The organism is Rheinheimera pacifica, from assembly GCF_024809855.1.
GTDB lineage: Bacteria > Pseudomonadota > Gammaproteobacteria > Enterobacterales > Alteromonadaceae > Alishewanella > Alishewanella pacifica_A.
In genome coordinates this window covers 56853-113876 of sequence record NZ_JANUEM010000012.1, presented here as the reverse complement: position 1 = coordinate 113876, position 57024 = coordinate 56853, and the positions used below count along the sequence as shown (strand labels likewise).

At 48.2% G+C, this 57024-nt stretch carries 58 protein-coding genes and 1 riboswitch (2 of these 59 running past the window's edge); of the genes, 37 read left to right on the top strand and 21 right to left on the bottom strand.

Annotation, left to right across the window (positions count from 1 at the left end):
- Window positions 1-1083 carry the 3' portion of a SurA N-terminal domain-containing protein gene (locus M2404_RS15200; protein ID WP_259240621.1) on the top strand. 825 nt of this gene lie to the left of the window's left edge, so only the last 1083 of its 1908 coding nucleotides appear in the window; its start codon lies off the left edge, out of view; the stop codon is at window positions 1081-1083.
- Window positions 1084-1130: 47 nt separating this feature from the next.
- Here M2404_RS15200 and M2404_RS15195 read toward each other — a convergent pair whose 3' ends face one another.
- Genes M2404_RS15195 through pspF form a run of 6 tightly spaced genes read right to left on the bottom strand, consistent with a single transcriptional unit; the run spans window position 1131 to window position 7523 of the window.
- Window positions 1131-1898, bottom strand: coding sequence for an ATP-binding cassette domain-containing protein (locus tag M2404_RS15195; RefSeq protein ID WP_259240620.1), 768 nt, complete (start codon window positions 1896-1898; stop codon window positions 1131-1133).
- The gene (locus M2404_RS15190; RefSeq protein WP_259240619.1) at window positions 1895-2890 is read right to left on the bottom strand and encodes a peptide ABC transporter ATP-binding protein; all 996 of its coding nucleotides are present in this window, start codon (window positions 2888-2890) and stop codon (window positions 1895-1897) included. Before M2404_RS15190 ends, M2404_RS15195 begins: the two co-directional genes overlap by 4 nt.
- A complete protein-coding gene (locus M2404_RS15185) occupies window positions 2890-3786 on the bottom strand; it encodes an ABC transporter permease subunit (protein ID WP_259240618.1) in 897 nt (298 codons plus the stop codon). The genes M2404_RS15190 and M2404_RS15185 overlap by 1 nt, the downstream gene beginning before the upstream one ends.
- Window position 3787: 1 nt before the next feature.
- Window positions 3788-4804, bottom strand: coding sequence for an ABC transporter permease (locus M2404_RS15180; RefSeq protein WP_259240617.1), 1017 nt, complete (start codon window positions 4802-4804; stop codon window positions 3788-3790).
- Entirely contained in the window at window positions 4801-6393 is a 1593-nt protein-coding gene (locus M2404_RS15175; protein WP_259240616.1) for an ABC transporter substrate-binding protein, read from the bottom strand. The genes M2404_RS15180 and M2404_RS15175 overlap by 4 nt, the downstream gene beginning before the upstream one ends.
- 47 nt (window positions 6394-6440) lie before the next feature.
- The gene (pspF, locus tag M2404_RS15170; RefSeq protein ID WP_259240615.1) at window positions 6441-7523 is read right to left on the bottom strand and encodes a phage shock protein operon transcriptional activator; all 1083 of its coding nucleotides are present in this window, start codon (window positions 7521-7523) and stop codon (window positions 6441-6443) included.
- Window positions 7524-7707: 184 nt separating this feature from the next.
- On the opposite strand from pspF, the gene pspA reads away from it, so the two are divergent.
- The 15 genes from pspA to M2404_RS15095 all read left to right on the top strand — a co-directional run bounded on the left by pspA (window position 7708) and on the right by M2404_RS15095 (window position 21451).
- Entirely contained in the window at window positions 7708-8379 is a 672-nt protein-coding gene (pspA, locus tag M2404_RS15165; RefSeq protein ID WP_259240614.1) for a phage shock protein PspA, read from the top strand.
- A gap of 24 nt (window positions 8380-8403) precedes the next feature.
- A complete protein-coding gene (gene pspB, locus M2404_RS15160; RefSeq protein ID WP_068229994.1) occupies window positions 8404-8640 on the top strand; it encodes an envelope stress response membrane protein PspB in 237 nt (78 codons plus the stop codon).
- Window positions 8633-9049, top strand: coding sequence for an envelope stress response membrane protein PspC (pspC, locus tag M2404_RS15155; protein ID WP_259240613.1), 417 nt, complete (start codon window positions 8633-8635; stop codon window positions 9047-9049). Before pspB ends, pspC begins: the two co-directional genes overlap by 8 nt.
- An 18-nt stretch (window positions 9050-9067) precedes the next feature.
- Window positions 9068-10447, top strand: coding sequence for a YcjX family GTP-binding protein (locus tag M2404_RS15150; protein ID WP_259240612.1), 1380 nt, complete (start codon window positions 9068-9070; stop codon window positions 10445-10447).
- On the top strand, window positions 10444-11457 hold the full coding sequence (locus tag M2404_RS15145) for a TIGR01620 family protein (RefSeq protein ID WP_259240611.1): 1014 nt from the start codon (window positions 10444-10446) through the stop codon (window positions 11455-11457). The genes M2404_RS15150 and M2404_RS15145 overlap by 4 nt, the downstream gene beginning before the upstream one ends.
- A 103-nt stretch (window positions 11458-11560) precedes the next feature.
- Entirely contained in the window at window positions 11561-12757 is a 1197-nt protein-coding gene (locus tag M2404_RS15140; protein WP_259240610.1) for a trans-sulfuration enzyme family protein, read from the top strand.
- 184 nt (window positions 12758-12941) lie between these two features.
- The gene (phhA, locus tag M2404_RS15135; protein WP_259240609.1) at window positions 12942-13742 is read left to right on the top strand and encodes a phenylalanine 4-monooxygenase; all 801 of its coding nucleotides are present in this window, start codon (window positions 12942-12944) and stop codon (window positions 13740-13742) included.
- Between the two features lie 9 nt (window positions 13743-13751).
- A complete protein-coding gene (locus M2404_RS15130; RefSeq protein WP_259240608.1) occupies window positions 13752-14093 on the top strand; it encodes a 4a-hydroxytetrahydrobiopterin dehydratase in 342 nt (113 codons plus the stop codon).
- Window positions 14094-14257: 164 nt separating this feature from the next.
- Window positions 14258-15820 carry a transcriptional regulator TyrR gene (gene tyrR, locus M2404_RS15125; protein WP_259240607.1) on the top strand — a complete coding sequence of 521 codons (1563 nt, stop codon included), beginning with the start codon at window positions 14258-14260 and terminating at the stop codon, window positions 15818-15820.
- A 213-nt stretch (window positions 15821-16033) separates the two neighbouring features.
- Window positions 16034-17107 carry a 4-hydroxyphenylpyruvate dioxygenase gene (gene hppD / locus M2404_RS15120; RefSeq protein ID WP_259240606.1) on the top strand — a complete coding sequence of 358 codons (1074 nt, stop codon included), beginning with the start codon at window positions 16034-16036 and terminating at the stop codon, window positions 17105-17107.
- Complete coding sequence (locus tag M2404_RS15115) at window positions 17100-18248, top strand: homogentisate 1,2-dioxygenase (RefSeq protein ID WP_259240605.1); 1149 nt, start codon at window positions 17100-17102, stop codon at window positions 18246-18248. The genes hppD and M2404_RS15115 overlap by 8 nt, the downstream gene beginning before the upstream one ends.
- A gap of 2 nt (window positions 18249-18250) precedes the next feature.
- Window positions 18251-19267: a fumarylacetoacetate hydrolase family protein gene (locus M2404_RS15110; RefSeq protein ID WP_259240604.1), complete on the top strand. Its 1017-nt coding sequence runs from the start codon at window positions 18251-18253 to the stop codon at window positions 19265-19267.
- 154 nt (window positions 19268-19421) lie between these two features.
- Window positions 19422-20066 carry a maleylacetoacetate isomerase gene (maiA, locus tag M2404_RS15105; protein WP_259240603.1) on the top strand — a complete coding sequence of 215 codons (645 nt, stop codon included), beginning with the start codon at window positions 19422-19424 and terminating at the stop codon, window positions 20064-20066.
- Between the two features lie 208 nt (window positions 20067-20274).
- Window positions 20275-21201: a chemotaxis protein gene (locus M2404_RS15100; protein ID WP_259240602.1), complete on the top strand. Its 927-nt coding sequence runs from the start codon at window positions 20275-20277 to the stop codon at window positions 21199-21201.
- Window positions 21202-21238: 37 nt separating this feature from the next.
- Window positions 21239-21451, top strand: a complete 213-nt coding sequence (locus tag M2404_RS15095; RefSeq protein ID WP_259240601.1) for a hypothetical protein — start codon at window positions 21239-21241, stop codon at window positions 21449-21451.
- Window positions 21452-21456: 5 nt separating this feature from the next.
- Here the strand turns inward: M2404_RS15095 and M2404_RS15090 are convergent, their stop codons facing one another.
- The 3 genes from M2404_RS15090 to gloB are packed head-to-tail and all read right to left on the bottom strand — an operon-like array spanning window position 21457 to window position 24410.
- Window positions 21457-21939, bottom strand: a complete 483-nt coding sequence (locus tag M2404_RS15090) for a hypothetical protein (protein ID WP_259240600.1) — start codon at window positions 21937-21939, stop codon at window positions 21457-21459.
- Between the two features lie 21 nt (window positions 21940-21960).
- Complete coding sequence (locus M2404_RS15085) at window positions 21961-23574, bottom strand: lytic transglycosylase (RefSeq protein ID WP_259240599.1); 1614 nt, start codon at window positions 23572-23574, stop codon at window positions 21961-21963.
- A gap of 56 nt (window positions 23575-23630) precedes the next feature.
- Complete coding sequence (gene gloB, locus M2404_RS15080) at window positions 23631-24410, bottom strand: hydroxyacylglutathione hydrolase (protein WP_259240598.1); 780 nt, start codon at window positions 24408-24410, stop codon at window positions 23631-23633.
- Between the two features lie 27 nt (window positions 24411-24437).
- Between gloB and M2404_RS15075 the strand changes: the two genes are divergently transcribed.
- Window positions 24438-25172 (top strand): class I SAM-dependent methyltransferase, encoded by a 735-nt coding sequence (locus tag M2404_RS15075; RefSeq protein ID WP_259240597.1) that lies wholly within the window; start codon window positions 24438-24440, stop codon window positions 25170-25172.
- Here the strand turns inward: M2404_RS15075 and M2404_RS15070 are convergent.
- Entirely contained in the window at window positions 25169-25678 is a 510-nt protein-coding gene (locus M2404_RS15070) for a GNAT family N-acetyltransferase (RefSeq protein ID WP_259240596.1), read from the bottom strand. The two genes, M2404_RS15075 and M2404_RS15070, sit on opposite strands and share 4 nt — an antisense overlap.
- Window positions 25679-25711: 33 nt before the next feature.
- On the bottom strand, window positions 25712-26245 hold the full coding sequence (locus M2404_RS15065) for a DUF2058 domain-containing protein (protein ID WP_259240595.1): 534 nt from the start codon (window positions 26243-26245) through the stop codon (window positions 25712-25714).
- Window positions 26246-26390: 145 nt separating this feature from the next.
- Here M2404_RS15065 and M2404_RS15060 point away from each other — a divergent pair, with 145 nt between their 5' ends.
- Window positions 26391-27710, top strand: coding sequence for a DEAD/DEAH box helicase (locus M2404_RS15060; protein WP_259240594.1), 1320 nt, complete (start codon window positions 26391-26393; stop codon window positions 27708-27710).
- A 270-nt stretch (window positions 27711-27980) separates the two neighbouring features.
- Window positions 27981-28193 (top strand): cold-shock protein, encoded by a 213-nt coding sequence (locus M2404_RS15055; protein ID WP_068230058.1) that lies wholly within the window; start codon window positions 27981-27983, stop codon window positions 28191-28193.
- 73 nt (window positions 28194-28266) lie between these two features.
- On the opposite strand, the gene dinB is transcribed toward M2404_RS15055, so the two are convergent.
- Window positions 28267-29331, bottom strand: coding sequence for a DNA polymerase IV (gene dinB / locus M2404_RS15050; RefSeq protein WP_259240593.1), 1065 nt, complete (start codon window positions 29329-29331; stop codon window positions 28267-28269).
- A 243-nt stretch (window positions 29332-29574) separates the two neighbouring features.
- Between dinB and glyA the strand changes: the two genes are divergently transcribed.
- The 10 genes from glyA (at window position 29575) to M2404_RS15000 (ending at window position 39845) form a co-directional block, all read left to right on the top strand.
- Window positions 29575-30828 carry a serine hydroxymethyltransferase gene (gene glyA / locus M2404_RS15045; RefSeq protein WP_259240591.1) on the top strand — a complete coding sequence of 418 codons (1254 nt, stop codon included), beginning with the start codon at window positions 29575-29577 and terminating at the stop codon, window positions 30826-30828.
- A gap of 93 nt (window positions 30829-30921) precedes the next feature.
- Window positions 30922-31377 carry a transcriptional regulator NrdR gene (nrdR, locus tag M2404_RS15040; protein ID WP_040552497.1) on the top strand — a complete coding sequence of 152 codons (456 nt, stop codon included), beginning with the start codon at window positions 30922-30924 and terminating at the stop codon, window positions 31375-31377.
- Window positions 31377-32510 (top strand): bifunctional diaminohydroxyphosphoribosylaminopyrimidine deaminase/5-amino-6-(5-phosphoribosylamino)uracil reductase RibD, encoded by a 1134-nt coding sequence (ribD, locus tag M2404_RS15035; protein WP_259240589.1) that lies wholly within the window; start codon window positions 31377-31379, stop codon window positions 32508-32510. The genes nrdR and ribD overlap by 1 nt, the downstream gene beginning before the upstream one ends.
- 11 nt (window positions 32511-32521) lie before the next feature.
- Entirely contained in the window at window positions 32522-33175 is a 654-nt protein-coding gene (locus M2404_RS15030; protein WP_259240588.1) for a riboflavin synthase, read from the top strand.
- A 12-nt stretch (window positions 33176-33187) separates the two neighbouring features.
- On the top strand, window positions 33188-34297 hold the full coding sequence (gene ribBA, locus M2404_RS15025) for a bifunctional 3,4-dihydroxy-2-butanone-4-phosphate synthase/GTP cyclohydrolase II (RefSeq protein ID WP_259240586.1): 1110 nt from the start codon (window positions 33188-33190) through the stop codon (window positions 34295-34297).
- Between the two features lie 118 nt (window positions 34298-34415).
- Window positions 34416-34880, top strand: coding sequence for a 6,7-dimethyl-8-ribityllumazine synthase (ribH, locus tag M2404_RS15020; protein ID WP_068230076.1), 465 nt, complete (start codon window positions 34416-34418; stop codon window positions 34878-34880).
- A 17-nt stretch (window positions 34881-34897) separates the two neighbouring features.
- Complete coding sequence (nusB, locus tag M2404_RS15015; protein ID WP_215397220.1) at window positions 34898-35311, top strand: transcription antitermination factor NusB; 414 nt, start codon at window positions 34898-34900, stop codon at window positions 35309-35311.
- Window positions 35312-35323: 12 nt separating this feature from the next.
- Window positions 35324-36307: a thiamine-phosphate kinase gene (gene thiL / locus M2404_RS15010; protein WP_259240585.1), complete on the top strand. Its 984-nt coding sequence runs from the start codon at window positions 35324-35326 to the stop codon at window positions 36305-36307.
- Window positions 36304-36783, top strand: coding sequence for a phosphatidylglycerophosphatase A family protein (locus tag M2404_RS15005; RefSeq protein WP_259240584.1), 480 nt, complete (start codon window positions 36304-36306; stop codon window positions 36781-36783). The genes thiL and M2404_RS15005 overlap by 4 nt, the downstream gene beginning before the upstream one ends.
- 26 nt (window positions 36784-36809) lie before the next feature.
- Window positions 36810-39845 carry a ligand-binding sensor domain-containing protein gene (locus tag M2404_RS15000; RefSeq protein ID WP_259240583.1) on the top strand — a complete coding sequence of 1012 codons (3036 nt, stop codon included), beginning with the start codon at window positions 36810-36812 and terminating at the stop codon, window positions 39843-39845.
- Between the two features lie 56 nt (window positions 39846-39901).
- Here M2404_RS15000 and dxs read toward each other — a convergent pair whose 3' ends face one another.
- Genes dxs through xseB form a run of 3 tightly spaced genes read right to left on the bottom strand, consistent with a single transcriptional unit; the run spans window position 39902 to window position 42910 of the window.
- A complete protein-coding gene (dxs, locus tag M2404_RS14995) occupies window positions 39902-41761 on the bottom strand; it encodes a 1-deoxy-D-xylulose-5-phosphate synthase (RefSeq protein ID WP_259240582.1) in 1860 nt (619 codons plus the stop codon).
- A 14-nt stretch (window positions 41762-41775) separates the two neighbouring features.
- Window positions 41776-42663 (bottom strand): (2E,6E)-farnesyl diphosphate synthase, encoded by an 888-nt coding sequence (gene ispA, locus M2404_RS14990; protein WP_259240581.1) that lies wholly within the window; start codon window positions 42661-42663, stop codon window positions 41776-41778.
- Between the two features lies 1 nt (window position 42664).
- Entirely contained in the window at window positions 42665-42910 is a 246-nt protein-coding gene (xseB, locus tag M2404_RS14985; RefSeq protein WP_215397226.1) for an exodeoxyribonuclease VII small subunit, read from the bottom strand.
- A gap of 199 nt (window positions 42911-43109) precedes the next feature.
- Between xseB and pomA the strand changes: the two genes are divergently transcribed.
- From pomA to thiI, 3 genes are all read left to right on the top strand, one after another.
- Window positions 43110-43877, top strand: coding sequence for a flagellar motor protein PomA (gene pomA, locus M2404_RS14980; protein WP_259240579.1), 768 nt, complete (start codon window positions 43110-43112; stop codon window positions 43875-43877).
- Window positions 43878-43880: 3 nt separating this feature from the next.
- Window positions 43881-44843, top strand: coding sequence for a flagellar motor protein MotB (locus M2404_RS14975; protein ID WP_259240578.1), 963 nt, complete (start codon window positions 43881-43883; stop codon window positions 44841-44843).
- A gap of 90 nt (window positions 44844-44933) precedes the next feature.
- A complete protein-coding gene (gene thiI, locus M2404_RS14970; RefSeq protein WP_259240577.1) occupies window positions 44934-46391 on the top strand; it encodes a tRNA uracil 4-sulfurtransferase ThiI in 1458 nt (485 codons plus the stop codon).
- Here the strand turns inward: thiI and M2404_RS14965 are convergent.
- Both M2404_RS14965 and M2404_RS14960 read right to left on the bottom strand, forming a co-directional pair.
- Window positions 46388-47290, bottom strand: coding sequence for a ketopantoate reductase family protein (locus tag M2404_RS14965; protein ID WP_259240576.1), 903 nt, complete (start codon window positions 47288-47290; stop codon window positions 46388-46390). The genes thiI and M2404_RS14965 overlap by 4 nt on opposite strands.
- Window positions 47257-47613, bottom strand: coding sequence for a VanZ family protein (locus M2404_RS14960; protein WP_259240575.1), 357 nt, complete (start codon window positions 47611-47613; stop codon window positions 47257-47259). The genes M2404_RS14965 and M2404_RS14960 overlap by 34 nt, the downstream gene beginning before the upstream one ends.
- Window positions 47614-47707: 94 nt before the next feature.
- On the opposite strand from M2404_RS14960, the gene M2404_RS14955 reads away from it, so the two are divergent.
- The gene (locus M2404_RS14955; RefSeq protein WP_259240574.1) at window positions 47708-48190 is read left to right on the top strand and encodes a YajQ family cyclic di-GMP-binding protein; all 483 of its coding nucleotides are present in this window, start codon (window positions 47708-47710) and stop codon (window positions 48188-48190) included.
- Between the two features lie 79 nt (window positions 48191-48269).
- Window positions 48270-48454, top strand: a riboswitch (cobalamin riboswitch).
- A 38-nt stretch (window positions 48455-48492) separates the two neighbouring features.
- Window positions 48493-50277, top strand: a complete 1785-nt coding sequence (locus tag M2404_RS14950) for a TonB-dependent receptor domain-containing protein (protein WP_259240573.1) — start codon at window positions 48493-48495, stop codon at window positions 50275-50277.
- 37 nt (window positions 50278-50314) lie between these two features.
- On the opposite strand, the gene msrA is transcribed toward M2404_RS14950, so the two are convergent.
- The 3 genes from msrA to ccoG all read right to left on the bottom strand — a co-directional run bounded on the left by msrA (window position 50315) and on the right by ccoG (window position 54819).
- Entirely contained in the window at window positions 50315-50854 is a 540-nt protein-coding gene (msrA, locus tag M2404_RS14945) for a peptide-methionine (S)-S-oxide reductase MsrA (protein WP_259240572.1), read from the bottom strand.
- Window positions 50855-50988: 134 nt separating this feature from the next.
- Window positions 50989-53241, bottom strand: coding sequence for a GGDEF domain-containing phosphodiesterase (locus tag M2404_RS14940; protein WP_259240571.1), 2253 nt, complete (start codon window positions 53239-53241; stop codon window positions 50989-50991).
- A 201-nt stretch (window positions 53242-53442) separates the two neighbouring features.
- On the bottom strand, window positions 53443-54819 hold the full coding sequence (gene ccoG, locus M2404_RS14935) for a cytochrome c oxidase accessory protein CcoG (RefSeq protein ID WP_259240570.1): 1377 nt from the start codon (window positions 54817-54819) through the stop codon (window positions 53443-53445).
- Between the two features lie 132 nt (window positions 54820-54951).
- Between ccoG and M2404_RS14930 the strand changes: the two genes are divergently transcribed.
- From M2404_RS14930 to M2404_RS14920, 3 genes are all read left to right on the top strand, one after another.
- Complete coding sequence (locus tag M2404_RS14930; RefSeq protein ID WP_259240569.1) at window positions 54952-56370, top strand: aminotransferase-like domain-containing protein; 1419 nt, start codon at window positions 54952-54954, stop codon at window positions 56368-56370.
- Between the two features lie 193 nt (window positions 56371-56563).
- Window positions 56564-56701, top strand: a complete 138-nt coding sequence (locus tag M2404_RS14925; protein WP_259240568.1) for a VOC family protein — start codon at window positions 56564-56566, stop codon at window positions 56699-56701.
- A 5-nt stretch (window positions 56702-56706) separates the two neighbouring features.
- Window positions 56707-56967, top strand: coding sequence for a VOC family protein (locus tag M2404_RS14920; RefSeq protein WP_259240566.1), 261 nt, complete (start codon window positions 56707-56709; stop codon window positions 56965-56967).
- Between the two features lie 24 nt (window positions 56968-56991).
- On the opposite strand, the gene M2404_RS14915 is transcribed toward M2404_RS14920, so the two are convergent.
- On the bottom strand, window positions 56992-57024 hold the 3' portion of the coding sequence (locus tag M2404_RS14915; protein WP_259240565.1) for a pyridoxamine 5'-phosphate oxidase family protein. It continues 456 nt past the right edge of the window; 33 of the gene's 489 nt are visible here — the last part of the coding sequence; the start codon falls outside the window, past its right edge; its stop codon occupies window positions 56992-56994.

Here is a 57024-nt window from a genome sequence, read left to right as displayed (position 1 = left end):
ATTATGCTGGAAGCCGAGCAGGACGACCCTGCTGTAGCGGCAAAAGCGGAAGCAATTTTACAGCAGTTAAAAGCCGGTGCTGATTTTGCTCAGTTGGCTAAAGCAGAATCTGCTGATACCTTTTCTGCAGATAACGGCGGTGTATTGGGGTGGCTGGCTGCGGGTGATGTAGACCCTGAATTTGAGCGTGTTGCTTTTGCTATGAAGGAAACCGGCGAGCTTAGCTCTGTGGTAAGAAGCGCTTATGGTTACCATATTATTAAGTTAGTTACTCTGGAACCGGCGCAGGTTCAGGAATTCGCAGAAGTATCTGCAGATATTGCAGAACGTATCAAACAAGATGCGGCAACGGCAAAGTTTTATGATTTACAGCAACGTTTGGCCGAAGTCAGTTTTGAAGTGCCGGATACACTGGAAGACGCAGCAGCAGCGGTAGATGGCAAGATTATTTCAACACCATTATTCAGCCGCAATGAAGCTACTGCGCCTTTGTCTGCACCTGCGGTAATGAGTAAAATCTTCGATAGCGGCTTTATTAATGAGCGGCTAAACAGTGAGGTGATTGAACTGGATAATCAACACGCTATCGTAGTGCGTGTTACTGATCACCAGGCAAAACGTACCCAAACGCTGGAAGAAGTTAAAGCAGAAGTAGAAGCCGTTGTTCGTGCAGAGCAAAGCTCGTTGTTAGCCAAAGCCAAGGGTGAAGAGATATTGGCATCGGCTGGGCAGGACAGTTTAAAGGCGCAGGCTGAACAGGCATCATTAACACTGGAGCAAGCAGCAGATGTGCCACGCTTTGGCGGTACACTGGATGCACAAATCCGTGCTAAAGCGTTTGCTATGCCTCGTCCGGCTGATAAACCGGCTATAGAGCTGACTACGCTGGCTAATGGTGATATTGCCTTGGTGTCTGTGTTGGCAGTAAAAGATGCCGAAGTAACAATGGTGCCGGAACCTGCGCAGCTGGATCGTCTGGCAGAGCAGCAGGCAGAGCAACATTACCGTGCCGTAATTGCAGCGTTAAAAGCTAAGGCTGATATAAGCCGTAATTTACGTGCAGCAGTAACAGATACTCAGTAATACAAATACAGATAGATTAAAAAAAACCGTGGCTTGCCACGGTTTTTTTATGTAATAGCGCTATTAATCAATTTGCGGCTGTAGTCATGCCCGGCATTGGCAAATACATGTGCGGTATTGCCGTAATCCAGCGCTGAGCCCTGATGCAATACCAGCAAATCGTCAGCGATATGACGAACCAGCCGTAAATGATTGGTGATCAGCAGATAAGCCAGGCCTGATTTTTGCTGCAACTCCAGCAGTAAGTTCACAATTTGTGCCCGCAGCGATGGATCCAGTGCGGTCAGTGCTTCATCCAGAATAAGCAGCTTGGGGTCAAGGATCAGTGCTCTGGCCAGCGCTACCCGTTGTAACTGACCACCGGAAAACATATGTGGATAGTATTCGCTGTGTTCATCCAGCAAACCGAGCTGTTTTAATGTCTGGCGGATTTTTAACTTGCGTTGTTGCGGGTCCAGTACTGTGCTAAAACGCAATACGTCGTCCAGCATCTGGCCTATTTTCTGGTGTGGATTGAGTGACTTCGCTGCATCCTGAAAAATAAACCGGATAACATGATTATATTGCCGGTAGTGGCTAATTTTAACCGGCTGCCCTGCCAGCAGAATATCGCCACTGTCTGGTTTTTCAATGCCTACCAGTAGTTTTGCCAGCGTACTTTTGCCAGAGCCGGTTTCACCGACAATGGCCAGAGTTTTACCTTCTGCCAGCGTAAAATTGATATTTTGCACTGCAATAACACTGCGCTGGCTAAACCAGCCACTTTGTTTGTGATAGGTTTTACACAGATCTCTGACTTCAAGCAGGGTATTCATAAGTCTTTTTTACCAATTAAGGGAAAATGACAGCTGTAATAGTGATTTTGCAGGCGTTCCAGTGTCGGTGTTTTTACACATTCTTTGCGCGCATTCGGGCAACGGGGGCCGAGACGGCAGCCAATAGGTAAATGTTGCAGTACCGGAATACTGCCAGGCAGGGCATATAGTGGTGTTTTCGGCTGCAGGTTCGGTTGAAACTCCGGTACGCTTTTAATCAGGGCGTTGGTGTAGGGATGGTAAGGCTGTTTGATAATGCTGGCGGTTTCGCCTGCTTCAACTAACTGACCACAGTACAACACACTGAGGCTTTGTGTGTAACGGGCTATGCTTTCCAGCTCGTGGCTTATCAGCAATACCGAGGTGCCTTTTAGCTGGTTAAAACTGGCCAGCAAACGAAACAGCTGCGCCTGGGTAGTGCTTTCCAATGCTGTAGTGGGCTCATCAGCAATTAATAGCTTTGGTGCTTTGGCAATGGCCATAGCAATCATGATTTTCTGGCAAACACCCTCAGATAATTGATAAGGATAGCTTTGTAATACTGCCTGGTGATCGCGCACGCCCACTTTGTGCAGTAAGCCAATTGCCTTACGCCGGCGCAGATAACTGCGTTTCCACCAGGGGCCTTCCAGCAGGTGGGCGGGAATAGCTTCTTCAAGCTGCTCCAGTATGGCGGCGGTGGGATCGAGGCTGCGGCTGGGTTCCTGGTATATCATAGCAATGTCACGGCCAATGACTTTGCGCTGCTGATCATAGGGTAAACGCAGCAAGTCCTGCCCGCACCAGTTAAAGCGGTCGGCACTGACCTGCCAACGCTTGTTTAGTACGCCCACAATAGCTTTGGCTATAAGGCTTTTACCTGAACCGGATTCACCCACCAGGCCGCGGGTTTCACCTTCACGTAAGCTGAGATTAACCCGATCAACTGCCCGGATTAAGCCGTCGGGAGTTTTTAGCTCTATGGTCAGGTTTTTAATGTCGAGTAACAGCATTAGTTTTCCCGCCGTTTTTTCATGGCGTTACGCAGGCCGTCGCCCACCAGATTAACTGACAATACCGCCGTAAATATCAGTAGCCCAGGCAGCGCAACACCGGCAGGTGCAACGTAGATAAGATCCAGCGAGTCAGCGATAATTGCACCCCATTCAGCAGTGGGGGCCTGAGCGCCAAGGCCAAGAAAACCCAAAGCGGCAATATCGAGAATAGCGGTTGATAATGCCATTGTGGCGGTTACGGTTAATCGCTCCCAGATATTAGGCAAAATTATCCGCGTAAGTACCTGCCAGTTGCTGGCACCGTCTAAGCGATATGCGGTGACGTAATCCTGATTCAGCTGTTCGGCAATAGCATTGCGGATGCTATGAACAAATTGCGGCAGTAAAGCCAGCATAATGGCCCACACGGTGTTTAACAGGCCAGGGCCGAGTATAGCCACGATAATAATAGCTAACAGTAAGGACGGGATTGTCAGCGCTAAATCGAGCACATGGTTAAATACGCTGGATTTTAGTCCTTTGCTCATACCTGCCAGTACACCCAGCAGTAAGCCTATCAATAAGGCGCCTATTACCGTAATTAGGGCAATACCAAAAGTATAGCGGGCTCCCATCAGCATTCGGGAAAACATATCACGGCCCAAATCATCGGTACCAAACGGATATTGTACCAGCCCTTGTTCAGACCATGAGGGGGCAATCAGCAACAGGGTATCATTTTGCAGGTAGGGATCATGTGGGGTTAGCAGTGGCGAGAGCAGTGCCAGCAAAAAAAACAGTATAAATAATACCAGCCCCGACATAGCGCTATGCTGGCGGGAAAATTCGCGCCACAGCAACAGCAGCGGTGAGCGGGCCTGTTGTTCATCCGGTAGTAAACGAAATCGGGCCATCTCAGCGCTTCCTTGCCAGAGGATTAAACAGCGTATGCAGAATTTCTGTTAACATATTTACACTGATAACCAGGGTTGAGATAACCAGTAAACCCGCCTGAATTGCCGGGTAATTACGCTGATAAATACTGTCTATCAGCCAGCGGCCAATACCTGGCCAGGAGAAAATAACTTCAGTAATCATCGCCAGTGTTATCAGGGTACTAAATTGCAAACCAATCTGGCGTATTACCGGCAATAACGCATTTCGCAGGCCATGCCGGTACAGCACTTGCGCCCGGTTCAGCCCCTTGGCCCGTGCTGTTTTTATATAGCTTTGCTCCCAGACATCCAACATCGAGTCACGGGTAAAACGGATCATTACAGTGGTAGGGAAGGTTGCCAGTACTATTGTGGGCAGCAGTATATGACGCAAGGCATTAAGCAGAGCTTCTGTCTGGTGCTGGCTGTTGGCCAGCAAAATATCGGCCAGCATAAAGCCGGTAATATGCGGTATTTCATACAAAACACCGATGCGTCCGGCCGTCGGCAGCCAGCCCAGGCCTAGTGAAAACAGCATAATCAGCAGCAGTGCCCACCAGAATACCGGGATTGAGTAACCTGCTATCGCCAGTGTTGAAATTATACGGCTGACAATACCGTCTGGCTTTATTGCCGCAATAATACCCAGTGGAATGCCGACAAAAAATGACACCAGCAGCGCATAAGCTGCAAGCTCCAACGTAGCGGGCAACAATATTTTTATTTCCTGTAACAGCGGCTGCTTACTGGCAAAAGACAGGCCCCAATCGCCACTGAAAATACGCTGCAGGTAGGCAATATACTGTTGTATATAACCACTGTCTAAGCGGTACTCCGCCGTTAGTTGTGTTGCCAGTTCTGCAGGAATATCTGTCATGCCGGTAAAGTTTTGCAGTGCATTGCCCGGAAACAAGTACCCAAGGCTAAATGCCAGTATGCTAAGAGCGATAAAGACAAAAACCAGCAAAAACAGGCGGCGTAATAAATACAGGATCATTTAACATCCTTCACAGCGGTTGCCAGCGAGATCCCGCCGTAAGGATTAATCTCAATACCGCTGATGTCACTGTTAAGTGCCTGAAAGCGTTGTGAGTGCGCAATGCTCAGTAATGGCATTTGCTCGGCAAGATACTGCTGTGCTGCCATATAATAGCTACGGCGTTGTTTTTGATCCGATGTCAGCAGCGCCTGGCTTATTAAACGGTCAAAATTAGCATCGCACCAGTTGGCTCTGTTAGTACCGGTTTGCGCAGCACTGCAGCTTAGCAGCGGCCGGAAAAAATTATCCGGATCAGCATTATCAGCCGACCAGCCAATCAGTACTGAATCATGCTCGTTGTTACTGAGTTTACGGCGAAAACTGTTCCATTCATAAGACACGATTGTGGCCCTGACACCAATCTGGGCCAGGTCTGCCTGCATCATTTCAGCCATTTTCAGTGCATTGGGGTTATACAGGCGCTGCACCGGCATTGCCCAGATATCCATGCTAAAGCCGTTGGCATAGCCTGCCTCAGCCAGTAATGCTTTAGCCTGAGTCTGATCAAAAGGCAGTTGTGGCAAGTCGGCATTGTAAGCCCAGGACGTAGGTGGCAATACGGAGTTTGCCGCAGTGGCATAGCCAAAATACACGGCCTGTAAAATGGCTTCGCGGTTAATGGCCATTGCCAGGGCTAAGCGCACTCTGGCATCATCAAAAGGTGGCTTTGCGGTGTTAAATGCCCAGAAACCAATGTTCATGCTGGTGCTTTCCTGTACGTCGACGTCAGGCCGCTGGCTGATAAGGCCAAGTTCAGCCACCCGGGGAAAGGCAACTACATCACATTCGTGGGTAAACAATTTCGCCATGCGCCGGGCATTGTTCGGCACTATGTCAAACACCAACTGCTCAGGTTTAGCCTGTTCGCGCCAGTAGTTTTTATGGCGGTAATACCGGATCAGTACGTCTTTTTGGTACTCTTTAAAGCGAAACGGCCCGGTACCTATAGGGTGGCTGTCAATTCGGCCGGGCTGGCCCTGAGCAAGCACAGCTGCACCGTATTCAGCCGATAAAATGGCGGCAAAATCAGTAGCCAGATTAGATAAAAATGAGCTGTCAGGCCGGCTTAACTCAAACCGTACGGTATTTTCACTGGTAGCGACGACACGTTCAACCAAATTGGCCCAGTCAACGCTTTGGAAAAACGGATAATTACCACCCCCCTGATAATGAAAAGGATGGTTTTTATCCATAATACGGTTAAAGGTAAATATCACATCGTCGCTGTTAAATGGCCTGCCGGGAGTAAAGTATTCAGTTTGATGAAATTGTACCCCGGAGCGCAAGGTAAACTCATACACTGTGCCGCTGTCATTCACCTGCCAGTGAGTGGCCAATAAGGGCTTAAGCTCACCGCTTTGTGGGTCAATATCCAACAGGCGATCGTATAGCTGCTGGCTGATAGCATCAATGGTTGTGCCGGAGGTTACCAACTGCGGGTTAAATGCCTCTGGTGAGCCTTCAGAGCAGTACACTAAACCACTGCGTACGGTTTCAGGCAGTTGAGGCTGACAGGCGCTGACAACGGCTGCTACAAGCAAAGGCAAAAAACTGTGCCTGGGTGCTGACCGTATTATCTGGCTAAAGCTAAGATTCATGCTTGCTGGCTGTCCAGTAACTGATATTTTTTCATATAGCCACGTAACTGATGATAGGTCAGATTCAACAGTTCAGCTGTTTTTTTCTGGTTATACTGGCTGGCGGCCAGTGCCTGTTTAATCAGGCTTACTTCAAAATCCTGCGACAGGGTTTTAAAATCCTGTACCTGATTGAAATCGAACTGGTTAGGCTGTGCTACCACTGTCGATGTAACAGGCAACGCAGTTGCGCTTTCCTGTGCCAATGCAGCTTGTTGTGGCTGCAGGCGGGGCGCTTTGATGCGGTGCTTTGGCCGGTAAGGCGACTCGAACGGGTCTAACTGAATGTCGTGCACTGGTACATATGCATTATTGGTGCGGTATAAGCTGCGTTCTACTACGTTTTTCAGTTCACGCACATTACCGGGCCAGTGGTAGTCAAGCAGGGTGCGTTTTGCTTTTTCACTAAAACCACTGAACAGCTCAAAGCCCAGCTCGCGGGCCATATTAATAGCAAAATGTTCAGCCAGTACCATGATATCTTCCCGGCGTTCACGCATTGGCGGTAAAGTAATAACATCAAACGCCAGCCGGTCCAGTAAGTCGGCACGAAATTCGCCCTGTTCGGCCAGCAGGGGTAAATCTTCGTTAGTTGCACAAATCAGCCTGACGTCTGTTTTTATCGAACGGCTGCCACCCACGCGTTCAAACTCGCCATATTCAATAACCCGTAACAGTTTTTCCTGCACTAAACCTGGCGTGTTCGCCAGTTCGTCCAGAAACAGCGTGCCACCGTGGGCCCGCTCAAAACGTCCTTCATGGCGTTTACTTGCCCCGGTAAAAGCACCTGCTTCGTGGCCGAACAGTTCACTTTCCAACAGGTTTTCATTCAGTGAAGCGCAGTTAAGCGTAAGGTATTGTTGATCCCAGCGCTGGGATAAAAAGTGCAGACGGGCGGCAATAAGTTCTTTACCTGTGCCACGTTCACCGATAATTAATACCGGCTTGTCTAACGGCGCTATTTGTGAGACCTGATCCAGTACATTAAGAAAACTGTTAGACTGGCCCACCAGATTATCTTGTTTGAATTTTATGCTCATGGCGTGCTATTTGTTAGTTAAATTGGCTAATTAGTAGTGTATTTCATAATTTCCGCCAGCAGAAGCTTTAATGCAAAATAAATAAAAATGGATACTAATCATTAGCTTAAAATAATTTGCAAAGTTGGCAAGGAAACTGAATAGATTAGGTTGTACTAAACCAGTCATTTAAGAGGTAAATATTATGGGTATTTTTTCACGCTTCTCAGACATAGTGAACTCAAATATCAACGCGCTGTTAGATAAAGCCGAAGATCCGGAAAAAATGGTCCGGCTGATTATTCAGGAAATGGAAGATACTTTAGTAGAAGTGCGTTCTTCTTCGGCTAAAACCATTGCTGAGAAAAAAGAGTTGCAGCGGGTGGTGAATCGCTTGCAGGAAGAAGTTGCCGACTGGCAGGCCAAGGCCGAGCTGGCACTTAGCAAAGAACGCGAAGATTTAGCGCGCTCGGCGTTAATTGAACGGCAAAAAGCTGCGGATCAGGTTAATGCAGTGGCTGCAGACATTACCAATCTGGATGAACATATCAGCAAGCTGCAGGACGAAGTAGCACAGCTGCAGGAAAAACTGGCCGATGCCAAAGCCCGGCAGAAATCGATGCTGATGCGCCAGAAAACAGTGGCATCACGGTTGGAAGTGAAAAAGACACTGGATAGCAACCGTATTAATGATGCTATGTATAAATTTGAGCGTTACGAGCAGAAAATTGATACGCTGGAAGCTCAGGTTGAAGCTTATGACTTAGGCAAGAAAACCTTAAAAGATGAGTTTGCTGAACTGGCTGCGCAGGACAAAATTGACAATGAGCTGGCAGCATTAAAGGCTAAAGTTAATCAGAAAGACAAAGACGCCTGAGCTGCGGGCGTTTAGGAGTAACTCATGGATTTGTCAGAAGTCATTGGTGTACCAATTATCCTGTTTATGATTTTTGTGGCACCGATCTGGGTAATCATGCATTACCGTAGCAAGAACAAAATGGGGCAGGGGTTGTCAGATCAGGAACTGTTGCAGTTAAATGATCTGGCACATCGCGCAGAGAAGATGGCCGACCGCATTAAAACGCTGGAAGCCATTTTAGATGCAGAAAGCCCGAAATGGAGGTCTTCACATGACTAAGCTTAAACGTGAACTGTTACGTGACGATGCCAATGGCAAGATAGCCGGTGTATGTGCCGGCATTGCAGACTACTTTGGCTGGGAACTCTGGCTGGTGCGTATCATTACTGTATCAGCATTTTTTCTTGGCGCCGGTGGGTTGGTTTCAGTACTGTATATTGCTGCCTGGGTGGTACTGGAAAAAAAGTCCAAGGCCGCCTTCAAAGCAACAACTGCGGCTGATTTAAGCCCGGCAACAGAGAAGGTGGTAGAGGTAAAAACCCGGGTATGGCAGCGTGGCGAAGCACCAAAAGACGCGTTGCAGCATTTAACCAGCCAGTTTAACGGCTTGGAACTGCGTTTGCGTGAACTTGAGCGCCACGTTACATCAGCTAAATTTCAGCTAAATCGTGAATTTAACAGCCTCTAGGGTGGTAAGCCTTAGCTTATGGATCTATTCAAGCAACTTCAGCATCAAAGGCGCGAGCTGACAAGCCGCGCTTTTGATCGTCATTTACGTCTGGGAGTTACCGGGCTTAGCGGTTCAGGTAAAACGGCATTTATTACCTCATTGGTACATCAGCTAACGCAGGGCGATCAGCCAGCTAATCTGCCATTTTTTGATGTGGTACGTGAACAGCGTTATCTGGGCGGACGTCTGGCAAGCCAGATACTGGCTGTGCCACGCTTTCCACTGGAGCAAAACCTGCAGTATCTGCAGCAAGACCCTCCCGCATGGCCGCCGTCAACCACAGGCTGGAGCCAGCTAAGCCTGCAACTGCGCTACAAAGCTGCGTCAGGTTTGCGCTCTCATTTACAAAGCCACAGTGAATTGGCGCTGGATATTATTGATTATCCCGGTGAATGGTTGCTGGATTTACCGATGCTGGATATGAGTTACGCCCGCTGGTGTGAGTTTAGCTGGCAGCTATTTGCCAAAAGCCACCGTAGTGCGGCGGCGCAACCGTTTGCGCAATTACTGCAAAATACCAATTTGCAGGATGCCAGCGAATTACATCTGCAGCAGCTTACAGACAGCTACAAGCAGTTACTGACACAGTTTCATCAAACGCCCGGCGCTTATTTAAATCAGCCCGGCCGTTTGCTGGTGCCGGGTGTATTGTCTGGCGCCCCTATGCTGCAGTTATTTCCGCTGTTACCACACCAGGCAGAGCAACCTTCTGCACTGGCAACCCAACTGGAGCAGCATTACGACAGCTATCGTAAACATGTGATCAAGCCATTTTATCAGCAACATTTTTCTGCGCTTGACCGTCAGGTCATACTGGTAGATTGCCTGTCGGCGCTTAATGCCGGTTATGCGGCTATTACTGAGTTGCAGCAGGCCCTGCGGCTTATTTTGCAAAGCTTTAATTATGGCCCGTCCAGCCTGTTAAGCCGGTTGTTTAAACCTAAAATCAGCAAGGTATTATTTGCAGCCAGTAAATCTGATCATGCAACGCCGGAGCAGCACAAAGCGCTTACTTTGCTGTTGCAACAGTTATTACAGCAGCCACTGAAGAACAGCCAGTATCAGGCTGCTACCACTGAGGCCATGGCAATAGCAGCAATACGCGCCAGCAGCAGCGGTTTTGTGCAGGCGGATGGTTTGGCACAGCCCTGCATCACGGGTACCGGCCTGGATCAGCAGGTGCTGACGTATTTCCCCGGCGATGTCCCGGCCAGCGTGCCTTCTGAAGCGGTGTTTGAACAACATAAGTTTGCTTTTCTGCCGCTACGGCCACTGCCGTGGAACGACACTCAGGCGTTACCTCATATGCGGATGGACCATGTGTTGCAGTTTATCCTCGGAGACAAATTACGATGAGCGAATTAAAGCAAGCCCGTCATTTTAGCCAGCCGAAGCTGACGCCGGCAGCGGTTGAGTTAAAAAGCGCCAGCTATTACCACGATGAGGACTTTGTGAGTACGCCCGCAACTGAGCCTGCCCCGCCGGTAAAAACTAACCGCTGGTGGTGGCGTTTATCTGCGGCAACCTTACTGGTTATTGTGGTGCTGTCGGTATGGCAATGGGGGCTAATGTTGCAGCACAGCTGGCAGCAAAGTGTGCTGCAAGGTGGCCTGTTAAGCCTGGTTACTGTGGCAGTACTGGTGCTGCTGAATAGCCTTGTCTGGCGTGAAGTAAAGCTATGGCGCCGTTTAGCCCGTAACCGGCAGTGGCAACAAAGTGCACAGCGTATCCGCCATAGTGTACAGTTTGGCGAAGCACAAAAGTTGTGTCAGGCAGTGGCGGCCAGTTTGCCGGTAACCCCCGACATTAGCGCAGCAATAAGCCAGTGGCGGTCCGCCGTAAAAGATGAGCATAGCGATGAAGAACAACTGGCATTGTTTGAACATTTTGTGTTAACCGTGCTGGATAAACAGGCACAGCAGGTCATCTACCGTGCAGCTACAGATACCAGCATGGCAGTGGCAATAAGCCCTTTTGCCTTAGCAGACATGATATTAGTGTTGTGGCGCAGTAGCCGTTTAGTGCGCGAATTGGCACAGTTATATGGCGGCGCTATTGGCCAGTTGCGCAGTATGGTGTTGTTAAAACAGCTGTTTGCAGCGCTGTTGTGGGCAGGAGGCTCAGAGCTGGTGCTTGATATGGCATCCGATGTTATTGGCAGCGAGTTAACGGCTAAATTATCGGCCCGTGCCGGGCAGGGCGTGATTGCCGGTTTACTGGTGGCGCGCCTTGGTAATCTGGCGCAGCAACAGTTGCGGCCACTACCGGTAACGGCTACTGCCAAAGTCAGCATAAAATCACTCGGCCGGGCTTTGTTACAACGTTTTAGCACTGCTGCGCAAACTAAAGCTGACAGCACCGGATAAACTTTGCTGATACCGCCAGACTGCAAGATGTCTGGCTTGCTTCCATTAATATGAGTTTCTGCTATTTGTTACTGCGACTTTAACTTTCAGCAGCAGTAACTTTATGCACGACAACAATAAAAAAGCCGAAACTCTGTGTATTCACGCCGGTAAAGAAAAAAATCAACACGGTACTTTAGCCACGCCGTTATACCAAACCTCTACTTTTATTTTTGATAATGCTGAGCAGGGCGCAGCCCGCTTTGCCGGCGAAGCCGAAGGCTATATTTATACCCGGCTGGGAAACCCGACTACCCGCGAACTGGAATTAAAAATCGCAGCGCTGGAAGGCATGGCTGATGCTGCTGCCACGGCTACCGGTATGGGGGCTGTCGCGGCCAGTACTATGGCATTTTTGCAGCAGGGTGATCATTTAATTGCCAGCAAAGCCATTTATGGCTGCAGCTTTGCCCTGTTTAACCATATGTTTGCCCGTTACGGCATTGAAGTAAGCTTTGTCGATATGACAGACCACGTAGCGGTTGAACAAGCTCTTAAACCTAACACCAAAATGTTGTTTGCTGAAACGCCAATAAACCCAAATCTGGTGGTGTTGGATCTGGCCTTTCTCGGCGGCTTTTGCCAGCGCCATCAGCTGATTTCAGTGATAGACAATACCTTTCTTACGCCCTTGCTGCAAAAACCGGCTGACTACGGCATTAATATCGTGATCCATAGCGCAACTAAGTACCTGAACGGCCATGGCGATGTAGTAGCGGGGCTGATTGTATCGGATAGCGAAACCATTAAAACCATTAAACTAACCACATTAAAAGACATGGGCGCTACCATTAGCCCGCATGATGCCTGGTTGATTATCCGCGGTTTAAAAACGCTGTCAGTACGGCTGGAGCGCCACTGCAGCAATGCGCAAAGGGTAGCGGAATATCTGCAGGCGCACCCTGCAGTGCGTGAAGTGTTTTACCCGGGTTTACCATCGCACCCTGGCTTTAAGTTTATTGGCAACCAGATGAAAGCCGCCGGTGGTGTATTGGCGTTTGAACTCAATGCCAGCCTGGACGACAGCCGCTATTTTATTAACCAGTGTCGTCTGCTTAGCCTGGCAGTTAGCCTGGGCGATGCTGAGTCGCTTATTCAGCACCCCGCTTCAATGACACACAGCCCTTACACCGCAGAAGAGCGGCAGATGGCCGGGATCAGTGATGGTTTAATCCGTGTTTCTGTCGGGCTTGAACATGTTGATGACATCATCGCTGATCTGACGCAGGCGCTGGATAAAATGCAGCAAAGGCAGAGTTAAGAGTTAGCCTGTTGTAAGGCTATGTTTACGCAGTAGTCGCCAACTTTAGGCGGCAACGAGATTAACTCTTGCCGCACTATCGCTTAGTATCCGCACTAACTAATTATCTGCCGCTATAGCTATAACAATTAAACAGCAGATAAGCGGGACACTCCCGTATAACAGAATATTCAACAGGTTGTTTATGAGTAAGTCGAGTAAATATGTGTCCCGTCAGTCTGACGAGCATGGCTTTATTGCCTGGACAGATGAAGAAAATCAAATCTGGCATGAACTGATCACCCGTCAGCTTAGTGTGATTAAAGGCAAAGCCTGTGATGAATACATGGCAGGGCTGGATAAACTGCAACTGCCAACCGATCGCATTCCGCAACTGGAAGAGGTCAGTAAAGTATTGCGTGCCACTACCGGTTGGGAGTGCGCTGAGGTTCCGGCGTTAATCAGCTTTGATAAATTTTTTGAGCTGCTGGCCAATAAGCGTTTTCCGGTAGCGACTTTTATCCGCAGTCGCGAAGAGTTTGACTACCTGCAAGAGCCGGATATCTTTCATGAAATCTTTGGCCACTGCGCTATGCTCACCAACCCGGCCTTTGCTGAGTTTACCCATATATACGGTAAGCTAGGGTTGGCAGCCAGTAAGCAGGACCGTGTCTACCTGGCCCGGTTATACTGGTTTACCATTGAATTTGGTTTGTTAAGCACGCCGGGTGGTTTACGTATATATGGCGGTGGTATTTTATCTTCGCCGGGTGAAACTACCTACGCACTGGGCTCCGATGTACCCGAGCGTAAACCCTTTGATGCGGTAGATGTATTACGTACGCCATACCGTATCGACATTATGCAGCCGGTGTACTTTATGATTGAACGCATTAATCAGCTGTTTGATATTGCCCATCTGGATATGATGGCGTTGGTTGAACAGGCCAAGGCACTTGGGCTGCATGCGCCAAAATTTCCGCCAAAAGAAAAACAAGCAAGTTAGGATTACAGAATGTCTGAATTAAAAGCAATGCAATGTGAAGCCTGCCGCGCAGATGCGCCCAAAGTGTCTGACGCTGAACTACCTGAGTTAATGCGGCAGATCCCCGACTGGATGCCGGTAGTGCGTGAAGGTATTTTGCAACTGGAGCGTGAGTTCAAGTTTAAAAACTTTAAGCAGGCCTGGGCGTTTCACAATAAAGTAGCTGAACTGGCAGAAGCCGAGGGCCACCATCCTGCGCTGTTGCTGGAGTGGGGCAAGCTGACGGTAACCTGGTGGTCGCATTCTATTAAAGGCCTGCACAAAAATGACTTTATCTGTGCTGCCAAAACGGATACTTTGTTGTCTGCTTAATAAGTTATTTACCCTTTCAGTGGCGGGTGGTGTTACACCACTGCTCGTCTCAGTTACCCGCTAAATAGCGCATTTGTTCATATTTCTTTACAAAACTACTGGTCTAGGCTTATTGTTTTGCCGTATTATGCTGGTAATTACTTGGTCTTGGGGCACTTTGCGGTATGCGTTTAGAAATTCAATGCCAGAACAGGCTTGGCCTGGCACAAGAAGTATTAAATGTACTGGTAAGTTATCAGCTGGATCTGCGTGGTATTGAAGTGGACCCCAGTTTAAGCCGGATGTATGTGTCGTTTCCGACAGTAAACTTTGAAAAGTTTCAGGAGCTAATGGCTAAAATGCGCCGTATTACCGGCGTAGAAGATATCAAAACCACTGCTTTTATGCCGTCAGAGCGTGAGCATAATGAATTATCTACCTTGCTTAAAACATTGCCGGATGGCCTGATTGCCGTTGATATTAAAGCCAATGTTACAGTAATTAATGATGCCGCACTGGAAGCGTTGTCGGTAGAGCATAGCGCTATTGCCGGCCAGTCGTTGCAGGGCATGGTTAAGGGGTTTAACTTTCAGCGCTGGTTAGAAGGTGATGATGTGCTGGCACAAACCCGGCGGCTGGAAATTCATGGCAAGCGTTTTGTTGCTGACATTCTGCCGGTGATGGTGCCGGATGAAACCGGCCATGAAATTCTGGCCGGTGCTGTTATTAATTTAAAATCAGAAAGCCGGCTGGGCCAGCACATGGTGGCCTTTAAAAAAGGCGATCAGGAAAGCTTTAACACTTTGCAGGCGCACAGTAACTTAATGCGCAAAGTTGTGCGTGAAGCGAAGAAAATGTCACAACTGGATGCACCTATTCTGATTATGGGTGAAACCGGCACCGGCAAAGAGTTACTGGCCCGGGCCTGTCATGCTGCCAGCAGCCGCACCGGTAAACCTTTTTTAGCGCTTAGCTGTGCGTCGTTGCCAGACAACGTAGCAGAGTCGGAGCTGTTTGGTTATGGCGCTAATGCCTTTCCCGGTACTGCAGAAGGTAAAAAAGGCATTTTCGAGCTGGCCAATGGCGGTACGGTATTTCTCGACGAAGTAGGCGAAATGTCGCATCAGTTGCAAACCAAACTGATCCGTTTTTTGCAGGACGGCAGTTTTCGCCGTGTCGCCGATGAAAACGAAGTAAAAGTAGATGTGCGGGTAATTTGTACCACGCAAAAAGATTTACCCGGTATGGTGCAGGAAGGTAAGTTCCGTGAAGATTTATACTACCGCCTCAATGTACTGACACTGGCTTTACCGCCTCTGCGTGAGCGTAAGCAGGATGTGATCCCGCTGGCTGAATTCTTTATTGCCCGTTTTGCGGCAAGGCTTGGCCGAAAGGCGCCGAAGTTAACCGATAGCTGTGCTAATTTTCTGCAAAATTATCCATGGCCGGGGAACGTACGGCAACTGGAAAACGCGCTGTATCGCGCCATTACGCTGCTTGAGGGTTTTGAGCTGGATAAAGAACATCTGCAACTGCCAAGCTACAACAATGATTTTGGCTACTTAGAACAAGACTTCGACGGTACCCTGGATGAAGCGGTAAAACGTTTTGAGGCCAATTTGCTGCGTAAGTTGTTTCCGGCTTACCCCAGTTCACGGCAGTTAGCGAAAAAACTTGGTTTAAGCCATACCGCTATCGCTAATAAGTTGCGTGACTATGGCATTAATCGTAAGAGTGTAAAAATTTAACTACGCTTTGTGCGTAAAACTGTACTTCAGAAGGGCCGCCAAAGCGATTTGGCGGCCCTTTTAGATCACTTTTTCAAAAAAGGGCTGTTTTGTATCAGCAGCTTTACAAAACAGCAGTTTAGCAAGCATTAAGCTGTTAGTTGCTGCCCTCTTTCTTTTTTTTAGCGCAAGCGCATTATTAGCGCCAACCAAGACGTAGTTAGGACTATAACAATGACAGATAAAATTAATCCGCTGGGAACTGATGGTTTCGAGTTTGTTGAATACACTGCGGCTAATGCTGAGGGTATTCAGAAGTTAAAAGATTTATTTTACGCACTGGGCTTTACTGAAGTAGCACAGCATCGTTCTAAGCAAGCCTGGTTATATAAACAAGGCGATATTAACTTTATCGTTAATGCCGAGCCAAATTCGCAGGCTGAAGAATTTGCCCGTAAGCACGGCCCCAGTGTATGTGCTATGGCATTTCGGGTGAAAGATGCGGCCCATGCATTAAAACATGCTGTGGCTAACGGTGCTAAAGAGTACAAAAACCAGATTGGCCCGATGGAGCTGAATATTCCGGCCGTTTACGGCATTGGCAGTAGCCTGCTGTATTTTGTTGACCGTTATGGTGCCAGTTCAGTTTACGATGTTGATTTTAAATACTACGACAACTGGCAGCTTGACATGACCAAGCACGGTGTTGGCCTGGAAGTGCTGGATCATTTAACGCATAACGTAATGCGCGGCAATATGAATACCTGGGCCGGTTTTTATGAAAATATCGGTAACTTCCGTGAAATACGGTATTTTGATATCGAAGGTAAACTTACCGGCCTGGTGTCCAAAGCGATGACTGCACCCTGTGGCAAAATTCGTATTCCTATCAATGAATCATCAGACGATAAATCGCAGATTGAAGAGTTTATCCGTGAATACAAAGGCGAGGGTATCCAGCATATCGCGCTGACAACAGAAGACATCTATGAAACTGTGCGTACTTTGCGTAGCCGCGGCATGGACTTTATGCCAACGCCGGAAACTTACTACAACAAAGTAAACGAGCGTGTAGTGGGCCACGATGAAGACTTGGATCAACTGCGTGAACTACGTATTTTGATTGACGGCGCGCCAATGAAAGATGGCATTTTGCTGCAAATTTTCACCAAAACCGTTATTGGCCCGGTGTTTTTTGAAATTATTCAGCGCAAAGGCAATGAAGGCTTTGGCGAGGGTAACTTTAAAGCACTGTTTGAATCTATCGAAGAAGATCAAATTCAGCGCGGAGTGTTAAGCAATGCGTAAATGGGCATCGTTTCCGTTAAAGGAAGGTGATGTATCAAGACAGGCGCATGCTGATTTTCCTGAGCAGGCGATATACGAGCGTGAGACGGGCCGCAGTGGTTTTTTTGGCCCGGCCACGCACTTTCATCACCGCCATGCGCCAACCGGCTGGACCGACTGGCAAGGGCCACTGCGGCCGCACCTGTTTAACTTTAATGATATAGGTGCAGATAACACTAATTCGCCGTGGGCCGTGCCAAATTTGTTGTTTAATGCGCATTGCAAAATGCGCACCTGGCGGCTTAAAGACAACATGAGCAAACTGGTGCGTAACGCGGATGGCGACGAGCTACTGTTTATCCATGAAGGCAGTGCCGAGCTGTATTGCGATTATGGCCATATGACAGTGCGCGACGGCGATTATATTGTTATTCCGCGCTCTACCATGTGGCGTTTAGAGCCGAATGAGCCAATGTTTATTCTGCTGGTTGAAGCCACCAACGACAGCTATCAGCTGCCGGAAAAAGGTTTGGTAGGTAATCACGCTATTTTTGACCCGGCCATGCTGGATACACCGAAAATAGATGATGCCTTTAAAGCCCAGTACAGCGAGCAGCAATGGCAGGTTGAGGTAAAACGCGACGGCCAGATATCGGTTATTACTTACCCGTATAACCCGTTAGATGCTATTGGCTGGCACGGCGATTTAGCGGTAATGCGGATTAACTGGCGCGATATCCGCCCGTTAATGAGCCATCGTTATCATTTGCCACCGTCGGCGCACACTACTTTTGTTGCACAGCGTTTTGTGGTGTGTACCTTTGTACCCAGGCCGATTGAGAGCGATCCGGGCGCATTAAAAGTACCGTTTTATCACAACAATGACGATTACGATGAAGTGCTGTTTTACCATGCCGGTGATTTTTTCAGCCGCGATAATATCGAAAAAGGTATGGTGACTTTCCACCCGGCCGGTTTTACTCATGGCCCCCACCCGAAAGCCTTTGCAGCAGGGCGGGAGTATAAAAAGAAATTTACTGACGAAGTGGCAGTAATGCTTGATACCCGTGACGCGCTGGAGATCGGCGATGCGGCGCTGGCCACAGAAAACCCGGAATACGTTAACAGCTGGAAAGCAAAACCAGAGCAGGCGAAGGAATAGTAATGAAGTTAGCAAGTTTAAAAAATGGCAGCCGCGATGGCTTACTGGTTGTTGTCAGCCGTGATTTAAGCCGTTGTGTCGCTGCGCCGGCTGTTGCTGCCACTATGCAGCAATTGCTGGATAGCTGGGCACAGTTAAGCCCAAAGCTGGAAGAAATATATCAGGCACTGAATAACGGCAAGGTAGACGGCGAAATGGCGTTTGACGAAAGCCGGTGCGAATCACCCTTACCACGGGCGTATCAGTGGGCTGATGGCAGCGCTTATGTGAATCATGTAGAGCTGGTACGCAAAGCACGTAATGCCGAGATGCCGCCAAGCTTCTGGACCGATCCACTTATGTATCAGGGCGGATCAGATGATTTTATCGGCCCGCGTGACAATATCGAAGTGGTTAGCGAAGACTACGGTATCGACTTTGAAGGCGAAGTAGCTGTGATTACCGACGATGTGGCGATGGCATGTAGTGCTGACGAAGCGCGCAGTAAAATCCGCTTATTAATGCTGGTAAATGACGTGTCTTTGCGTGGCCTTATTCCGAATGAGCTAGCCAAAGGCTTTGGCTTTTTTCAATCCAAGCCGTCATCGGCATTCAGCCCGGTTGCAGTAACACCAAACGAACTGGGTGATAACTGGCGTGAGGGCCGTGTGCATTTGCCACTGTTGTCTACCTACAACGGCAAGCTGTTTGGTAAGCCAAACGCTGGTATCGATATGACGTTCGACTTTGGCCAACTGGTCGCCCATGCGGCAAAAACCCGTAATTTAGGCGCCGGTGCCGTTATTGGCTCGGGTACCGTATCGAACAAGCAGGGCACTGAACATGGCACTGCAGTGGATGAGGGCGGTGTTGGCTATAGCTGTATCGCTGAAATCCGCATGATTGAAACCATTCGTGATGGCAAGCCGGCCACTGCATTTATGAAGTTTGGCGATACTATTCGTATGGAAATGCTGGATGCACAGGGCAATAGCATCTTTGGTGCCATTGACCAAAAAGTAGTGCAGTATAAAGCCTGAGTTTGACTCAGATTCGGTAGCATCACTGCGTACATTTTTTCCGCGACACGCCGTAAACCCATCCCTGGGGGCTCGACTCAGGCATCCATGCCTTCAACGGTCGCGGAAAAAAGTACATCCGTGCTTCTACCTGGTTCAATTTCAGGAGACAACAATGAAACTCTACGGCTACTGGCGCTCTTCAGCCGCATATCGTGTGCGTATCGCGCTAAACTTAAAACAGCTGACGTTTGAAAATCTGCCGGTGCACCTGGTAAAAAACGGCGGTGAGCAACACAGCGCAGATTACAAAACCCTAAACCCGGCAGAGCTGGTACCTGTATTGGTTGATGATGATCTTAGCCTGAACCAGTCGCTGGCCATTATAGAATATCTGGACGAAACCTATCCGCAACCGGTATTACTGCCGGAAGAGCCCGCAGCAAGGGCTAGAGTGCGTGCGCTGGCACTGGATATTGCCTGCGATATCCATCCGCTGAATAACCTGCGTGTATTGCAATACCTTACCGGCCCTTTGGCATTAACCGAGCAGCAAAAACTGAACTGGATAAGCCATTGGCTTAGTACTGGCTTTAGCACATTAGAACAACGCTTAAAGCAAAGTGCCGGCCAGTTTTGCTTTGGCGATACGGTAACGTTGGCTGATTTGTGTCTGGTGCCGCAGGTATACAATGCTCAGCGCTTTGGATTGGATATGAGCGCCTTTCCAACGGTAATGGCTGTGCACCATAACTGCCAACAACTGGCTGCATTTGCGTTAGCGGCACCAGAGCAACAACCAGACGCCCAGGTAAGCTAACTCAGCATAATATGCTGTTGCCGCGATAATAGTTGCGGCTGCAGCATTTCATCTGTTTTGCTAGACGATTAGCTATATTCGCCTATGCTTATACAAATTTCTGTCTTCCTGATACAAGTCTGCATTGCTTAGCTGGCAGCAACATGCTGTAGTAGCGCATGTTTAGTGTAACTGCGCAGCGGCTGATAAGCCCAAGAGGTATAAAATTATGAGTAAACTAATGGCCGCGGTAAATCAGCGGACCAATCTGGTAGGTAATAACCGGCTGGAATTATTGTTGTTTCGCTTGCATGGGCCTCAGCCGTTTGGCATTAACGTATTTAAAGTGCGCGAAGTGTTGCAGTGTCCGGAGTTAACAGAAATGCCCGGTTCCAACCCGCATGTGCGTGGCATAGCGCATTTACGTGGTGTGCCGGTGATGGTAATTGATTTAAGCCAGGCCACCGGTGGTAAACGTATTGAAGACTTATCTACCGCTTATGTATTGGTAACAGAGTATAACCGCCACACTCAAGGCTTTCTGGTGAATGGTGTAGACCGTATCGTTAACACAAACTGGGATCAAATCATGCCGCCGCCCAAAGGCGCGGGTGCTGGCCATTACCTTACTGCTGTTACGCAAATTGACAATAAGTTAGTACAAATTATTGATGTAGAAAAAGTCTTCGCAGAAATATCACCGGTTAACGAAGAAGTCAGTGAAGATGTAAAAGTAAAAGCGACAGAGCGTAATTTTAAAGATTTAATCGTGCTGGTAGCTGATGATTCTGCCGTGGCACGTAACCAGGTAAAGCGGGCACTGACGTCTATCGGTATTCAGGTTGAGCTGGTAAACGACGGCAAACTGGCATTAGACTGGCTAACCACCAAAGCCGCAGAATTAGGCGGCGATATTTCTACAAAAGTGCCGCTGCTGATATCTGATATTGAAATGCCAGAAATGGATGGCTACACCCTGACGGCAGAAATCAAAGCCAACCCGGCTCTGCGGCAAATGCATGTTGTACTGCACTCGTCGCTTAGCGGTGTGTTTAATGAGGCGATGGTTAAAAAAGTGGGCGCAGATCAGTTTATTGCCAAGTTTCACCCGGATGAGCTGGTATCTGCAGTACAAAAGTGGATGCAGACAGACTAACGTTGATCCGGCATAACAGAAGTAAACAGGTATTAAAATGAAAGTATTTTCTCTGCCTAAAAGGCCACTTAACCGTGCTTTAGTTTATGCTGGCTTGTTCGGCATTATATTTCAGCTAACAGCCGCTTGTTACGCCTGGTGGCACGATATTGGTTTGCAGGCAGGTTGGTTTTTAACTTTGCTGGCGCCTTTACTGTGCATTGCATCGGGCGCTGTTCAGGCATTGCAAATACAAAAAGAACCCGATTAACGCTGCTACTTACGTGGCTTAAACATGCCTTCTATTCTTACATCGCGGATGCCGGTTTCAGTAAAGTAAAAATTTATCTGGCCGGGGCCGCGATTAAAATAATAGGTTTCATCATTCAGTTGCAGTACAAAGTTTCCCGGTGCATTTACCGCCTGCGGATCTGCAAATAACTTTATCGAGTATTGTTCCAGTTGTAGTTCAAAACTGGTAAGTGGTTCGTTAATAAAGTCTGGTACCCAAACATGGCTTCGTCCCTGCAAAACAACAGCAATAGAATACTTCTGCGGTACAGATGGTACGTTCAGGCTTTGGCGGCCAACAGTAAAACGGTAGGTACCATCCTGGCGAATGTAGCTAAAGCCGAAATCGAATGCCTTGCTACTGTTGTCGGTAAGCGTTACTTTTCCCTCACCACTGATATCAAACTGGGCCTGGCTCAGTGGTGCGAACAGTAATGCTGTAAACAGCAGCAGGTATTGCAATTTCATAGCTATAACCCCGTTAGCAGTTTATACTTGCGTCATACTAACCATCAATTTCAGTTGTTGGCCCGGTTGCAGGAAGTTAGCGGTATTAATATTGTTCCACTTTACAATGTCAGATACTGACACACTAAAACGCTGGGCAATTCTTGCCAGAGAGTCACCTTTACGTACCTTGTAGGTAACAGTGCGGGATATGCCTGCGGTGTTACCTGTTGCTGTGGCCGGTTGCCATATTGCCAGTTTTTGGCCAGGCCTAAGGGTAGAGCGTTGCGTTAAGGTGTTCCATTTAGTCAGATCGGCTACTGTTACCTTGTGCTCACGGCTAATATCCCACAAGGTATCACCGTCTTTAACAATATACTCCACTTTAGTGCCGTTACCACCTTGTTGCTGCTGTGCTTTGGCTATCCGGCTTGGCTGGTTCAGGTTGAAATCTGCCTCATCGCCCGATGATACCGGTAACAGTAAATGCTGACCAAGGCGAATAGTATTGCCATCAAGTTTGTTTATACGCTGAATGGCGCTGATATTGGTACCATGCTGTTGGGCAATTTTGCCAAGCGTATCGCCTTTAGCTACCGTATAGCGTTTCCAGCGCAGCAATTCTTTCGCTGGAGTTTGTGCCAGCTTTTGCCGGAAATTTTCTACCTGATTTACGGGTAATACTAAATGGTGCGGGCCGTCAGGATCGGTTGCCCACTGGCTGAAACCCGGGTTGAGTGCCTGTAACTCTGCTACGCTCAATTCAGCCATCTCGGCAGCTATTGTCAGGTCAATTTGGTTATTCAGCTCGACTACATCTATTTTCGGTTCGTTGGCAATAAACTTCCAGACTATATCAAAGTCGTCAGGCCGTTTAAGAATATCAACCAGCGCTAATAACTTAGGTACATAAGCTGTGGTTTCAGATGGTAAATCCAATGACCAGAAGTCTGTAGGTAAACGCTTTTGTTTATTGCGTTGAATAGCTCTTAAGATCCGGCCTTCACCAGAATTATATGCGGCAATGGCGTTAAGCCAGTCACCCTCAAGTGTGTCGTGCAAATACTGCAGATAGTCTAATGCTGCGCGCGTAGATGCTACTACGTCACGGCGGCCGTCATACCAGAAGTTTTGTTTTAAACCAAAACGCTTGCCGGTAGCGGGCATAAACTGCCACATGCCAGAAGCTGCTGCGTGAGAATAAGCAAAGGGATCAAAAGCACTTTCTACAATAGGTAACAGTGCCAGCTCCAGTGGCATCTGGCGTTTTTCCAACTCCTGCACAATATGGAATAAAAACGGCTGAGCCCGGCTGGCTACTCTGTCCAGATAAGCCTGATGGCTGCTGTAAAAGTTACGTTGTTCAACAATTGGCCGGGTTTGCGGCACATTAAAACTCATCTGCAACTGAATACGTTGCCATAAGTCTTCTAATTCTGTGGCATCAAGTTCAATAATGTCATTGCCTGAAGGTTGGCCTGCGCTCCATAAACGGTTGGCTATTTGCTCGGCGCTGGCGGCGTGCTTATGAAAATCTGCCGGTTTGCTTTGTGGGGCTTTTACTACAGGAGGTATGTTAGTTTTGTTAGTGCTATCCGTGCTAACACATCCTGCAAGGATCATGGCTCCAGCCAGGGCAGATAATCTTCTCAGCATTATTTTGTTCCACATGTAAAAAATCGAATGTTACCTGTTCGGTCACTGAATGCAAGTCAGCTTTTAAACTGGTCCTTACTGGCTCTTAACCAGCTAAACAGCGCTAAGGCTGTATCTTTTTGCCATTTCTGCTGTAGGTTTTTGTTATTACAGCGTAAAAATGGATTAATTTGTTTCTCTTTTGCTAACTCTGCAGGCAGGGTTGGCCGTTTTGCCAAACGTAGATCATGACAACGTTGCGTGTATTCGATTAGCGCAGCGTTATCTGGTTCCACAGTCAGAGCAAATTTTAAGTTCGCCAGGGTGTACTCGTGGGTACAGTAAATCTGGGTGCTGTCGGGTAATGCCAGCAACGTCTGCAGCGATTGCCACATTTGTTGCGGGCTGCCTTCAAACAGCCTGCCACAACCTGCGCTGAACAGAGTATCACCAGAAAACAAAACCGGTGCTGAATAAAACGCAATATGGCCCAAAGTGTGCCCAGGTACAGCAATCACAGTAAAAGTAAGTTGTAGCTGGGGAATTTCCACCAACTGATTGTCGCTTACGCTTTCGGTAAGCTGGGGAATGCGGGCGTATTCCATCGCCGGGCCTATTACCCTGACATGCGGAAATTGCTGCTGTAATTTTGCAATGCCGCCGGTGTGATCGGCATGATGGTGTGTAATAAGGATCGCTACCGGTACTTTTTGCTGTTGCTGTAAAAATGCTAAAACAGGGCCTGCGTCGCCTGGGTCAACTACAATGCAACTGGGGTTGTCTTGCTGACATAGCACCCAAATATAGTTATCCTCAAATGCTGCTAATGGAGTGATCTGATACATGATGACAACCATCTTAATGAATCCGGCTGTTAATTTAGCATGAAACCAGCGCTGAGCGAAAAAGACCGTACTTCACCGTCTGACTGGCAGCAGTTTACGCAAGGGACGGCGCTGGCCGAGGCTATATCCGGCCAGTTACAGCCGTGGTGGCAGCAGATTTTTGGTTACTACATGCTAAAAGTGGGTGATCTCAGCTGCCAGTTGGATACCAGCCATTGCAAAATTCAGCACCATATTGGTGTTGGCCGCTATTGTCCGCAAGCCATGTTGCTGGCCGATGCTGATGCCTTACCTGTTATTGAAAACAGTGTAGATGCGGTGTTGTTGAGCCATTGTCTGGAATATACCGCTGATCCGCATCATGTGGTGCGTGAAGCGCATCGGGTGTTGGTACCGGATGGTTATTTGCTATTAAGCGGTATTAACCCTTACAGTGCTGTCGGTTTTTTAAAATGGCTACCGGGACTGGCACAGAAATATCCGTGGCAGGGCAGATTTTTCAGCGCGTCACGCATTAAAGACTGGTTACATCTTATTGGTTTTGAAGTGTTGTCAGAGCAGCGTTTCTTTTGTTCTGCCATGCTGGCGAGAGATTATAAGGCAACCCGCTGGCAGCAGTGGAATGAACAATACCTGAATTATTTTGGTGCGGGATATTTGTTGGTAGCGCGCAAGCGCGAGCTGCCGCTGACACCAATAAGACCGAAGTGGCAATTAAGCCCTGCTTTTGCCCAACAGGTGAAAGGTGTCAGCGCCAGGCAACGTTCAGATTAGCTTTGCTGCTGCAGATAGCGGTTAGCACTTACAATCGCTTTATCGGCTTGCAGTATCATAAAATGCAGCCGTGGGTTTTCTGCTTCCGGCGGTGGGCAAATTTCAAACCCCAGGTTGGTATAGCATTGCAACGCAATGCTGTTGTGCCGGTGCACATACAGCGATATGTTTCGGTACTGCTGGCTTAGCGCCTGAATGCTCAGTTCGCTAATCAGGGTTTTAGCCAAGCCCTTGCCACGCTGCTGTGGGTGAATAACCAGCCGGGCCAGATGATGACAACCGAAACGATCACATATCTGGCCAAAACCCAGTACGGTATTGTTATCGCTATCAAGCAAGCTAAAACTTTGTGTTTCCGGCCTGCACAGTAATTGAAGAAAACGCAACCCGGTACAGGGATAATCAAAGTTGTCACCGCCCCAGCTTTGTTGTTGCTCTGCACTGCTGAACCAATGTTGCAGTTGCAGCATTTCACTGACGCTGGCTAACACCAATTGGGTATTCATCTGTACCTTCTGCAGACCAAAGCTAAGCCGGATTTACCACATTAAATCATCAGGAATTTTAAAGTCGGCGTAGGGATCATCTTCATCCACCTGCTGTTGCTTCACATTCAGCACTATAATGCTGTCACTCTGGCGCTGCTTAATTTTTTCAGCAACTGCAGCAGGCACCAGATAATACTGCTCATCCTGTTTAGCTATGGCTAACAGGCCCCGGCTTAGCTCATCATGCAGTTTGTTATTAACATACAGCCGTTTAACCAGCTTACCATCGGTAAAGTTATAAACTACTTCACCCTGCGCTTTAATCGTGTTGTTACTGATAAGCTGTTTTACCTGGGCGGCAATGGATTTTTGTTGCAGTGCAGCTTGTTTTTGCTGGTTTAAAACACGGTCGCGTTCAATCTGTTGCTGGCGTGTTTGCTCTGCCAGCACACTGGCTTCGTTAACTATTTTCTGGTTTTTGCCAGCCTGAACTTTTTGCTGGTGTTTCTCTTTTTTTACGGCTTTTAGCTTTTTGGCGTCTGCCAGACCCGCTTTTAACAGTTGCTCTTTTAGTGCATTACTCATGGTGTACCCTGATATTCAATACTTTTTTGCAGTTGTCACAATGTGCTTATAGTAGCGCAAAGGTTGCCAGTTAAGAAATCAAACTAACTCAATTTGCCAGCTTCGGTTATCATATAGCGGTAATTTAAGGTTTAAGAGGTTCACTTTGCCATTTAATGATTTATCGCTTGATCCGCGGCTAATGCGTTCGGTACAGCATCTGGGCTTTGTTAAGCCAACTGAAATTCAGCAAGAGGCCATTCCTGCTGTAATGGTTGGCCGTGATTTAATCGTGTCATCGCAAACCGGCTCAGGTAAAACGCTGGCTTATTTATTGCCAATGATGCAACGCCTGCTAAAAAGCCGGCCGTTGTCCAAACGTGATGCGCGGGCGCTGATACTGGCACCGACACGCGAATTAGCCAAACAGGTATATGCGCAGTTGCGCTTGTTTGTGTCTAATACGCCGTTAACGTCAGCGTTGATCGTCGGCGGGGAAAACTTTAACGATCAGGAAAAGCTGCTTAAACGCGAGCCCAATATTATTGTCGCCACACCTGGCCGTTTTGTTGACCACCTCGAGCATAAATCAGTATTTATTAATGGCCTGGAAATGCTGATCCTAGACGAAGCGGATCGGATGCTGGATCTGGGTTTTATGCCGCAGCTAACGTTAATCAATAAAGCTGCAGATCACCGTTTGCGCCAGACGTTGCTGTTTTCTGCCACATTAGATCATGCAGAAGTTGATGAACTGACCCTGGCATTGCTGAAAAACCCATACCGTGTCGCTATTGGGGCATCACATCAACAGCATCAGGATATCAGCCAGCGGTTTTATCTGGCTGATCACCTGACACACAAAGAAGCGCTGCTGCAGCACTTTTTACAGCAGGATGATATTAAACAACTGATTATTTTTACTGCCACACGCGAAGATGCTGAGCGTTTAGCATTATTGTGTGAACAGCTTGGCCGCAGCGCGGTGGGGTTAAGCGGCAAATTAAGCCAGAGTAGCCGTAATGCAGTAATGCAAGCCTTTGCTACCGGCAAACACCAGGTGTTGGTTACCACTGATCTGGCTTCGCGTGGCCTGGATTTATTGCAGGTATCGCACGTTATCAACTTCGATTTACCCAAGCATGCAGAAGAATACGTACACCGTATTGGCCGTACCGGCCGCGCTGGCGCCAAAGGGCAGGCGATTTCATTGGTTGGGCCAAAAGATATAGCAGCACTAGAGCGGATTGAAACCTTTTTACGCCAGCCAACTACTTTTGCCGAAGTAGAAGGATTAGTTGCTAAATTTGACGGTAAACCCAAAGCAGCAAAAGCTGCCGTTAAAGCAGTAGCGGGTAAAAAAGCGCAGCCGGGTAAAGGCAAAACAAAAACTAAAGCGACCGTCAGGCCGGTAACAAAGAATGCACCGCAGTTTTTTGAAGGTGGAGACGATGGTTTAGCGCCGGTAAGACGTAAACAAAAATAAATTAACACTGATTATTTTTTCAGCACCATTGCTGCTACACTGAAATTGTTGCTGTGTAGTATGCTTACAACAACAGGGTTATCAGTAACGTGGCTCACGCTGCTGGTACGGTCTGAGCAGAAAATATTTTCTGTGTGGCAGGCAAGGTTATTGACCCCTTATATGGCTTAACTGATAATGAGGGCGAAAATATATGCTAGTCAGCTGAGATGACCGGTTATATTTAAGTCGCCAGCGAGCTGGCAAATTTAGTTAAAGTAAGAGAGTGTTATGTCACAGTTAATTTCCGGTTCAGTTAAGTGGTTCAACGAAGAGAAAGGTTACGGTTTCCTGGAGCGTGATGGTGGTAAGGACGTTTTCGTTCACTTCCGTGCGATCAACGGTACCGGCCGTAAAACTTTAGTTGAAGGTCAGAAAGTTACTTTTGAAGTAACTGAAGGCCAAAAAGGCCCACAAGCTGAGAACGTAACTGTTATCGGGTAATTCCGGCCAGGCTTGCATAAAACCGGCTTTTGCCGGTTTTCTGTTATCTGTAAAGCAATAATATGGTCGTTGATTAAAACGGCAAAGCCAGTTGCTGTAAAGCGGAAGTTTTAAAACCTATTTGTAAGCCTATTAATCTTACCCCTTGTTCTTGCCTGCGTTGCCAGGCTTCATCCAGTAGTGGCAGCAACTTATCAAGCTGCAGTGGCTGGCCTTGCTTTTCTACAGTTGTCTGGCGAAAGTCACTAAACTTCAGTTTAATACCTACTTTCTGAATCGGCGTTAGCCGTCCTGCAGCGCTGTTGCTGTAGTGCTCCAGCCGGCGCTCTAATTGCGGCAGTAACTGGCTAAGTGTTTCTACACACTCGGTATATTGCAGTAAGTCATGCTCAAGGGTACGTTCTACCCCTAACGATTTTCGTTGCTCGCGGCTACATACCGGCCGCTCGTCAATGCCCTGGCTGCGCTTTAGCAGGCTATCTGCCAGGCTGCCAAACTGCTTTACCAGTAAAGGCAGGGGGGCGCTGGCTATGTCGGCGCAGTAGTTTAAACCCAGCTGACTTAAACGCTCGGCTGTTTTGGCTCCCACTCCTGGCAAGCGTTTCAGCGGCAGTTTTTTAACAAAGCCGCTGACGTCATCGGGAGTAATAACATATAAACCATCAGGTTTATTTTCGTCGCTGGCAATTTTTGCCAGAAACTTATTCGGTGCTACACCGGCAGATGCAGTAAGGCCGGTTTCCATATAAATACTCCGGCGGATATCTTCAGCAATGCGTGTGGCACTGCCATGAAATTGCGTGCAATCGGTAACGTCCAGATAGGCTTCATCTAAAGACAAGGGTTCTATGCTGTCGGTATAGCGCGCAAAAATAGCCCGGATTTGTCGGCTGGCAGCACTGTATTTCTCCATATTACCGCTAAGCAAGGTTAAATGAGGGCACAGCTTTAATGCCTGACCGGTTGGCATCGCCGAGCGCACACCATAGGCACGGGCCGGGTAGTTGCAGGTAGATATTACGCCGCGGGCTTGTCTTGAACCACCCACAGCAATAGGAATATGCTTCAGCGCCGGGTTGTCGCGCATTTCTACGGCGGCAAAAAAACAATCCATATCTATATGTATAATTTTGCGCATGCAAACACCAAGGCTGTTTTTATATACAGTATATTAGGTGGTGTTTTTTATATTGTAAAGCTTGTAGCACGCAGTTACCTGGTTAAACCAGCTGAGCATTGTTATTCTTGGATGTTTAGATGGCTAAATTGCGGGTGCATAAAGTCATATTTAAAGGTAGAATGGCGGCCAATTTTATTAAGCCAGTTTTGATTCAACTGAATTTGATTAAAACTACGCGTGCAAGCCGCACCAGGAGAGAGCATGTTAAAGCGTGATATGAATATTGCCGATTTCGACCCACAATTATGGCAGGCGATAACCGATGAAAACGACCGTCAGGAAGCGCACATTGAGCTTATCGCGTCAGAAAACTATGCCAGCCCACGTGTACTGCAGGCTCAAGGCTCTCAGCTAACCAATAAGTATGCCGAAGGCTATCCGCATAAACGCTACTATGGTGGTTGTGAATATGTCGATATAGCTGAAGATTTAGCCATTGCCCGTGCTAAAGAGCTGTTCGGTGCCGATTATGCTAACGTGCAGCCGCACTCTGGTTCACAGGCTAACTCTGCAGTATTTTTGGCGTTATTAAACGCTGGCGATACTATTTTAGGTATGAGCCTGGCACATGGTGGCCATTTAACTCATGGTGCTCATGTCAGCTCGTCCGGTAAACTTTACAACGCTGTGCAATATGGCCTGCACCCTGAAACGGGCGTAATTGATTATGATCAGGCTGAAGCACTGGCGCTGGAACATAAACCAAAACTGATTATTGCCGGCTTCTCTGCTTATTCCGGCATTATTGACTGGCAGCGTTTTCGCGATATCGCCGATAAGGTTGGTGCTTATCTGATGGTGGATATGGCTCATGTTGCCGGTTTAGTGGCTGCTGGTTTATATCCGAACCCGGTGCCGGTAGCAGATGTGGTAACAACGACTACGCACAAAACGCTGGCAGGCCCGCGCGGTGGTTTAATTTTAGCGCGTAAGAACGAAGAAATTGAGAAGAAGCTGAACTCTGCGGTATTCCCCGGTGGCCAGGGCGGCCCGTTAATGCATGTTATTGCAGCTAAAGCCGTAGCTTTTAAAGAAGCGTTACAGCCTGAATTTAAAGCTTACCAGCAGCAGGTACTGAAAAACGCGGTGGCGATGTGTGATGCTATGCAGCAACGCGGTTATAAAGTGGTGTCTGGTGGTACGCAGAATCACCTGTTTCTGATGGACTTAATTAACAAAGACATTACCGGTAAAGAGGCTGATGCATGGCTGGGCCAGGCGCATATTACCGTTAATAAAAACTCGGTACCGAATGATCCGCGCTCGCCGTTTGTTACCTCTGGTTTGCGCATCGGTACGCCCGCTATTACCCGCCGTGGTTTTAACGAAGCAGAAGCGCGCACCGTAGCAAATTTTATTTGTGACGTGCTGGACAGCCGTGGTGATGCCGCTGTAATCGATAAGGTACGTGGCCAGGTATCTGAGCTGTGCAGCCATTTCCCGGTTTATGCCTAAACGCTGATTAAGTGCTATGATGGCCGCTGTTGCGGCCATTTCTTTATCTGGCCCTTTCTTTTTGGCTTTTGGCAGCTTAGCAGGATTTTTATCATGTACTGTCCGTTTTGTAATGCAGACGATACCAAGGTTATTGACTCACGCCTGGTGGCAGATGGCCATCAGGTACGCCGCCGCCGTGAATGTCTGGCTTGCCATGAGCGTTTTACTACCTTTGAGGCCGCTGAGCTGGTGATGCCGCGTATTATTAAACGCGACGGCTCGCGTGAACCATTTAACGAAGACAAGCTGCGCAGTGGCTTGCTGCGCTCGCTGGAAAAACGGCCGGTATCCACTGAGCAGATTGAACAGCTGATCAATAAAATTAAATCTCAGTTGCGCGCCACCGGTGAGCGTGAAGTGGGCAGCCAGTTGCTGGGTAACCTTATTATGGATGAGCTGGTGAAAGTCGATAAAGTTGCTTATGTGCGTTTTGCCTCCGTCTACCGCTCGTTTAAAGATATCCGCGAATTTGGCGAAGAGATTGCCCGCTTAGGGGAAAAAGCCTGATGTTTAGTGCCGCTGATACCACTTTTATGGCACAGGCCATCCGCCTGGCAGAGCTTGGGCGTTATACCACCAGCCCAAACCCGAATGTTGGCGCAGTGCTGGTGCAAAATGGTGTGGTGGTGGGCTCCGGTTATCATAAGCAAGCCGGTGGGCCTCATGCCGAAGTATATGCTTTGCGCGAAGCCGGCAGCGCAGCAAAAGGTGCCACCTGTTATGTCACGCTGGAACCCTGCAGCCACTATGGCCGCACCCCACCATGCGCCGAAGCCTTGATTGCTGCCGGTGTGACCCGTGTGGTAATGGCAATGCAGGACCCAAACCCACAAGTAGCCGGGCGTGGTGTGGCCATGTTGCGCTCTGCCGGTATTGTCGTCGATGTGGGGTTGCTGGAGGCTCAGGCGCGGGCATTAAACCCGGGCTTTTTAAGCCGGATGGAGCGCCAGCGCCCTTATGTACAGCTAAAACTGGCTGCCAGTTTAGACGGCCGTACTGCGCTGGCTAACGGCGACAGCAAATGGTTAACCGGTGATGCCGCCCGTGCGGATGTGCAGCATTACCGTGCACAAAGCTGCGCTATTTTATCTACCGCCACCACAGTGCTGGCCGACAACGCCAGGTTAAATTTACGTGCGGAACAACTATTGCAAAGTGTGACAGCATTGGAAAATGGCGAACTGCGCCAGCCCAAGCGGGTGATCCTCGACAGAAACGGTACACTGGATCATAAGCTGGCACTATTTAATGACGGCGGTGAAGTATTACTGTGTGTCAGCAAGGTTGAAAACTCCCGGCAACTGCCCAATATCGCCAGACAAATTCATTGCCCTTTAGACAGCAATGCGCAGTTTGATTTAGTAGCACTGCTGGAGCATTTAGCGCTGCGCGAGAATGTTAATACCTTATGGGTAGAAGCAGGAGCCACGCTGGCAGGTACCTTGCTGCAGTTGGGGCTGGTAGATGAGTTAATCGTCTATCTTGCACCAAAGCTATTAGGTAATTCAGCTCAGCCGCTGGCAGTGCTGCCACAGTTTACTGCACTGGCGCAGGTGCCTGAATTAAGCTGGACAGACATACGTATGGTGGGGGCAGATATCCGCCTTACTGCCACCTTAAATCATGCTGCAAAAGGCTAACGGGATAACCTATGTTTACAGGTATTATTGAAGCCACAGGCCAGCTTAGCGCGATACAACAACGCGGTGCCGATATTACGGTAACTATACACAGCCAGAGCCTGGACTTTTATGACGTAAAGCTGGGCGACAGCATTGCCAGCAACGGCGTATGTTTAACAGTAACCAGACTGGATAAGCACAGCTTTGATGCTGATGTATCATCAGAAACGCTGGCGCACACTCTGTTTGGCCAGTATAAAACCGGACAACAGATTAACCTTGAAAAAGCGATGTTGCCCACCACCCGTATGGGCGGGCATTTAGTCAGTGGCCATGTTGATGGCGTCAGCCGTGTCACAAAAATTGAAGCCAGCGGCCGTGCCCGGCATATCTGGCTTACGTTGCCAACAGCGCTGGCACATTATATTGCTGTTAAAGGCTCAGTTACTATTGATGGGGTTAGCCTTACAGTTAATGAACTGAGCAGTGATGCTTTCAGGCTGACTATAGTGCCGCATACGGCGGAGCAAACTACCATTTCACAGCTTAAAGCAGGCTCTCAGGTGCATCTTGAGGTAGATTTAATTGCCCGCTATCTGGAACGCTTACTCAGTAAAGACAACAACGGCAACGCTAACAGCGGTGTCAGTATGGCGCTGTTGGCTCAGCGTGGTTTTTTATAAATAAGGTTTGTTATGCAACTGAATACTCCTGCTGAAATTATTGAAGACATCCGTCAGGGTAAAATGGTCGTGCTGATGGACGATGAGGATCGCGAAAACGAAGGCGATTTGTTGATGGCGGCAGAATACGTTACGCCCGAAGCCATTAATTTTATGGCTACCCATGGCCGCGGGTTAATTTGCTTAACACTGACAAAAAAGCGCTGCACCCAGTTAGCGTTGCCTTTAATGGTAGACGCGAATAAATCACCGTTTTCTACTAACTTTACTGTGTCAATTGAGGCAGCAGAAGGCGTTACCACCGGTATTTCAGCCGCTGATCGGGCCCGCACGGTTAAAGCTGCCGTTGCACGTGATGCCAGGCCCAGTGATATTGTACAGCCGGGGCATATTTTTCCGCTGATGGCACAAGATGGAGGCGTACTGGTACGCGCCGGCCACACTGAGGCCGGTTGTGATCTGGCCCGTTTAGCCGGGCTTGAACCTGCCGCAGTCATTGTTGAAGTGCTTAATGACGATGGCACCATGGCACGGCGGCCCGATTTGGAGCTGTTCGCACAAAAACACAGCATTAAAATTGGCACCATTGCCGATTTAATTGAATACCGCAACCTTAATGAAACCACCATAGAGCAGGTGGCCAGTTGCCAGCTGCCCACCGAAGTGGGTGAATTTAAGCTGGTAACCTTTAAAGATACTATCGACAACCAGATCCATTTTGCTTTGGTAAAAGGCGAAATCAGTGCTGATGAACCCACTTTGGTACGGGTGCATTTACATGACACCTTCAGCGATTTATTAATGGCTGACCGGGCAGCTAACCGCAGTTTCCCATTGCATACCGCCATGGCGCGGATTGCTAAAGACGGTGGTGTGCTGGTGTTACTTGGCAAGCATGAATCTACCGAACAGCTTATCCGCACCGTACAGGCGTTTGAAGCTGAAGATAAAGGTGAAAAGCCACGCAGCGCGCCCTGGAAAGGCACTTCCCGTAATGTTGGGGTGGGGTCGCAAATTCTGGCCACTTTGGGCGTGAAGAAAATGCGTTTACTCAGCCAGCCGAAAAAATACCATGCCTTGTCTGGTTTTGGCCTGGAAGTGGTGGATTACGTTAGCGAATAACCCGGTTATTCGCTTGCAAAGAAAGCCTGAGCCTGAGTTACAAAGACTATGCCGGTTTAGGCAGTGTTGTGCTATTATGCACGGCTAATTTTCAGCGGTCAGATTTTAAGGGCAACTTATGCAGGTTATTGAAGCAGGGTTTTCTGCCAACGGTAAGAAGTTTGCGCTAGTGGTAGCGCGGTTTAACAGCTTTATTGTTGAGAGCTTACTAAGCGGTGCAACCGACACATTACAGCGTATTGGTAACGTAGCAGAGCAGGATATTACTGTGATCCGTGTGCCGGGTGCCTTTGAATTACCGCTGGCAGTACAGCGGGTTGCCGCCAGTAAAAAATATGACGGTATTATTGCGCTGGGTGCAGTTATCCGCGGTGGTACGCCACATTTTGAATATGTATCCGGTGAATGTACCAAAGGTATTGCCCAGGTAATGATGCAACATGACATTCCGGTTGCTTTTGGGGTACTCACAGTAGACAGCATCGAGCAGGCCATTGAGCGTGCAGGTACCAAAGCGGGCAATAAAGGTAGCGAAGCTGCTATGTCTACGCTGGAAATGGTTAACCTGCTGGCCAAGCTGTAACAGGAAGAGACACATACATGAAACCTAATGCCCGTCGTCAGTCACGGTCACTTGCAGTACAGGGAATTTACAGCTGGCATGTCAGCCAAAACCCTATTGCAGATATTGAGCAGCAATTACTGCTGGAAACTAACGTTAAACATATGGACGTTGGCTATTTTCAGGATCTGGTGCGCGGTGTGGTGAAAAACCATGCCGTACTGGATGAAGCATTAAAACCTTATTTAGACCGGCCGTTCGATGAAATTGATTTTGTTGAAAAAGCCATATTGCGGGTATCGGCTTACGAGCTTAAATACCGTCTTGATGTACCGTACAAGGTAATTATCAACGAAGCTATTGAGCTGGCTAAAGCGTTTGCCGCTGACGATAGCCACAAGTTCGTTAACGGCATTTTGGATAAAGCCGTACGCGTACTGCGTCCAAGTTAAAGGAGAGCCGACATGAGTCGGCTTCTTAGTTCTATGGATGAATTCGAACTTATTTCCCGCTATTTTGCCAGTTGTGGTGCCAAACGTGCAGACAGCGCTATCGGTGTTGGTGACGATGGTGCTGTGTTGCAGGTGCGTGATGGTTATGACTTAGTGGTAACTACCGATACGATGGTAGTAGGTACGCACTTTTTTCCTGATGACGACTCGCGGGCACTTGGCCACAAACTGGTAACGGTAAATGTCAGTGATTTAGCGGCCATGGGCGCAGAGCCTGCCTGGTTATCACTGGCGCTGACGTTACCAGCTGTAGATGAACCCTGGGTGGCAGCTTTTGCCGCAGGCTTACATGAAACCGCCGAATACTATAACTGCCAGTTAATTGGTGGTGACACCACACGCGGCCCGCTTAGCCTGACCATGATAGCCAAAGGCATAGTGCCGCGAGGTAAAGCACTGACGCGTAGCGGCGCTAAAGTAGGTGATTATATTTATGTTACCGGCACTTTAGGGGACGCCGCTTTAGGGCTGAAACTGTGTCAGGGGCTGCATGAAGTCAGTAAAAAGCATCAAACCCATATTCTGCAACGTTTTCATTATCCGTCAGCCCGTGTTGCCCTCGGCCAGGCACTAAGAAATATTGCCAGCAGTGCGATGGATTTATCTGACGGCCTGTATAGCGATATTCAGCATATTATGAAGCGCTCTGCGGTAGGGGCCAGCATTGATGTTGCCCGCTTGCCGTTGTCGCAGGCGGTTAAAGACAGTTGCGACAGTGCAATGGCAATACAACTGGCTTTATCAGGCGGCGAAGATTACGAACTGCTGTTTACCGTACCGGAAGCCCGCCGGGGTTCGCTGGATGTATTACTGTCACCTTACGGTATCGGTGTTAGCTGTATCGGCCGCATTACCGGTGCCGCCGGTAAGCTGGAGCTGAAGCAGGGCGAGCAACCGTTTACCTACCAGCATAATGGTTTTAAGCACTTCGCATGAGCACTGCACAGTTTAACCTGAAGAGATGGTATCAGTTTCTTGCACTTGGCTTTGGCAGCGGTTTGTCACCCAAAGCCCCCGGTACTTTTGGTACTTTAGCTGCCGTGCCGCTGGTTGTGTTGTTGCTGTGGGCCGGTAATATCTATTTGCTGGCTTTTGTTATCGTCGGTAGTGTACTGGGTGTGTACTTATGCGGGCAGACAGCACGGGACATTGGCGAGCATGATCATGGCGCCATTGTCTGGGATGAAATTATCGGATACGGCATAACTATGTTGTGGGCGCCATTGCATTGGCAAACATTACTGCTGGGTTTTGTATTATTCCGCTTGTTTGATATTGTAAAACCCTGGCCAATAAGTTGGTTCGATAAAAATGTGCATGACGGAACCGGTATTATGCTGGACGATATTGTCGCGGGTATTGCTGCGCTGCTGTCATTGCAACTGCTATTACCGTTTTTACCTCTGGGTTAACTAAAAAATAGAAAGAGAACGCACCAATGAAAAATGCCTTACTGTTGCTTTTATTGTGGTGTCCTCTTTTCTTACAAGCGTACAATCAGCCTTCGGTATATGACTTTGATATTAAGCACTGGAACAGTGCCGATGGTTTATCCAGCAATTCAGTGCGCTCTGTCAGCCAGGATTCACAGGGCTTTATCTGGTTAGCCACCTTATATGGCCTGAACCGCTTTGATGGTGTGCAGTTTGAACATTTCACCAAAGAAAGCCACCGCCATCTGGCCAGCAATAGTGTTACCCGCCTGTTGCATGACAGCCAGGGCTACATGTGGGTAGGTACTAAGTCTGGCCTGTCAGGTTTTAACCCGTTAACACTGCAGTTTGAACGCTACCAGATACTATCTGAAGTTACCGCCATTATTGAAGTGCGCCCCGGTGAAATCTGGGTAGCGGCTGATCACCTGTTTCGTATTCATAACGGCAAGGTCAGCCGGGTGCAACAAATTCTTTCACAGGTAAGCCAACTGGAGCTGGTAGACGGGCAGATCTGGATTATGGGATCAGAGCAACTGTACCGCATGGATCTGGATGGCAATATTAAAAGCTATACCTTACCGGCCGAGCTTATTCAGACACCGGTGTATGACTTATACTGGACCGAAAAAGGCTTACATATTGCCGGTGAGTCTGGTTTTTATCATCTGGATGCCGACTCAGGCCAGGTAAAAAAATGCCAGTTGCCGGATCAAAACAGCACAGCGGTATATAAGCTACTACGTGATAGCCGTGGCAATAGCTGGATATCCGCTCATCGCAAACTGTTTCATAAACATGCCGGCCTGCCATGGCAGCATATTACCGGCGATGAGCTGGGTAGCTATCCCTGGTTCAGTGATATTTTTGAAGACCGTGACAATAATATCTGGCTCGCCAGTTTTAGCGATGGTTTGTACCGTGCCGCAGTAGGAAATATCCGCCGGGTGGTGCCGTTTCCGTCTGACGCTGTGGTGCGCAGTGTGGCTGTTACTCCTTCCGGCACCTTGCTGGTTGCAGGGCAGTCAGACATTGGCGAGCTGGCAACTGATGGAGAGTACCACAGCCTGATTAATGCAGCACAGCTTGGTAGTGGCACAGTGCATGATATTTACTGGCCGGATGTTAATGATATGTGGCTGGCTACTGATAATGGTGTACTGGCCTACCAGCGCGATACCAAACAGCTTAAGGCGCAGTTTGACAGCTTAAAAGGTTTAACCGTAAGGGTGTTGCAAGCGGATATTCATGGCGGCTTGTGGATTGGCGGAGTGATGGGGTTGGTGCACTACCAGCACAATACCCTGACACCTTTTGCACTAAACTCTGAGCTTGAATCCCGCCATATAACAGTGTTGCAGCAAACAGACGAACAACTGGTATTTGGTACTACCCGTGGTTTATATCTGTATGAACAACAGCGGCTGAGCAGGCTTGGGGTGGGAACGGCATTATATAACAGCTACATTACTGCCTTGCAGTTGCTGCCCGGTGGTCACTTGCTGGCCAGTACACTGGATGACGGTATTTTTATTCGCCGCACTGACAACAGCTGGTATCAGTTACATTCGGCTAACGGGTTGCCGCACAGCCCGGTGGTCAGTATGACATACGATGCTGCTACAGATTATATTTGGATCAGCAGCCACAAAGGCATTTTCCGGCTGCGCTCTGCAGACCTTGATCAGCCCGGTAACCTGGACAACCTGCCAATACAAGATGTGCTGGGGCCGTATGACCGGCAGTTGGGTACTGTACCGGGGCGTTGCTGCAATGGAGCAGGCCATGCCAAGGTGGCATTCTGGCAGCAACAGTATTGGTACCCGACATTAAAGGGGCTGGTAGCGGTGCCGGCAGAACTTAACCGTAAAGCCGATAAGCCTGTGCAGCCGGTAATTAAACTGGTGCAGGGCCAACAAAGCTATGTTATTGCCGCTGAGCAGCCGCGTGTGGTATTGGAGCTGGACGATCGCAATATCAGCATCAAATACTCTGCGCTTGAATTTATCAAACCGGCGGCTTTACAGTTTCGTTACCAGTTAAAAGGTTTTGAACAACACTGGCACGACGCTGCAGATAGGCGGGAAGCGGTTTATACCAATCTGGAACCGGGCCAGTTTGTATTTCGTGTGCAAACCCGGCTGGAGAATGAACCCTGGGCCACTGCGCAAACACAAGAGCTGGAGCTTGTTGTACCCAAGCGTTTTGATGAAACCCTGGTATACCGTGGCTTATGGCTGGTGTTGTTTTTGTTCTGTCTGTATGGCCTGCTGTGGCTTTTAAGGCGCAATACTGTGCATCAGCAGCAACAGCTGGAGCGCCTGGTAAAACAACGCACACAGGAGCTGGAAAACAGTAACCTGAAGTTAAATGAGCTAAATGAGCAACTGGCATTATTAACACACAAAGACAGTTTAACCGGCCTGCGTAACCGGCGCTTTATGTTTGAGCAGTTGCCAAAAGACATAGAACATTTTCAGCGCAACCGTGAGTCTATGCAAACGCAGGGCAAATGCGTGGCGCTAATTCATCTGGACTTAGACAATTTTAAACAGGTTAATGATCAGTTTGGTAACAGCGCAGGTGACAGCTGTATTCAGCAGGTAGCCGGCTTGCTGATCCGTGAAACGCGTGGCTCAGATTATGTTGTGCGTTTTGCCGGAGAAGAGTTTGTACTGGTGCTGCGTGATATACCACTTGAGCTGGTAGCACAGTTTAGCTACCGGCTGAACGAGCTGGTGGCTAAAACAGTATTCAATTTACCCGACGGGCACCGCACCCGGTTAACCTGCTCGGTAGGTTATGCGGTTTATCCGTTAGAGTTGCTTGGCGGACAGCTGATTAACTGGGAGGTATCGTTACAACTGGCTGAAATGGCGCTGTACCATGTTAAACATGCCGGAAAAAATGGTGTTGCCACTATTGCATTTGATCAGCAGGTTGATGCCTTTGAATTTGAGGATTCATCTCATGTTGAAGCACAGGTAGAGCGTTTACTATCTGCCGGGCTGGCGCATTTTGAGCTGAAAAACAGCCGCTGATGACAGGCTTTGTCAGCAGCGGGCTTTTATTGCTATTAACGAGAGGTGTTAACGGCTTATAGCCGCTGCCGGATACTGGTAAGAATACCATCGCTGTCCAGCGCCAGCTCAGTGTATATTTCGTCCTGGCTACCATGCTTAATAAAGTTATCAGGCAAGCCGAGGTTCAGGCTTTGCACTGCCAGTTGGGTTTTGGCGATAAACTCATTTACGGCCGAACCGGCTCCACCGGTGATGGCGTTGTCTTCAACTGTTACCAGTAGCGTGTGGTTTTGCGCCAGTTCGGTTAACAGCTTCTCATCCAGTGGTTTTACAAAGCGCATATCTACCAGAGTAGCATTTAGCTGCTCTGCCGCATGCTGGCAGGCACTTAGCAACGGGCCAAACGCCAGTATAGCGGTATGTTCGCCCCGGCGTATCACTTTGGCTTTACCCAGTGGCAGCAGTTGCATTTGTGGCTGTGCTTCAATACCGGTGCCACTGCCGCGTGGATAACGCACCGCCGCCGGCCCATGATATTGATAGCCGGTGTACAGCATCTGGCGGCATTCGTTTTCGTCTGATGGTGCCATAATCACCATATTCGGAATACAACGCATAAAGCTGATATCAAAGGCCCCCTGGTGGGTTGGGCCATCGGCACCAACTACACCGGCACGGTCAACTGCAAACAGTACATCAAGGTTTTGTAGGGCAACATCATGGATCAGTTGATCATAACCGCGTTGTAAAAAGCTGGAGTAAATTGCTACTACCGGCTTTAACCCTTCAATCGCCATGCCTGCGGCCAGTGTTACCGCATGTTGCTCGGCAATGGCAACATCGAAATAGCGTTTAGGGTAGCTTTTAGAAAACCGGACTAAATCAGAGCCTTCACGCATAGCAGGCGTAATAGCCTGTAAGCGTTCATCCTGGGCAGCCATATCGCAAATCCAGTTGCCGAAGATATTCGAAAAACTGGGTCGGCCAGCCTTTTTGGCAGGTTGTTTTTGCTCGTCCGGGTTAAATTTAGACACGGCGTGATAGCCGATAGGATCGGCCTCTGCCGGTGCGTAGCCTTTGCCTTTTTTCGTAACAATATGCAGCAGCTGCGGGCCCTTTAAATTACGCATATTGCGGATGGTATCTACCAGCCCCAACACATCATGGCCGTCAATTGGGCCAATATAGTTAAAACCCAATTCTTCAAAAAAGGTGCCGGGTGTAACCATACCTTTAAAATGCTCTTCAGCACGGCTGGCCAGCTCATGTAACGGTGGCATACCGCTTAAAATCTTTTTACCGCCTTCACGCAGGCTGGTGTAAAAACTACCGGATAAAATACGGGCAAAATACCGGTTTAAGGCGCCAACATTCTCTGAAATCGACATTTCATTATCATTCAGAATAACCAGCATGTCCGGGCGTACTTCTCCGGCGTGGTTCAGCGCTTCAAATGCCATACCGGCCGTAATAGCACCATCACCAATTACGGCAACAACTTTACGGTTGTTACGTGCCTGCTGAGCGGCAATTGCCATACCCAAAGCTGCACTGATTGAGGTACTGGAGTGGCCGACAGATAACACGTCGTATTCGCTTTCTTCACGATACGGAAAAGGGTGCAAGCCATCTTTCTGGCGGATAGTATGCATACGCTCAGCCCGGCCGGTCAGAATTTTATGCGGATAAGCCTGATGGCCAACATCCCATATTAACCGGTCAAACGGAGTGTTATAGACATAATGCAACGCTACGGTAAGCTCGACGGTGCCTAAACCAGAGGCAAAATGGCCACTGCTCTGGCTGACACTTTGCAATAAATAACTGCGCAGCTCGTCACTGAGTGCGGGCAGTTTGTCTTGTGGCAGCTGACGCAGCTGCTCGGGTAAATTAGCCTTGGCTAATAACGGGTAATCGTTAATATCTAACGCCATAATCCATGCCTGTGTTAAAACCTGCGTTCGATAATATACTGCGCAAAGGCGCGTAGCTCATCAGTGTTATACGGTAAGCGAGCCAGAGCGTTTAGTGCATCCTGATATAATTGCTGTGCTTTGGCTTTGGCATTATCCAGCCCCAGTAGTGCCGGATAGGTTGATTTGTTTGCCTTGGTGTCTGACCCCTGTGGCTTGCCAAGTGTGCTGGTGTCGCTTTCAATGTCGAGAATATCATCCTGCACCTGAAATGCCAGCCCTAAAGCCTGGGCAAATTGCACTAATGCATCACGTTCGGCTAAATTTTGCTGTTTGCTGCACAGCCAGGCCAAATGTACTGCGCATTCAATCAGGGCGCCGGTTTTTAGTCTGTGCATTTGTTCCAGTTGCGCCAGGCTGGTGTGCTGATTGGTTTGGGCTAGATCTATTGCCTGGCCACCACACATACCGCTATAGCCAGCAGAGCGTGATAACTGCTGTAGCATTTTTACAATACTACTGCTATCTACCTGCTGGTAGGGGTGTGTGCTTAACATTTCAAAAGCCAGGGTTTGTAAAGCATCGCCTGCCAGTATGGCTGTGGCCTCATCAAAGGCTTTATGGCAGGTAGGTTTACCGCGGCGCAAATCATCGTTATCCATCGCCGGTAAATCGTCGTGAATAAGTGAGTAACTATGCAAGGCTTCCAGCGCAGCAGCCGGGCCGTCCAGGTCATTCAGACTGGCGCCAAGCAAGGTGCCGCAACTGTACACCAGAAAAGGCCGTACTCTTTTGCCACCCAGCAATAAGCTGTAAGACATTGCAGACAATAGCCGCTGATCGGTAACAGTACGGCTGTTTAAATGTTGCTGTAAATGCTGCTCGACCCGCTGCTGATATACGGCTAAACGTTCAGGTTGCACCTTATTCTCCTGCTGGCGGCTCAAAGGGAAGTAATGATTCCTGTTGTTGTTGCTGCATCAGGATCTGTACTTTTTGCTCTGCCGCCTGTAACAGCTGCTGGCTTTGCCGGGCCAGGGTAATACCGCGTTCAAATTGTTGCAGAGACTGATCCAGTGATAATTCGCCTTGCTCCAGTTGCTGCACAATAAGCTCAAGTTCAGACAAGGTTTGTTCGAACTGGCTTAAATCTGCTTTTTTCTTGCTCATACTACCCCCGGAAAAAGTGTGCGCAAAGGTACCTTAGCAGGCTATTATGGTCAATCAGAAAGCGGATGTGAAAGGCTAAATTGATAATTTTACGTAATTTATGCTTAATCATTCTACGTGGTTGTCGATAAACAACTATCGTCTAAGATAAACTTGTACAGATAGCTGGTGCAGTAGTGTTGCAATTAAGGAGAGTAAAGTGGATTTAGCTACCCTCGTTGGTATGTTAGGTGCAATTGGTTTTATTGTAATGGCGATGATTCTGGGTAGTAGCGGTGCTCCGGGAATGTTCGCCGATACGGTATCGGTGCTGATTGTGTTTGGTGGCTCTATTTTTGTGGTTATCTCTAAGTTTACGCTGACCCAGTTTTTTAGTTCGGGCAAAGCAGCCGCTAAAGCCTTTATGTTTAAAATTGAATCACCCGAAGAGTTGATTGAAAAGGCTGTACAACTGGCTGACTCTGCGCGTAAAGGTGGTTTTCTGGCGCTGGAAGAGGCTGAAATTCCTAATTCGTTTATGCAAAAAGGCGTCAATATGCTGGTAGACGGCCACGATGCTGATGTAGTACGTGCCACCTTATTAAAAGATATCAGCCTGACCGAAAAGCGGCATGAAACAGCAATTGCTATTTTTAAGAGTATGGGAGATGTTGCTCCGGCCATGGGGATGATAGGTACCCTGATAGGCCTGGTGGCGATGTTGTCGAATATGGACGATCCAAAAGCCATAGGGCCGGCTATGGCGGTAGCGTTGCTAACCACTTTGTACGGTGCTTTTATCGCTAATATCATTGCTATACCTCTGGCAGACAAGCTTGCTATCCGTAATCAACAGGAGAAGATGAATAATCAGTTAATTCTTGATGCGATCCTGGGCATACAGGATGGTCAGAATCCGAAAGTGATAGAAGGCATACTGCGTAATTATTTAGCGCAGGGCAAACGTGAACCGGCTGCTACGGAGTAAGTTATGCACGATGAAGCTGAACCCTGTAAATGTCCTCCTCCCGGCGCACCTGCTTATTTGGCTACTTTTGCTGACCTGATGTCACTACTAATGTGCTTTTTTGTGCTGCTGCTGGCATTTTCAGAAATGGATGTGCTGAAGTTTAAGCAGATTGCCGGTTCCATGAAGTTTGCTTTTGGTGTGCAAAATAAAATTGAAGTAGAAGATATTCCCAAAGGTACCAGCGTGATTGCAATGGAGTTTCGCCCTGGCCGCCCTGATCCTACGCCTATTGAAACCCTGCAACAGCAAACTATTGAAATTACTCAGCAGGTTATTGAATTTCAGGCTGGTGAAGAGGATTCAGCCGGTGGACGGCAAGAGCAGCGCGAAGACTTAAGCGGTGGCCAGTCGGTTAGCAATGCTGAAGAAATTATGGATGGAGAAACAGCTGCGGCCACTGCCGAAGCGCAGGCGGCACAGGAGCAAACCAATGAGATGGTGAAAAAGCTTGCCGAGCAACTGCAGCAACAAATTATTGATGGTGCCATAGAGCTGGAATCTCTGGGGCAGCAAATTATTATCCGCATTCGGGAAAACGGCTCATTTCCGTCGGGCTCGTCTTTTTTACAACCCAGATTTAAGCCGATAGTGCAGCGTATAGGCACTTTACTAAATGAGGTGCCCGGCGAAATTACAGTTACCGGCCACACCGATAATATTCAGGTGTCTGACGAATTGCACAGTAACAACTGGGATTTATCGGCTAAGCGTGCCGTGTCAGTTGCTACTGAAATGATAAAAGCACCCGGTTTTGACCGTACCCGTTTAGTCGTGGTGGGGCATGCCGATACCAAGCCGTTGGTGCCCAACGACACTGAACAGGGGCGGCGGCGTAACCGCAGGGTAGAAATTGCCATTATGCAGGGCAAAGCCAAAGAGTCAGATCCGATAAGCCTGGAGCCTCCCAGCCAGCAATTGCCTTAATTACCCCTCAGTAGTGCGCAGATTAGGTCTTTCTGTACAGATCCGCTATAATCTGCGCCACTTTTTTTCTGCTTAACTATGCACTGTCAGATGATCGAATTTCTTATCAAATTGCACCCCGAAATTGCTATAAAAAGCAAATCAGTACGTAAACGCCAAACGCTATTATTAGAGCGTAATATCAAAACAATCTTGCTACGTACCGATAGCAATATTGAGGTGAATAATAATTACGATCACCTGACAATCCGCTCTTTTACTGATGATGCAGCCATTCATCAGCAATTGATCGATCGGCTGAGTTGTATCCCGGGCATAGTGCATTTTTCAGAAATGCAGTCCAGCACCTTCAGTTCTTTGCATGATATTTTTGAGCAGGTTGCAGAGGTTTATGCCGGGCAATTGCAAAATAAAACATTCTGTGTGCGGGTACGCCGTGCCGGTAAGCACGAGTTTTCGTCAATTGAGGCTGAACGCTATATAGGTGGCGGCTTAAATCAGCAGGTAGAATCGGCGCGCGTTAAGCTGAATAAGCCTGATTTGATTGTTGCACTTGAAGTCAGAAAAGATCAGCTGATTATGGTGCGTAAACAGCATCAGGGAATGGGCGGCTTTCCGTTGCCGTCGCAGTCAGATGTGCTGTCATTGATTTCCGGTGGTTATGATTCTGCCGTTGCCAGTTACCTGATGATCCGCAAAGGCTTGCGTACTCATTACCTGTTTTTTAACCTGGGTGGCGCAGCACATGAGGCCGGTGTACGTGAAATGGCGTTTCATATCTGGCAAAAATACAGCCTGTCGCACAAAGTAAAGTTTGTCAGTGTTAACTTTGCCCCGGTAGTAGATCAGATTTTAGAAACTATCGACAATGGCTTAATGGGCGTAGTACTTAAGCGCATGATGATGCGGGCCGCCAGCGAAGTTGCTGAAAACCTGGGTATTAAGGCGGTCGTTACCGGTGAAAGTATTGGCCAGGTATCCAGCCAGACTATTACCAATTTAAATGTGATAGACCGGGTTACTGATATGCTGATCCTGCGGCCGCTGATATATCAGGACAAGCAGGAAATTATCGATATGTGCCGCAAAATTGGCGCAGAAGATATTGCTAAAAGTATGCCGGAATACTGTGGTGTTATATCGAAAAAGCCTACAGTTAATGCTGTGCTTTCTGAGGTGTTGGCTAATGAACAAAAGTTTGACTTCACCGTGCTGGAGCAGGCGGTAAAAGCGGCGAAAGTGCTGGATATCCGCACGATAGATTATCAGGCTGAACAGCAGGCTCATGTTGTAACTGAACTGGCGCAGCTACCGGCAGATGCTGTTGTGCTGGATATTCGCAGCCCGGAAGAAACCGATATTAAACCGCTGACAGTTGACGGACATAATGTGGTTGAACTGCCGTTTTTCCGTCTGGCATCGCAGTTTGCCAACCTTGATCAGAGTAAACACTACTATTTTTACTGTGAGCGCGGTGTTATGAGCCGCTTACAGGCCGTGGTATTGCAGGAGCAGGGCTACAACAACGTAGCGGTTTACCGGCCTTAACGTTGTGCCAGGTGCTGCAATTGCAGTACCTGTTGCATAAGATGAGTATTAAGCGGCACGGCAATGTCATAGCGTGCCGCCTGTTCGACAATATAACCTGTGATAGCCTCTATTTCGGTGCGGCGCCTGTGCAAAATATCTTGCTGCATTGACGAGAAATTAGCCGCGGTACTTTGAATAACCTGCTGCACTTTTTCCAGCATTTGCGCATATTGCAGCGGATAACCGGCCGCAGCTGCTACCTGGCAAACCTCTTTCAGGATCTGGTTTATCTGTGGCTGATACTGCCCTTTTGCCAGCTCGCCATTACTACAGTTATTCAGTGCTGTCAGCGGGTTAATTACCGCGTTAATCGCCAGCTTGTGCCATAAAAATGGCAGAATATTGTCTGTTAGCGTAACAGGACCAAGGGCAATATCCATCGCCTGCTGCACGGCTAAAAGCTGGTTTTTTGCCGCCGGGTTTAACGGCGCCAACACACTTTGACCTTGCCCGGTATGGCGCACAGTAGCCCCTTGTTTTAGTGCACCATGCGTAGTAGTAAGAAACCACAGGCCTTGTGCCGGGCTAAGCAAAGGTAAAATATGCTCTGTGGCGGCCATGCCATTATGGCTAAGCACCAGTTGGGCATCAGGTGCCAGGGCGGGTAATAAAGCCTGCACCGCAGCGGGCACCGCGTAGCTTTTTACCGGTATTAATACGGCAGCTAGTGGCGCAGTAGCATTGGCAAAATGCAGGGCTTGCTGCTCAAAATGGATATTTAGTACCGCAGGCTGCCTTAACCACAGTTGCACCGGCCAGCCTGCCAGTTGCAAGCGGCTGGCTGCCAGTAAACCTATAGCGCCCTGGCCAACAATAGCCCAGTTTAGCGCTGGCTGCGGGGGCGAATGTTGTGCCACAAGGCCCGCACCAGATAAAAACTGACTACGCCGGCAACATCTGCCAGTAAATCCCACCAGTCGCCGGTGCGGCGGGTAAAGTAATGTTGTACCAGTTCAATGGCGCCGCCGTATGCACCCAGCAATATAAAAGCTGGCCAGGGGCCGAGTTTAAAGCCTTTCCACAGCAAGGCACTCAATATGGCAAAAATACCAAAATGCGCCACTTTATCTAAATGGGCGATGCCGCCACCAATCCGGTGGCCGCTTAATTCAGCTAAAAAGCTGGCTGTAGCAGCAACAAAACAGAAAACACACAACCAGCGATAAAAAGTTTGTGACACAAAGATCCCCCAGGCATTTATGGCTCTCGGATTGTAGCAGTTTTCTGGTTATAATCACCAGCACACAGAATGGCTTATGATTAGGAGAAGGTGCATGCCCTCATTTGATATCGTTTCAGAAATTGATATGAATCAGGCGAAGAACGCCGTAGAGAACGCTAAACGGGAACTTGAGACCCGCTTTGACTTTCGTGGTGTTAACGCCAAAATTGAGCTGAACAAAGAGCAAATTGAGCTGACTGCTGAAGCCGACCAGCAAGTGATGCAGCTGTTTGATATTTTTGCCACTAAAGCCAGTAAGTTGCAGCTGGATGTCAGTAGTTTCAAGATTGAAAAAGAAGAGCGTCACGGCAAATTTATTACCCGTCATGTCAGTATCAAGCAGGGTATCGATAAAGAGATGGCGAAAAAAATCGTTAAACTGGTTAAGGATAGCAATATTAAGGTGCAGGTGGCTATCCAGGGTGAAGAGCTGCGGGTAACCGGTAAAAAGCGGGACGATTTGCAGGCGGTTATGCAATTGATGCGCACCAGCGATCTGGGCCAGCCGTTCCAGTTTAAAAACTTCCGCGACTAGCTTCATTAATTTACCCATCTAGCCATCCAGACATCTATTGACATTTTGCCTTGATGGCGTAAACTGCACGCGGCTCCGACAGGGAGCCGCTTTTTCTGGTGCTGCAGACAACTGCAGGTAAACGGGAATCTGGTGTAATCCAGAGCTGCCCCCGCAACGGTAAACAACTGAGCTGTGTTCAACGCCACTGTCTGAAGATGGGAAGGCGAGCACAGGCGTAAGCAGGTTGTCAGCCCGGAGACCGGCCGGAAAAAAACCTTCAACATTATTAAATGTGCGGTGGGCACATTTTCGGAGCCTATATGTTTAAACCTGCTTTTGCGGCCGTGCTGGTTGCATCTTGCTGCTCTGCTGCAGCTAACACTACTGAACACACTAATCTTGAACATATCAGTATTTATGCCAACCGCACTGCAACACCCCAACAAGACGTGCTGGCCAGCGTAACAGTGCTGGAGCATGACGATATCGTTGCACGCCAGGCTAATGATTTACCCGCTTTACTGGCGCAGCTACCGGGTATTAATTTATCCCGTGATGGTGGCCGTGGCCAAAACAGCAGTGTGTATGTCCGCGGCGGTAATACCGGCCATACGCTGGTTATTATTGACGGCGTGCGCAGCGGTTCGGCTACCTTGGGTTACAAAACATTGTCAATGTTACCGCTTGAACTGATCGAACGAATCGAAGTTGTGCGTGGCTCACGGGCAGCGTGGTATGGTGCCGATGCACTGTCTGGTGTGATTGCTATTACTACGCGTAAGGCTCAGGGTACTGAGCTTAATGCCAATGTTGGTAGCTATGGTCAGGTGGGTGCCGATGTCAGTGTTAGCCAGCAAATTGGCGATCTTGCTGTAAGAGCAACTGCCGGATATAGCCAGGCTGATGGCTTTAATGTGCGTAAAGATCTTGATCCGGATCGCGATGGTTATGATCAGCGCTTTGCCAAACTGGCTGCCGATTATCAAACCAGTTTTGGTTTGTTACGGGCGCAGTTTGATATTAATTCTGGCTTTTATCAGTTCGATACAGGTTGGGGTACTGAAGACCAGGCTGATACCCTCAGCCGCACTTATCTGCTCGGTTGGGAGCATCAGTTGGGGCAGTGGCAACATCAGGCACAACTGAGCCGGATACTCGATGACGATACCACTTATGGCCCTGACTCAAGCAGCCCATTTGTAACTGAGCGTGATGAGTTCAATTATCAAACCGGCACCGCTATCACTGACAATCTGAATTGGTTGGGGGGAGTGAACTGGTATTCGGAGAGCGTTGGCCGTTCTGGTGTTAACTACGTTGAAGACAGCCGCATTAACCGTGCGCTATTTACCGGTATGAGTTTTAAACAGGACAATGTGCAATTAGATGGCTCGGTACGGCGTGATCTAACCACGCAGTATGGTGGTAACAATACCTGGCAATTGGCTGCAGGTTACTGGTTTACGGAAGCCTGGCAACTAAGGATTAGTCGCGGCGCAGCGTTTAAAGCGCCAACCTTTAATGATCTATATTATCCGGGCAGTTCAAACCCTGATTTAGCGCCTGAGCGTACTTTATCGGATGAAGTTGCAATCAGTTACCGTGCGGCAAATGGCAGTGTGCAACTGGCCTGGTTTGAGAATGACGTTGATAACCTGATCCAGTTTGATATGGTTACTTATCTGCCGCAGAATATTGAACAGGCAAAAATTTCCGGTATCGAGCTGGCTGTTCAGGTAGATGTTACCGGTGTTAAACAAAATTTTGCTTACAGTTGGACTGATACTGAAAATACTCTGACCGGATTACGTCTGGCCAGACGGCCGGAGCATACCATCAACTGGCGTGCTGAACATAGCTGGAATAAGGTTTCTGCTTTTGTAACCATTGATTACCAAAGTAATACTTATCAAGGAGAGTATGCCGTTAATGAATATCTGGGCGGCTTTACCTTATGGGGCCTGGGCGCCAGTTATACCGTATCACCGGCATTAACGCTACGTGCCAAGGTAGATAACCTGTTTGATAAAGACTATTACACCAGCGATGGCTATACCACTGCAGGCACTAATTTCGGTCTTAGTGTCAGCTATACACTGCAGTAAATACAGTGTTCAGCAAAGCGTGCTTCGGCACGCTTTTTCAGTTTGGCTTGAGTAACGTAGTATAGTTTTGCCGGAACTTAGCCATTTTCGGAGCCACGATAAACTGGCAATAGCCTTGCTCGGGGTGTTGCAGAAAATAGCCCTGATGGTACTCCTCGGCTACGTAGAACGGGCCTGCCGGGCTCACTTCTGTGACAATACGCTGCGCAAATACCTGTGTGCGCTCCAGCTCTGCCATTACGCCACGTACCAGTTGTAACTGTTCATCATTATGGTAAAACACCACGGAGCGGTACTGGGTGCCAACATCATTACCCTGGCGATTTAACTGGGTAGGGTCATGCAGACTGAAGAAAATCAGACAGAGTTGCTCAAAACTTATAAGATTGCTTTCAAATTGCACCTGCACTACTTCAGCATGGCCGGTATTACCCCGGCATACCTGCTCGTAGGTAGGAAAACTGCTCTCACCGCCCATATAACCACTTAAAGCCTGAATAACGCCGCTAAGCTGGTTCATTGCAGCCTCTAAGCACCAAAAGCAGCCTGCACCAAAGGTTGCGGTTTGCATTGCCATGTTATCTCTCCTGTGGCCCGGTACTTGTAACCCAATACTGAATGTATCCTAACATTAGCGTCTGCACCAGTTTATACCGGCAATATGCCAGAGCCTTGTATAACGATCATAATGGTGAGTTACCGGGTGTTGAATCACGGTGTTAGCGCATGATTAGCGCTGAGCTGCTTTAACCAGTGAGCCACTGGTGCCGGTTTGGCAAAAAAGTAGCCTTGCATCTGGTTGCAACCCAGTTTAGTTAAAAAGCGGCGCTGGATATCAGTTTCAACCCCCTCAATTACCAGCTTTAGCTGCAGCGCCTCAGCCAGTTGGATCACCGACTGTACCAGCCTGACCTGTACCGGGTTGTGTGGTACTTCTTTAAGAAAGCTTCTGTCGAGTTTTATTTTATCCACCGGCAACTTGCTTAGCATACTGAGTGAGGCCTGACCGGTACCAAAATCGTCCAGAGCTATGCTGAAACCGAGTTTTTTCAGCGCGTGTATTTTGTCAAACAGCGGCTGCTTATGGCTGATAATACTGTTTTCTGTCAGCTCCAGTGTAAGCTGGCTAAGAAGAGCAGGTTGGTGGGTGGCAACGTCAATTAAAGCACTGTAAAACGTATTTACCAGTAAATCAGAGCCAGCCAGATTAATTGCTACCGGATAGTTAATGGCCATGGCTTTGAACTGCTGCACTATAGCAAGAGCCTGATTCAACACCTTTAACGATACCTCGCCAATCATGCCGTAAAGCTCTGCCAGCCTTATAATCGTTTCTGGCGTGACAAAACTGCCATCGGCTCGGCGCCAGCGTAATAAAGCTTCAAAGCTTAAAATATTGCCATCCGGAGTTACTTTAGGCTGCAGCCATAATGTAAGTTCATCTTTGTGTAAGGCTTGTTTTAAATCGGCCAGCAGTTGCAAATCAAGGTTACGTTGTTGCAAATAGTCGGCCTGATAATAAGCAACCGGGCAGTTATAAGCATCGGCCAGTTCAAGTGCCGACTCGCATTGCTCCAGCATTTCTTCAGGGCTAAAGTGGTTTGAGGTTGCGATACTGACACCAATTTCATATACCGGTTTTATGCTGCCAACCGACAGTATCAGCTCAGCAGGCAACAGGTTGCGCCACTGAGCTACCTGGTCACTAACCGAGCTGCTGCTATTCAGTAAATCTGTCCATAGTACAAATTTCACCCCTCTTAAACGGCCAAATATTACATGCTCTGGCAGAGCATTTTGCAGTTGTTGGGCAAAGGTAGTTAGCAGCTCGTCGCCAGCCTGATAGCTGTGTTGATGATTAAAGGCTTTGATATGGCATAGCCTGAGAATAAGCATTAACCCTGCTACAGTGCTTTCCCGTTGTTTTTGTATCAGATGTAACAAAAAACTGGCGTTAGGCAGTGATGTCAGGTTGTCATAGTTATGCCACAGCTCATTCTGTTGCTCGCTGGCGGCCAGCTTCTTATGCATTTGCTTTAGCTGCGTAATGTCGTCCAGTTGTAGTAAATGATGCTGTTGCTGAGTGCTGCAAATATGGTTAAGTAGCAGATGTTTGTTATTATCTGCCAATAGCTTACATTCAGTATCATGGCCCAGCCAGAATGCTGTTTTGTGGTGCGCAGCTGTGCTTATAACTTCGGTTAAATGTTTGTGCTCGGCGTTTGTCAGTGCCAATGCCTGTTGTGCTTTGGCATTGGCTTTAAGAATCACGCCTTCGGCAGTAACCAGCAGCGTAGCTTTATTCTGATGGTTAAAAATATCCTGATACAGCTGATGGCTTTGCAGAATGTTGGTATTTTGTGCCTTTAGCGCCGCAGCATTACGCTTTAGTGTACTAAGCATGCGCATAATAGTTAGCGGAATACACAGATTAAAAAACAAAAACAGTAAGCTGTGCACATAGGTTGGTGTTGCCGGCAAGGTAATTGAAAAGTTAAACAAATTTACCGGTGTTGTGCTGTACAGAAGAAACAAAAACGGCAGCACATTTATTGCCATTACCAATAACGTTACCGTGCGGTTAAAAAACAGCAATGCAATAAGCGGGGCGGTATAAACAAAAATAACCCCCAGTTTTGACAGTTCAAAATTATCAATAAAAAACAGCATACAAAGCCCGGCACCAAACACAGTAAATAATAAAATAACCCGGCTGATAGCTAAGTGATGAGTAGAAAAATACAGTGCCACTAATAAAATAGTATAAAAACTGCTTGTTATGGCAATGGTGTACCAGGCACCGGCCTGATACGCCTGCCACGAGCTGTGCAGCACTATAGTTAACACCAGCAACAAGCCAGAAGTAAGAATGATGCGCAAGGCACTTTGTTGTAAAACGGTTGTAGACGGCGAATTAAGGTGTGTTTCAGTTAATAACAGCAGCTGCTTTATACGGCTTAACATGAATTATCCACTAAATTAGGCTGGGGATCCTTCTGTTCTCAAAGCGGAAAATACGCAATAGCAATTAACGTCCTGTTAAATGACAGCCTAGCGTAAACAAATACCTGTATCGGGACAATAGCAAAGTGAAAACTGTTTTAAACAGTGTATAAAAATGTATATAAGTTGGGCAAATACAGGTGGTAAATACTACTGCCAGTGCTATCTGGCAGCAGTATTGCCACTGTAAAACTGCGATAGCTCTGCTACACGCTCTGCGTTTTGTTTGTCCAGCAGAATAAATTTAACCGGTGTAAACAATGCAGCAGGTTTTTCCGGTGCATTTACCGATACTACAAACTGGCGCTGCTCGCCTGGTTGCAAGCTAAGCGTGGCATTGCTGATTAGCTGGCTGTGCGCTATACCTTCTACCTGCAACTGGTACTGCCTTGCTGTTTTGGTTTTATTTATCACGTTTAACGTAAAGGTATTTTCAATCGCGCCATCGCTGTTTACCCGGTATAACGCGTTGCGCTCACGGTATACGGTTAGCTCGGTACTGGTTCTGGCCAGGCCCCAGCCCCACATTGCAATAACAGTTACTACGATGGTTGCAGCGTAAATAAGGTGCCCGCTCAGGTTTGCCCGGTTGCTTTGCCCGGCTGTATAGTTGATCAGACCCTTAGCATAACCAAACTGGCTCATAGTCTGATCGCAGGCATCAATGCACAGGCCGCAATTAATACACTCGTATTGAATACCATCACGAATATCGATACCTACCGGGCATACCTGCACGCAAAGTTTGCAGTCTACGCAGTCACCTAAGTTGGCAGGCTTATCACCATGGCGTTTACGCGGGCCCCGTGTTTCACCACGCATTGCATCATAAGTAACCAATTTGGTGTCGGTATTAAACATTGCCGACTGAAAACGTGCATAAGGGCACATGTGCAAGCACACTTTCTCCCGGATTAGCCCGGCATTAAAATAAGTGCAGATAGCAAAAAAGCTTACCCAGGCGTATACCTGCCATGAAGCCTGCAGCGCAAAGAACGTAGAATACAGTTCAGACTGTGGAATAAAATACGACATAAATACCAGCGCGGTAGCAACAGATACCGCCAGCCAGCTCAGGTGTTTCGCCAGCTTTTTAGCCAGTTTATTCAGGCTAAACGGTGCTTTATCTAATACCCGGCTTTGATTATTGTTACCCTCGATCCGCCGTTCTATCCAGACAAACATTAGTGTCCAGACTGTTTGCGGACAGGTATAGCCGCACCATACCCGGCCATACAGGCGTGTTACATAAAACAGCACAAAGGCTGCCAGCGTAAATAACAACGCTGTGATCAGTAAATCTTGCGGAAATAAAATCACAGAGAACAGCTCAATAGTTTGCTGCCCGGCGTTAATTCGAAATGCCTGCTCACCGTTATATCGAATAAAAGGAATGCCAATAAACAGTGCCATCAGCAGCCAGCTTAATACACGGCGGATACGCTGATAAAAACCGCTTTGCTCGCGGATATAAATTTTTCCGCTGCTATCTTTGGTGGAAAAAATAATCTGATCTTCAGGAGGTAAAGAAAACGCCATAACAAGTACCTGCGGGAATTAACAGCGCGGCCGGTGCAGCCAGTTGCGGCGCATTTTAAGCAACCAAATAAAAAAGATGCAGATACAAAAAAATAAAATAAAATAGATACAGCGTTGTAAGGGAGCAGGGTAATGAGCAGTTTTAAGTATCAGCAGCTTGCCAGTGAGCTGTTGCAGCAAATTAACGCCGGCCAATGGCAGGCAGGTGAAAAGCTGCCATCGGTGCGATGGTTATGCCAGCATTATCAGCGCTCTTTGGCTACTGTGCAGCACGCCTTACATTTGCTTGAAGCGCAGGGTGTGATAGAAGCAAAAAGCCGGGCTGGTTATTTTGTTAAGTTTGCGCTTGCGCCAGCGCAAACTCCACACTATAGCCAGCATATTCCTGCCCCTAACGTGGTTACGGTACCGGATATGTTTTTTGACATTATGAATCGCAGTGGCGCTTTTGACATATTACCCAGCGGCTCTCAGGTTGAATTTACACACCTCAATAGTTTGATGCGCCATATTGGCCGGGCGCTGCGCCAGCAACCTTTCAGTAAAGCAATGTATTACGATGAACCGCTTGGTTTATATGAGCTGCGGTTACAGATAGCGCAGCATTACCGCAGCATCGGCCTGGTGGTCAATACCCAAAGCCTGTGTATTACTGCCGGTTGCCAGCATGCGTTATTTCTGGCGTTAAAAGCCAGTTGTAAGCCAGGAGATACCGTGGCGGTAGAATGCCCGGCTTTTTACGGTGTACTGCAACTGCTACAGGAGCTTGAGCTTAAAGCGCTGGAAATACCCAGTTCGCCACAGTTGGGTTTGGATGTTGCCAGCCTGGAGCAGGCACTGGAAAACTGGCAGATCAGTGCCTGTGTAGTTACTCCGGCTTTTGCCACACCAACCGGTGCTTGTATGCCTGCCACGCAGCAAGCTAAATTACTGAACCTGGCCAATAAACACGATTTTGCTGTAATTGAAGATGATATCTACGGCGACTTGGGGTTTCATAGCCGGCCTAAACCGCTGAAATCGTTTGATACACAAGACAGAGTAATGCTGTGCAGCTCGTTTTCTAAATCTTTGTCACGTGATTTACGTATCGGCTGGATTGCGGCAGGACGCTGGTCAAAAGCCGTTGCCCGCCTCAAGCTGGTAAGCCAGTTAGCCAGCAGCCAGGCTATGCAGCAGGGTATTGCCAGTTTTATGGCTGAAGGCCACTATAAAAGGCACCTTAACCAATACCGGCAGCAGCTGAAGCACCAACGCGATCAGTTAATTAGCTGTTTGCAACACGATTGGCCCGGTGATATTCAGTACACCACGCCACAAGGCGGGCTGGCGCTGTGGCTGCAACTTAATAAAGGCATCAATTGCCAGCAGCTGTATTTACAATGCCTTAAGCGCGGCATCATACTGACACCCGGCGTGATGTTTTCCAATAGCAATAATTTTAACCATTATCTGCGGTTAAGTTTTGCCCATCCGGTTGTTGGCAACAGAAAGCATGCTCTGGCTGAAGTTGGCCGTATGCTGCCCCAGGTGCCGCTTGCGAACAGTTAGCAGCCTGGTAGTTTGTGTTGTTCGCTATTGAATTAACTGATACAGCTGCGTGCCTAAATAAAAAATAGCTTAGCCTTGTCGAAGTTACCGGCGCTTATCCGACTAGAAGCAGACAGCCTGCCAGGCAGCGTTATTGGCTATTGGTAGCTACTATCTATAACAACTATTCAAAACTGCTATTTGGAGAAACAGCATGAGCCGCATGATATTTGTTAACCTGCCAGTGAAAGACTTAAACGCCTCAATGGCGTTTTATACTGCACTGGGTTTTAGCAACAACCCCACTTTACTGACAACACCGCCGCCTGCATGGTTTGGAGCAAGGAAATAAACGTAATGCTGCTGACACATGACAAGTGGCGACAGTTTACCAACAGGCCTATACCTGCAACGACCTCAAGTGAGGTAATGCTGGCGTTGTCGTGCGACAGCCGCGAAGCGGTTGATGTCATGAACAATGCTGCAAAGCAAAGTGGTACAGCAGATATTAATCCTGTGCAGGATTTAGGCTTTATGTACAGCCGTGCCTTAACCGATCCGGATGGCCATATTTGGGAACCGTTCTGGATGGACCCAGCTGCAGTTCCGGCCGGATAAGTATTTTTGCTGCTAAACAAGCTACTATTTTGTGCCGAATTTTTCGTGTTCGCCAAG

Bases quoted from the DNA above. Each gene is read 5' to 3' on its own strand.
- pspF (WP_259240615.1), bottom strand. From the start codon at position 7,523: ATGAGCATAAAATTCAAACAAGATAATCTGGTGGGCCAGTCTAACAGT.
- nrdR (WP_040552497.1), top strand. From the start codon at position 30,922: ATGTACTGTCCGTTTTGTAATGCAGACGATACCAAGGTTATTGACTCA.
- M2404_RS15000 (WP_259240583.1), top strand. From the start codon at position 36,810: ATGAAAAATGCCTTACTGTTGCTTTTATTGTGGTGTCCTCTTTTCTTA.
- M2404_RS15070 (WP_259240596.1), bottom strand. From the start codon at position 25,678: ATGAATACCCAATTGGTGTTAGCCAGCGTCAGTGAAATGCTGCAACTG.
- M2404_RS14955 (WP_259240574.1), top strand. From the start codon at position 47,708: ATGCCCTCATTTGATATCGTTTCAGAAATTGATATGAATCAGGCGAAG.
- M2404_RS15055 (WP_068230058.1), top strand. From the start codon at position 27,981: ATGTCACAGTTAATTTCCGGTTCAGTTAAGTGGTTCAACGAAGAGAAA.
- thiI (WP_259240577.1), top strand. From the start codon at position 44,934: ATGATCGAATTTCTTATCAAATTGCACCCCGAAATTGCTATAAAAAGC.
- dinB (WP_259240593.1), bottom strand. From the start codon at position 29,331: ATGCGCAAAATTATACATATAGATATGGATTGTTTTTTTGCCGCCGTA.
- nusB (WP_215397220.1), top strand. From the start codon at position 34,898: ATGAAACCTAATGCCCGTCGTCAGTCACGGTCACTTGCAGTACAGGGA.
- M2404_RS15140 (WP_259240610.1), top strand. From the start codon at position 11,561: ATGCACGACAACAATAAAAAAGCCGAAACTCTGTGTATTCACGCCGGT.
- dxs (WP_259240582.1), bottom strand. From the start codon at position 41,761: ATGGCGTTAGATATTAACGATTACCCGTTATTAGCCAAGGCTAATTTA.
- M2404_RS15065 (WP_259240595.1), bottom strand. From the start codon at position 26,245: ATGAGTAATGCACTAAAAGAGCAACTGTTAAAAGCGGGTCTGGCAGAC.
- tyrR (WP_259240607.1), top strand. From the start codon at position 14,258: ATGCGTTTAGAAATTCAATGCCAGAACAGGCTTGGCCTGGCACAAGAA.
- xseB (WP_215397226.1), bottom strand. From the start codon at position 42,910: ATGAGCAAGAAAAAAGCAGATTTAAGCCAGTTCGAACAAACCTTGTCT.
- hppD (WP_259240606.1), top strand. From the start codon at position 16,034: ATGACAGATAAAATTAATCCGCTGGGAACTGATGGTTTCGAGTTTGTT.
- M2404_RS15115 (WP_259240605.1), top strand. From the start codon at position 17,100: ATGCGTAAATGGGCATCGTTTCCGTTAAAGGAAGGTGATGTATCAAGA.
- M2404_RS15150 (WP_259240612.1), top strand. From the start codon at position 9,068: ATGGATCTATTCAAGCAACTTCAGCATCAAAGGCGCGAGCTGACAAGC.
- M2404_RS15095 (WP_259240601.1), top strand. From the start codon at position 21,239: ATGAAAGTATTTTCTCTGCCTAAAAGGCCACTTAACCGTGCTTTAGTT.
- M2404_RS15090 (WP_259240600.1), bottom strand. From the start codon at position 21,939: ATGAAATTGCAATACCTGCTGCTGTTTACAGCATTACTGTTCGCACCA.
- gloB (WP_259240598.1), bottom strand. From the start codon at position 24,410: ATGGTTGTCATCATGTATCAGATCACTCCATTAGCAGCATTTGAGGAT.
- ribH (WP_068230076.1), top strand. From the start codon at position 34,416: ATGCAGGTTATTGAAGCAGGGTTTTCTGCCAACGGTAAGAAGTTTGCG.
- ccoG (WP_259240570.1), bottom strand. From the start codon at position 54,819: ATGGCGTTTTCTTTACCTCCTGAAGATCAGATTATTTTTTCCACCAAA.
- M2404_RS14925 (WP_259240568.1), top strand. From the start codon at position 56,564: ATGAGCCGCATGATATTTGTTAACCTGCCAGTGAAAGACTTAAACGCC.
- M2404_RS15190 (WP_259240619.1), bottom strand. From the start codon at position 2,890: ATGCTGTTACTCGACATTAAAAACCTGACCATAGAGCTAAAAACTCCC.
- M2404_RS15185 (WP_259240618.1), bottom strand. From the start codon at position 3,786: ATGGCCCGATTTCGTTTACTACCGGATGAACAACAGGCCCGCTCACCG.
- M2404_RS15145 (WP_259240611.1), top strand. From the start codon at position 10,444: ATGAGCGAATTAAAGCAAGCCCGTCATTTTAGCCAGCCGAAGCTGACG.
- maiA (WP_259240603.1), top strand. From the start codon at position 19,422: ATGAAACTCTACGGCTACTGGCGCTCTTCAGCCGCATATCGTGTGCGT.
- M2404_RS15195 (WP_259240620.1), bottom strand. From the start codon at position 1,898: ATGAATACCCTGCTTGAAGTCAGAGATCTGTGTAAAACCTATCACAAA.
- M2404_RS15085 (WP_259240599.1), bottom strand. From the start codon at position 23,574: ATGCTGAGAAGATTATCTGCCCTGGCTGGAGCCATGATCCTTGCAGGA.
- M2404_RS15100 (WP_259240602.1), top strand. From the start codon at position 20,275: ATGAGTAAACTAATGGCCGCGGTAAATCAGCGGACCAATCTGGTAGGT.
- M2404_RS15130 (WP_259240608.1), top strand. From the start codon at position 13,752: ATGTCTGAATTAAAAGCAATGCAATGTGAAGCCTGCCGCGCAGATGCG.
- phhA (WP_259240609.1), top strand. From the start codon at position 12,942: ATGAGTAAGTCGAGTAAATATGTGTCCCGTCAGTCTGACGAGCATGGC.
- pspB (WP_068229994.1), top strand. From the start codon at position 8,404: ATGGATTTGTCAGAAGTCATTGGTGTACCAATTATCCTGTTTATGATT.
- ribD (WP_259240589.1), top strand. From the start codon at position 31,377: ATGTTTAGTGCCGCTGATACCACTTTTATGGCACAGGCCATCCGCCTG.
- M2404_RS14930 (WP_259240569.1), top strand. From the start codon at position 54,952: ATGAGCAGTTTTAAGTATCAGCAGCTTGCCAGTGAGCTGTTGCAGCAA.
- ribBA (WP_259240586.1), top strand. From the start codon at position 33,188: ATGCAACTGAATACTCCTGCTGAAATTATTGAAGACATCCGTCAGGGT.
- M2404_RS14940 (WP_259240571.1), bottom strand. From the start codon at position 53,241: ATGTTAAGCCGTATAAAGCAGCTGCTGTTATTAACTGAAACACACCTT.
- M2404_RS15075 (WP_259240597.1), top strand. From the start codon at position 24,438: ATGAAACCAGCGCTGAGCGAAAAAGACCGTACTTCACCGTCTGACTGG.
- M2404_RS14920 (WP_259240566.1), top strand. From the start codon at position 56,707: ATGCTGCTGACACATGACAAGTGGCGACAGTTTACCAACAGGCCTATA.
- M2404_RS15110 (WP_259240604.1), top strand. From the start codon at position 18,251: ATGAAGTTAGCAAGTTTAAAAAATGGCAGCCGCGATGGCTTACTGGTT.
- M2404_RS15030 (WP_259240588.1), top strand. From the start codon at position 32,522: ATGTTTACAGGTATTATTGAAGCCACAGGCCAGCTTAGCGCGATACAA.
- M2404_RS14975 (WP_259240578.1), top strand. From the start codon at position 43,881: ATGCACGATGAAGCTGAACCCTGTAAATGTCCTCCTCCCGGCGCACCT.
- M2404_RS14950 (WP_259240573.1), top strand. From the start codon at position 48,493: ATGTTTAAACCTGCTTTTGCGGCCGTGCTGGTTGCATCTTGCTGCTCT.
- glyA (WP_259240591.1), top strand. From the start codon at position 29,575: ATGTTAAAGCGTGATATGAATATTGCCGATTTCGACCCACAATTATGG.
- pspC (WP_259240613.1), top strand. From the start codon at position 8,633: ATGACTAAGCTTAAACGTGAACTGTTACGTGACGATGCCAATGGCAAG.
- thiL (WP_259240585.1), top strand. From the start codon at position 35,324: ATGAGTCGGCTTCTTAGTTCTATGGATGAATTCGAACTTATTTCCCGC.
- M2404_RS15005 (WP_259240584.1), top strand. From the start codon at position 36,304: ATGAGCACTGCACAGTTTAACCTGAAGAGATGGTATCAGTTTCTTGCA.
- M2404_RS15180 (WP_259240617.1), bottom strand. From the start codon at position 4,804: ATGATCCTGTATTTATTACGCCGCCTGTTTTTGCTGGTTTTTGTCTTT.
- pspA (WP_259240614.1), top strand. From the start codon at position 7,708: ATGGGTATTTTTTCACGCTTCTCAGACATAGTGAACTCAAATATCAAC.
- msrA (WP_259240572.1), bottom strand. From the start codon at position 50,854: ATGGCAATGCAAACCGCAACCTTTGGTGCAGGCTGCTTTTGGTGCTTA.